Annotated in this window: 58 protein-coding genes, 1 tRNA gene and 1 pseudogene (2 of these 60 cut by a window edge); 37 read left to right on the top strand and 23 right to left on the bottom strand. The window is 26.0% G+C overall.

Going from position 1 to position 57,671, the window contains the following annotated elements:
• A protein-coding gene (locus ACH5BK_RS03535; protein ID WP_404304480.1) for a FecR domain-containing protein crosses the window boundary here: on the top strand, positions 1-2,983 show its 3' portion. Its footprint begins 2,201 nt before the window's first position; only the last 2,983 of its 5,184 coding nucleotides appear in the window; the start codon falls outside the window, past its left edge; it ends in the stop codon at positions 2,981-2,983.
• Positions 2,980-4,296: a surface lipoprotein assembly modifier gene (locus ACH5BK_RS03530; RefSeq protein WP_404304476.1), complete on the top strand. Its 1,317-nt coding sequence runs from the start codon at positions 2,980-2,982 to the stop codon at positions 4,294-4,296. The genes ACH5BK_RS03535 and ACH5BK_RS03530 overlap by 4 nt, the downstream gene beginning before the upstream one ends.
• Here the strand turns inward: ACH5BK_RS03530 and ACH5BK_RS03525 are convergent.
• The 5 genes from ACH5BK_RS03525 to ACH5BK_RS03505 form a co-directional block, all read right to left on the bottom strand.
• Positions 4,293-6,464 carry a CHASE2 domain-containing protein gene (locus tag ACH5BK_RS03525; RefSeq protein WP_404304474.1) on the bottom strand — a complete coding sequence of 724 codons (2,172 nt, stop codon included), beginning with the start codon at positions 6,462-6,464 and terminating at the stop codon, positions 4,293-4,295. The genes ACH5BK_RS03530 and ACH5BK_RS03525 overlap by 4 nt on opposite strands.
• Before the next feature lies 1 nt (position 6,465).
• Positions 6,466-8,814, bottom strand: a complete 2,349-nt coding sequence (locus ACH5BK_RS03520; RefSeq protein WP_404304472.1) for an HD domain-containing phosphohydrolase — start codon at positions 8,812-8,814, stop codon at positions 6,466-6,468.
• Positions 8,815-8,902: 88 nt separating this feature from the next.
• Positions 8,903-9,367: a rhodanese-like domain-containing protein gene (locus tag ACH5BK_RS03515; RefSeq protein ID WP_404304470.1), complete on the bottom strand. Its 465-nt coding sequence runs from the start codon at positions 9,365-9,367 to the stop codon at positions 8,903-8,905.
• Positions 9,339-10,220: a cation diffusion facilitator family transporter gene (locus ACH5BK_RS03510; RefSeq protein WP_404304468.1), complete on the bottom strand. Its 882-nt coding sequence runs from the start codon at positions 10,218-10,220 to the stop codon at positions 9,339-9,341. Before ACH5BK_RS03510 ends, ACH5BK_RS03515 begins: the two co-directional genes overlap by 29 nt.
• A gap of 4 nt (positions 10,221-10,224) precedes the next feature.
• The gene (locus tag ACH5BK_RS03505) at positions 10,225-11,394 is read right to left on the bottom strand and encodes a pyridoxal phosphate-dependent aminotransferase (RefSeq protein ID WP_404304466.1); all 1,170 of its coding nucleotides are present in this window, start codon (positions 11,392-11,394) and stop codon (positions 10,225-10,227) included.
• 84 nt (positions 11,395-11,478) lie between these two features.
• On the opposite strand from ACH5BK_RS03505, the gene ACH5BK_RS03500 reads away from it, so the two are divergent.
• A complete protein-coding gene (locus ACH5BK_RS03500) occupies positions 11,479-12,072 on the top strand; it encodes a M48 family metallopeptidase (protein ID WP_404304464.1) in 594 nt (197 codons plus the stop codon).
• On the opposite strand, the gene ACH5BK_RS03495 is transcribed toward ACH5BK_RS03500, so the two are convergent.
• Positions 12,056-12,640 (bottom strand): hypothetical protein, encoded by a 585-nt coding sequence (locus tag ACH5BK_RS03495; RefSeq protein WP_404304463.1) that lies wholly within the window; start codon positions 12,638-12,640, stop codon positions 12,056-12,058. The genes ACH5BK_RS03500 and ACH5BK_RS03495 overlap by 17 nt on opposite strands.
• 88 nt (positions 12,641-12,728) lie before the next feature.
• Here ACH5BK_RS03495 and ACH5BK_RS03490 point away from each other — a divergent pair, with 88 nt between their 5' ends.
• The 8 genes from ACH5BK_RS03490 to ACH5BK_RS03455 all read left to right on the top strand — a co-directional run bounded on the left by ACH5BK_RS03490 (position 12,729) and on the right by ACH5BK_RS03455 (position 20,739).
• Positions 12,729-12,854 carry a hypothetical protein gene (locus ACH5BK_RS03490; protein ID WP_404304461.1) on the top strand — a complete coding sequence of 42 codons (126 nt, stop codon included), beginning with the start codon at positions 12,729-12,731 and terminating at the stop codon, positions 12,852-12,854.
• Positions 12,854-14,305, top strand: a complete 1,452-nt coding sequence (gene nadB / locus ACH5BK_RS03485) for an L-aspartate oxidase (protein ID WP_404304459.1) — start codon at positions 12,854-12,856, stop codon at positions 14,303-14,305. The genes ACH5BK_RS03490 and nadB overlap by 1 nt, the downstream gene beginning before the upstream one ends.
• Entirely contained in the window at positions 14,305-15,693 is a 1,389-nt protein-coding gene (gene nhaD, locus ACH5BK_RS03480) for a sodium:proton antiporter NhaD (RefSeq protein ID WP_404304457.1), read from the top strand. The genes nadB and nhaD overlap by 1 nt, the downstream gene beginning before the upstream one ends.
• Positions 15,694-15,846: 153 nt before the next feature.
• Positions 15,847-17,382 (top strand): glutamine-hydrolyzing GMP synthase, encoded by a 1,536-nt coding sequence (guaA, locus tag ACH5BK_RS03475; protein ID WP_404304455.1) that lies wholly within the window; start codon positions 15,847-15,849, stop codon positions 17,380-17,382.
• A gap of 273 nt (positions 17,383-17,655) precedes the next feature.
• On the top strand, positions 17,656-18,081 hold the full coding sequence (locus ACH5BK_RS03470; protein WP_404304453.1) for a nuclear transport factor 2 family protein: 426 nt from the start codon (positions 17,656-17,658) through the stop codon (positions 18,079-18,081).
• An 807-nt stretch (positions 18,082-18,888) separates the two neighbouring features.
• Positions 18,889-19,479 (top strand): FMN-binding negative transcriptional regulator, encoded by a 591-nt coding sequence (locus ACH5BK_RS03465; protein ID WP_404304452.1) that lies wholly within the window; start codon positions 18,889-18,891, stop codon positions 19,477-19,479.
• A gap of 122 nt (positions 19,480-19,601) precedes the next feature.
• Complete coding sequence (locus ACH5BK_RS03460) at positions 19,602-20,135, top strand: GyrI-like domain-containing protein (protein ID WP_404304450.1); 534 nt, start codon at positions 19,602-19,604, stop codon at positions 20,133-20,135.
• Between the two features lie 148 nt (positions 20,136-20,283).
• Positions 20,284-20,739, top strand: a complete 456-nt coding sequence (locus tag ACH5BK_RS03455; RefSeq protein WP_404304448.1) for a hypothetical protein — start codon at positions 20,284-20,286, stop codon at positions 20,737-20,739.
• Between the two features lie 161 nt (positions 20,740-20,900).
• On the opposite strand, the gene ACH5BK_RS03450 is transcribed toward ACH5BK_RS03455, so the two are convergent.
• On the bottom strand, positions 20,901-21,707 hold the full coding sequence (locus ACH5BK_RS03450) for a DnaJ domain-containing protein (RefSeq protein WP_404304446.1): 807 nt from the start codon (positions 21,705-21,707) through the stop codon (positions 20,901-20,903).
• A 115-nt stretch (positions 21,708-21,822) separates the two neighbouring features.
• Between ACH5BK_RS03450 and ACH5BK_RS03445 the strand changes: the two genes are divergently transcribed.
• From ACH5BK_RS03445 to ACH5BK_RS03430, 4 genes are all read left to right on the top strand, one after another.
• Positions 21,823-22,170, top strand: a complete 348-nt coding sequence (locus ACH5BK_RS03445; protein ID WP_404304444.1) for a hypothetical protein — start codon at positions 21,823-21,825, stop codon at positions 22,168-22,170.
• Positions 22,171-22,238: 68 nt separating this feature from the next.
• Positions 22,239-22,631 carry a hypothetical protein gene (locus tag ACH5BK_RS03440; RefSeq protein WP_404304442.1) on the top strand — a complete coding sequence of 131 codons (393 nt, stop codon included), beginning with the start codon at positions 22,239-22,241 and terminating at the stop codon, positions 22,629-22,631.
• Positions 22,632-22,786: 155 nt separating this feature from the next.
• Positions 22,787-23,494, top strand: a complete 708-nt coding sequence (locus ACH5BK_RS03435; protein ID WP_404304440.1) for a 3'-5' exonuclease — start codon at positions 22,787-22,789, stop codon at positions 23,492-23,494.
• A gap of 64 nt (positions 23,495-23,558) precedes the next feature.
• The gene (locus tag ACH5BK_RS03430; protein WP_404304438.1) at positions 23,559-24,437 is read left to right on the top strand and encodes a DMT family transporter; all 879 of its coding nucleotides are present in this window, start codon (positions 23,559-23,561) and stop codon (positions 24,435-24,437) included.
• On the opposite strand, the gene ACH5BK_RS03425 is transcribed toward ACH5BK_RS03430, so the two are convergent.
• The gene (locus tag ACH5BK_RS03425) at positions 24,424-25,245 is read right to left on the bottom strand and encodes a hypothetical protein (RefSeq protein ID WP_404304436.1); all 822 of its coding nucleotides are present in this window, start codon (positions 25,243-25,245) and stop codon (positions 24,424-24,426) included. The two genes, ACH5BK_RS03430 and ACH5BK_RS03425, sit on opposite strands and share 14 nt — an antisense overlap.
• A 50-nt stretch (positions 25,246-25,295) precedes the next feature.
• Between ACH5BK_RS03425 and ACH5BK_RS03420 the strand changes: the two genes are divergently transcribed.
• From ACH5BK_RS03420 to ACH5BK_RS03410, 3 genes are all read left to right on the top strand, one after another.
• The gene (locus ACH5BK_RS03420; protein WP_404304434.1) at positions 25,296-25,763 is read left to right on the top strand and encodes an HAD family hydrolase; all 468 of its coding nucleotides are present in this window, start codon (positions 25,296-25,298) and stop codon (positions 25,761-25,763) included.
• Between the two features lie 102 nt (positions 25,764-25,865).
• Complete coding sequence (locus ACH5BK_RS03415; protein ID WP_404304432.1) at positions 25,866-26,753, top strand: alpha/beta fold hydrolase; 888 nt, start codon at positions 25,866-25,868, stop codon at positions 26,751-26,753.
• 91 nt (positions 26,754-26,844) lie between these two features.
• Complete coding sequence (locus ACH5BK_RS03410; RefSeq protein ID WP_404304430.1) at positions 26,845-27,411, top strand: pentapeptide repeat-containing protein; 567 nt, start codon at positions 26,845-26,847, stop codon at positions 27,409-27,411.
• A gap of 7 nt (positions 27,412-27,418) precedes the next feature.
• On the opposite strand, the gene ACH5BK_RS03405 is transcribed toward ACH5BK_RS03410, so the two are convergent.
• Positions 27,419-28,267 carry a YitT family protein gene (locus ACH5BK_RS03405; protein WP_404304428.1) on the bottom strand — a complete coding sequence of 283 codons (849 nt, stop codon included), beginning with the start codon at positions 28,265-28,267 and terminating at the stop codon, positions 27,419-27,421.
• Between the two features lie 162 nt (positions 28,268-28,429).
• Here ACH5BK_RS03405 and ACH5BK_RS03400 point away from each other — a divergent pair, with 162 nt between their 5' ends.
• The 6 genes from ACH5BK_RS03400 to ACH5BK_RS03375 all read left to right on the top strand — a co-directional run bounded on the left by ACH5BK_RS03400 (position 28,430) and on the right by ACH5BK_RS03375 (position 32,802).
• On the top strand, positions 28,430-29,173 hold the full coding sequence (locus ACH5BK_RS03400; protein ID WP_404304426.1) for an SDR family NAD(P)-dependent oxidoreductase: 744 nt from the start codon (positions 28,430-28,432) through the stop codon (positions 29,171-29,173).
• 81 nt (positions 29,174-29,254) lie between these two features.
• The gene (locus tag ACH5BK_RS03395) at positions 29,255-29,947 is read left to right on the top strand and encodes an alpha/beta fold hydrolase (protein WP_404304424.1); all 693 of its coding nucleotides are present in this window, start codon (positions 29,255-29,257) and stop codon (positions 29,945-29,947) included.
• Between the two features lie 65 nt (positions 29,948-30,012).
• Positions 30,013-31,248, top strand: coding sequence for a DEAD/DEAH box helicase (locus ACH5BK_RS03390; protein WP_404304422.1), 1,236 nt, complete (start codon positions 30,013-30,015; stop codon positions 31,246-31,248).
• A 14-nt stretch (positions 31,249-31,262) separates the two neighbouring features.
• Entirely contained in the window at positions 31,263-31,940 is a 678-nt protein-coding gene (locus ACH5BK_RS03385) for a PQQ-dependent sugar dehydrogenase (RefSeq protein WP_404304420.1), read from the top strand.
• Positions 31,937-32,356, top strand: a complete 420-nt coding sequence (locus ACH5BK_RS03380) for a PQQ-dependent sugar dehydrogenase (protein WP_404304668.1) — start codon at positions 31,937-31,939, stop codon at positions 32,354-32,356. The genes ACH5BK_RS03385 and ACH5BK_RS03380 overlap by 4 nt, the downstream gene beginning before the upstream one ends.
• An 11-nt stretch (positions 32,357-32,367) precedes the next feature.
• Positions 32,368-32,802, top strand: a complete 435-nt coding sequence (locus ACH5BK_RS03375; protein WP_404304418.1) for a DUF2214 family protein — start codon at positions 32,368-32,370, stop codon at positions 32,800-32,802.
• Between the two features lie 24 nt (positions 32,803-32,826).
• Here the strand turns inward: ACH5BK_RS03375 and ACH5BK_RS03370 are convergent.
• Positions 32,827-33,129 (bottom strand): annotated as a pseudogene (locus ACH5BK_RS03370) (peptidylprolyl isomerase); the annotation flags it as partial.
• A 98-nt stretch (positions 33,130-33,227) separates the two neighbouring features.
• Here ACH5BK_RS03370 and ACH5BK_RS03365 point away from each other — a divergent pair.
• Together ACH5BK_RS03365 and ACH5BK_RS03360 are read left to right on the top strand one after the other, a co-directional pair.
• Positions 33,228-33,304, top strand: a tRNA-Met gene (locus ACH5BK_RS03365).
• Positions 33,305-33,646: 342 nt separating this feature from the next.
• Entirely contained in the window at positions 33,647-35,170 is a 1,524-nt protein-coding gene (locus ACH5BK_RS03360) for a sensor histidine kinase (RefSeq protein ID WP_404304416.1), read from the top strand.
• On the opposite strand, the gene ACH5BK_RS03355 is transcribed toward ACH5BK_RS03360, so the two are convergent.
• Positions 35,167-36,225, bottom strand: coding sequence for a CNNM domain-containing protein (locus ACH5BK_RS03355; RefSeq protein WP_404304414.1), 1,059 nt, complete (start codon positions 36,223-36,225; stop codon positions 35,167-35,169). The genes ACH5BK_RS03360 and ACH5BK_RS03355 overlap by 4 nt on opposite strands.
• 113 nt (positions 36,226-36,338) lie before the next feature.
• Between ACH5BK_RS03355 and ACH5BK_RS03350 the strand changes: the two genes are divergently transcribed.
• The gene (locus ACH5BK_RS03350; protein ID WP_404304412.1) at positions 36,339-36,626 is read left to right on the top strand and encodes a hypothetical protein; all 288 of its coding nucleotides are present in this window, start codon (positions 36,339-36,341) and stop codon (positions 36,624-36,626) included.
• 36 nt (positions 36,627-36,662) lie between these two features.
• Here ACH5BK_RS03350 and ACH5BK_RS03345 read toward each other — a convergent pair whose 3' ends face one another.
• The 3 genes from ACH5BK_RS03345 to ACH5BK_RS03335 form a co-directional block, all read right to left on the bottom strand.
• On the bottom strand, positions 36,663-36,857 hold the full coding sequence (locus ACH5BK_RS03345) for a DUF2892 domain-containing protein (RefSeq protein ID WP_404304410.1): 195 nt from the start codon (positions 36,855-36,857) through the stop codon (positions 36,663-36,665).
• A gap of 111 nt (positions 36,858-36,968) precedes the next feature.
• Positions 36,969-37,670 (bottom strand): DNA/RNA nuclease SfsA, encoded by a 702-nt coding sequence (gene sfsA / locus ACH5BK_RS03340; RefSeq protein ID WP_404304409.1) that lies wholly within the window; start codon positions 37,668-37,670, stop codon positions 36,969-36,971.
• Positions 37,671-37,751: 81 nt separating this feature from the next.
• Positions 37,752-40,094, bottom strand: coding sequence for a diguanylate cyclase (locus ACH5BK_RS03335; RefSeq protein WP_404304407.1), 2,343 nt, complete (start codon positions 40,092-40,094; stop codon positions 37,752-37,754).
• Between the two features lie 108 nt (positions 40,095-40,202).
• Here ACH5BK_RS03335 and greA point away from each other — a divergent pair, with 108 nt between their 5' ends.
• From greA to ACH5BK_RS03315, 4 genes are all read left to right on the top strand, one after another.
• Entirely contained in the window at positions 40,203-40,718 is a 516-nt protein-coding gene (gene greA / locus ACH5BK_RS03330; protein WP_404304405.1) for a transcription elongation factor GreA, read from the top strand.
• Positions 40,719-40,726: 8 nt separating this feature from the next.
• Positions 40,727-41,635, top strand: coding sequence for a class I SAM-dependent methyltransferase (locus ACH5BK_RS03325; protein WP_404304404.1), 909 nt, complete (start codon positions 40,727-40,729; stop codon positions 41,633-41,635).
• An 84-nt stretch (positions 41,636-41,719) separates the two neighbouring features.
• Entirely contained in the window at positions 41,720-42,958 is a 1,239-nt protein-coding gene (locus ACH5BK_RS03320) for an OFA family MFS transporter (RefSeq protein ID WP_404304402.1), read from the top strand.
• A 62-nt stretch (positions 42,959-43,020) separates the two neighbouring features.
• On the top strand, positions 43,021-43,728 hold the full coding sequence (locus ACH5BK_RS03315; protein WP_404304400.1) for a ZIP family metal transporter: 708 nt from the start codon (positions 43,021-43,023) through the stop codon (positions 43,726-43,728).
• A 4-nt stretch (positions 43,729-43,732) separates the two neighbouring features.
• Here ACH5BK_RS03315 and ACH5BK_RS03310 read toward each other — a convergent pair whose 3' ends face one another.
• Together ACH5BK_RS03310 and ACH5BK_RS03305 are read right to left on the bottom strand one after the other, a co-directional pair.
• The gene (locus ACH5BK_RS03310; protein ID WP_404304398.1) at positions 43,733-46,288 is read right to left on the bottom strand and encodes a putative bifunctional diguanylate cyclase/phosphodiesterase; all 2,556 of its coding nucleotides are present in this window, start codon (positions 46,286-46,288) and stop codon (positions 43,733-43,735) included.
• Positions 46,289-46,412: 124 nt separating this feature from the next.
• Entirely contained in the window at positions 46,413-47,102 is a 690-nt protein-coding gene (locus tag ACH5BK_RS03305) for an SDR family NAD(P)-dependent oxidoreductase (protein ID WP_404304396.1), read from the bottom strand.
• A gap of 121 nt (positions 47,103-47,223) precedes the next feature.
• On the opposite strand from ACH5BK_RS03305, the gene ACH5BK_RS03300 reads away from it, so the two are divergent.
• Positions 47,224-48,360 carry a hypothetical protein gene (locus tag ACH5BK_RS03300; protein ID WP_404304394.1) on the top strand — a complete coding sequence of 379 codons (1,137 nt, stop codon included), beginning with the start codon at positions 47,224-47,226 and terminating at the stop codon, positions 48,358-48,360.
• Positions 48,361-48,368: 8 nt separating this feature from the next.
• On the opposite strand, the gene ACH5BK_RS03295 is transcribed toward ACH5BK_RS03300, so the two are convergent.
• A complete protein-coding gene (locus ACH5BK_RS03295) occupies positions 48,369-50,270 on the bottom strand; it encodes a murein L,D-transpeptidase (protein WP_404304392.1) in 1,902 nt (633 codons plus the stop codon).
• Between the two features lie 50 nt (positions 50,271-50,320).
• Positions 50,321-50,944 (bottom strand): tRNA-uridine aminocarboxypropyltransferase, encoded by a 624-nt coding sequence (locus ACH5BK_RS03290; RefSeq protein WP_404304390.1) that lies wholly within the window; start codon positions 50,942-50,944, stop codon positions 50,321-50,323.
• 110 nt (positions 50,945-51,054) lie between these two features.
• Here ACH5BK_RS03290 and ACH5BK_RS03285 point away from each other — a divergent pair, with 110 nt between their 5' ends.
• The 4 genes from ACH5BK_RS03285 to ACH5BK_RS03270 all read left to right on the top strand — a co-directional run bounded on the left by ACH5BK_RS03285 (position 51,055) and on the right by ACH5BK_RS03270 (position 54,107).
• The gene (locus ACH5BK_RS03285; RefSeq protein WP_404304388.1) at positions 51,055-51,645 is read left to right on the top strand and encodes a hypothetical protein; all 591 of its coding nucleotides are present in this window, start codon (positions 51,055-51,057) and stop codon (positions 51,643-51,645) included.
• 40 nt (positions 51,646-51,685) lie between these two features.
• Positions 51,686-52,336: a hypothetical protein gene (locus ACH5BK_RS03280; protein ID WP_404304386.1), complete on the top strand. Its 651-nt coding sequence runs from the start codon at positions 51,686-51,688 to the stop codon at positions 52,334-52,336.
• A gap of 59 nt (positions 52,337-52,395) precedes the next feature.
• Complete coding sequence (locus ACH5BK_RS03275; RefSeq protein WP_404304384.1) at positions 52,396-53,508, top strand: AI-2E family transporter; 1,113 nt, start codon at positions 52,396-52,398, stop codon at positions 53,506-53,508.
• Between the two features lie 92 nt (positions 53,509-53,600).
• A complete protein-coding gene (locus ACH5BK_RS03270) occupies positions 53,601-54,107 on the top strand; it encodes an ankyrin repeat domain-containing protein (protein ID WP_404304382.1) in 507 nt (168 codons plus the stop codon).
• A gap of 24 nt (positions 54,108-54,131) precedes the next feature.
• On the opposite strand, the gene ACH5BK_RS03265 is transcribed toward ACH5BK_RS03270, so the two are convergent.
• The 3 genes from ACH5BK_RS03265 to ACH5BK_RS03255 all read right to left on the bottom strand — a co-directional run bounded on the left by ACH5BK_RS03265 (position 54,132) and on the right by ACH5BK_RS03255 (position 56,517).
• Complete coding sequence (locus tag ACH5BK_RS03265) at positions 54,132-54,626, bottom strand: HugZ family protein (RefSeq protein ID WP_404304380.1); 495 nt, start codon at positions 54,624-54,626, stop codon at positions 54,132-54,134.
• A gap of 104 nt (positions 54,627-54,730) precedes the next feature.
• Positions 54,731-55,477 (bottom strand): carbonic anhydrase, encoded by a 747-nt coding sequence (locus tag ACH5BK_RS03260; protein WP_404304378.1) that lies wholly within the window; start codon positions 55,475-55,477, stop codon positions 54,731-54,733.
• Positions 55,474-56,517 carry a hemolysin family protein gene (locus ACH5BK_RS03255; protein WP_404304377.1) on the bottom strand — a complete coding sequence of 348 codons (1,044 nt, stop codon included), beginning with the start codon at positions 56,515-56,517 and terminating at the stop codon, positions 55,474-55,476. Before ACH5BK_RS03255 ends, ACH5BK_RS03260 begins: the two co-directional genes overlap by 4 nt.
• Before the next feature lie 171 nt (positions 56,518-56,688).
• Between ACH5BK_RS03255 and ACH5BK_RS03250 the strand changes: the two genes are divergently transcribed.
• Positions 56,689-57,048 carry a hypothetical protein gene (locus ACH5BK_RS03250; protein ID WP_404304375.1) on the top strand — a complete coding sequence of 120 codons (360 nt, stop codon included), beginning with the start codon at positions 56,689-56,691 and terminating at the stop codon, positions 57,046-57,048.
• A gap of 31 nt (positions 57,049-57,079) precedes the next feature.
• On the opposite strand, the gene ACH5BK_RS03245 is transcribed toward ACH5BK_RS03250, so the two are convergent.
• Both ACH5BK_RS03245 and uvrA read right to left on the bottom strand, forming a co-directional pair.
• Positions 57,080-57,421 carry a DUF309 domain-containing protein gene (locus ACH5BK_RS03245; RefSeq protein ID WP_404304373.1) on the bottom strand — a complete coding sequence of 114 codons (342 nt, stop codon included), beginning with the start codon at positions 57,419-57,421 and terminating at the stop codon, positions 57,080-57,082.
• Positions 57,421-57,671, bottom strand: the final stretch of a protein-coding gene (gene uvrA, locus ACH5BK_RS03240; protein WP_404304371.1) for an excinuclease ABC subunit UvrA. It continues 2,572 nt past the right edge of the window; the window shows 251 of its 2,823 coding nt (coding positions 2,573-2,823); its start codon lies beyond the right edge, outside the window; it ends in the stop codon at positions 57,421-57,423. Before uvrA ends, ACH5BK_RS03245 begins: the two co-directional genes overlap by 1 nt.

The raw sequence follows: 57,671 nt of genomic DNA, 5'->3' as shown, positions 1-57,671 counted from the left end.
AAGTGAAGTTGACATTATTGTAGGTAATTCCACTAGATCTTTAAATAACAATAATACAACACAAGAGAGCTTATCCCAAGCTATAAATAGTGCAGTTCAAAATTCATCAATTAATACTAATACTTTGGAGAATTTACAAAATGAAATTTTATCACGAAAAACATCTTCAAATACTATTTTAGTAAATGCAAACACTTTTAAATCAAAAGTTACAGAGGGTATTTATAAAAATAAATTAGATGAAATATCAAATAAGGTTGCAAGTGCTTTAATAGCAAAAAATAATGCTAATAATAAGTATTTAGAATCAAAAACAGCATACGAAAATATGTTAATAAATATTAATACTCTTGATAGTAGTATTTTAAATAGTTCTTTATCTACTTCTTTGATAAATAAATTAAAAAATAAAAAAGATGAAGCAAAAATAGCTTATGATAATGCTTTAATCGCTTATAATGAAATAAAAGATTTATTTTATAATAAAAATAATGAATTAAATACAAAAGCAACAAAGAGTGTGGATGATGCACAAAAAGCAGTTGATACTTTAACGATTTTAGATAATTTAGAAGATGTATTGGAGTCTTTAGAAGATTCAAAAAAAGCAAAAACAGATGTAAATACTCAAAAAAACATAGTTCTTACTGCAAAAACAAATACATCTACAGCTGTTTCAAATGCACAAACATCTTCAACTTCATTAGTAAATCATAAAGAAAGTGCTATAAATGCAAAAACACAAGCAGTTGAAGCTTCAAATATTTTAAAAACATCTTTTAATACTGCAAAAGATCAAGACACAACAGATGTTCAAGTTGCATATTCTGCTAAAATAGTACAAGATCAAGCTTTATTAGTAAAAGAAAAATCTGATTTAGCAAAAGAAAAATCAGACTTAGCAAATACAGCATATACAAATTTAATATCTAAAGTGACACAAGCACAAACTCAATTATCAACAGCTTTAAATGCAAAAAATCAAACAGTAGAAAAGTTGGAAACTTTAAAAGATGAGCTAGATGAACTAAAAGTACTTGAAACAAAAGTATCTACTGCTTCAACTACAGCAAAAGCAAGTGTTCAAAGTGCTGTTCAAAAAGCACAACAATTATATGATTTAGCACTTCAAGAAAAAGAAGATGCTATTTTAGCTTACAATGAAGCAAAGGCTCTTCTGGATAATTTATCTGTAGATACATTTAAAAATCAAGCCTTAGCAAATAAAAATGAAGCAAATTCTGCTTATAATTTAGCAAAACAAGAATCAGATACAGCACAAGCAAATGCCACTGAATCAATTCAGTTAGCACAAACTGCAAGTTTAAATGTAAAAAATAAAATCATTGCATCTTCTAATAAAAGTGAATTTTTATCAAATGATACTCCTGATTCAATTAATTTACAAGATAAAGTTTTCGAATTATCTAGTGTAAAAACAAATGAAAAACTTTTAACAAATCCAGTTTCTACATACAAAGGGCATAGTCAACTAGGAGTATTTAAAGAATCTTCTTCAAGTACTGATCCTTTATATTTAGTTCAAGCAGATAATTTACTGGAATATTTTGTTTCATATAGTTCAAGTTCAAATGCTTCAAAAACTTTGTTTACTTACGGAGTTGATAATTCAGATAATTTTAACACTTCTAAAACATATATTTATAAAAGTTTCAAAACATTAATTGAAAATAATGATGGAACAAGGGTTTTAAATAATGATGAAACTATAGCTTATTATAATCCTAAAACAGGATCTTTTACTCAATTTAAAAAAGATATATATTCTCAAGGTGCAACAACATTTGTAGCAAGAAAAAAAGATCTACAAAGTAATAGTTTTGATGTGGTATTTTTAGAAAATAAATTTAATTATAATGGTTCTAATAATGAAAAATTAACTAGTATTGATACTTTTGCTTCAAAAACAGCTTCAAATATATTTTATGGTTCAATAGAGCAAGGTTTAACTCAGAAATTTGATATAAAAAAAGGAACTGCAGATAGTTATACAAAACTAAATACATCTTTTTTAAGTAAACAAGAAACGGCAAAAGATATCAATAGTTCAAAAACACTTATTGGAGATACTGTTTTTATAGCTAATTTTAATATAGGAAGCACAGCTAAAACAGGAGATGTTGAAATTAAACTCAACAAAATACAAAGTTATATAAATATTCATTCTACAATATCTTATAATAGTGATATTCAAGAAGATGACTCTACGTTAAATTTATTTTCATTATTAAATGTAACTAATCAAAATGTTTATTTACAAACTGCATTATTTGGAGGTAATGTTAGTGAAGATGGTAAAGCTTATTATATAAATGATGATATTTTTGGAGCACGTGTTCTTGAAGCTGATACTAATCAAAATGGAATTTTTATAGCTGTACCTGATGGTGGTTATAATAGTGTTGGTGAGTTTGTAATGTATGATGAAGAAGATAATCCCTTTATGTCAGATGATGGTAGTTCTTGGGGATATTGGGCAAGTAAAGAATATATATATCTTGATAATAATACTGCTTCAACAAGCCCATTATCTACTTGGGTAGCAGGTGAGGTTACTAATACTTCGTATATGGATCAAATTATGAGTGATACATCTGCTACTCAGAACCTTGAGTTTAATGGTAAAGTTTTAGGAACTATTGATTTTACAAATCCAATTTTAATGGATAATACTAATAAAGTAAAGATTAATTTAGATATTGGTGGTGGAGTCAAAAATATGACAGGTAATATGCAGTTTAAATCAGCTACTTCAAATTTATATAATATTGATTTAGCAGTAGATAGTGCAAATATTACAAATTCAGGTTTTAGTGGAGGTTTTAAACCAGCTGGAAATCCAACAGCTACAAAGAGTGGTTCTTTAAGTGGTAGATATTATGGAGGAGATAGTTTGAAAAGTATTGGGGGTAAATTTGAATATGATAAAGCCAGAGGTGTATTTAAGGCTACAAAAAAATGATTAATAAATTAATATGTTCAAGTTTTACAGCAACAGTTTTTTTATCAATGCCTCTAGTTGCTCAATATAAACAAGAAAAGATTAGTATAAATAATGTATATAAAGCACAATATTCAAAAGCATTGAAGGCTTTTAAAAATAAAAATTATGATAAATCTTTTAAAGAGTTTAATTTATTGTTTCAAAATAATTTAGATAATATTTTAATAAATTACTATCTTGGTAGAAGTGCTTATGAATTAGGAAAATACGAGTTTGCTATAAGTGCTTATGATAGGATATTAATTCAAGAGCCAAATAATTCTAAAGTAAGACTAGAACTTGCACAAAGCTATCTTCAAATGGCTTTATGGGGACAAGCTTTAGAAGAGTTTAAAAAAGCTTCAAAAGGTAATCTTCCTGCTGTTATTAGTAAAAAAGTAGAAAAAACAATAGCTATACTTCAAAATAAACAAAAAAGAAGTCAAGTTTCTGCTTATTTTATTAGTTCAATTATTTATGATTCAAATGTAAATAATACTTCTTTAAATAATATTTTTAATATTTTCATAACTGAAAAAGAAGAATCAACTACTATATTTCATAATGTATTTAATTTAAATCATAAATATAAAATAGAAGATGACATAATATTAGATACAAATATTTCTTTTGTAAATAGAAAATATAAGAACTTTAAAGATAAAGATTTGCATGTCATATCATTAAATACAAAACCAGTATTTTTTAGCAAAAACTATAAAACTTCTCTTGCTTTTAATATTGACAAAGTATTTTTAGGACATAAACCATATCAGTTAAATTATTATTTAACTCCTTCTTACACTCAAAGTATTTCTAATAATGTTTTATTTAGTACTTCATTAAGAGTAGGGCGAACAAACTATCATAGTGAAAAATATAAAGATGCTAAGGTTTATGATTTTAATACTATTTTTAAATATTTAAATGAAGATTATGGACTTTTTACATTTGGAATTAATTCAGGTAGAGAAAATGAAGTAAGTGAAGATAGAACTGATATTTCAAATTCATATTCGAGGATTTATTTATCAAATTCGTATGAATTTCTTGATGATTATGTTTTGACTTCATCAGCAAGTTTTAAGATGACAAACTATAGAGATTATGATCTAAATTTTCAAAATAAAAGGGAAGATAAAGAAAGAGAATTCTCTTTATCTTTAGAGAAACGAATAAATAATAGTTTTACTGTAAATGCAGGTAGTTCTTATGAAAAAAGAGAATCAAATCAACAGTTATTTGAATATAATAAATATACATTAAATCTTGGAGCTTTTATCTCTTTTTAGCCTTTTGTTGAATGTTCATAAATTCCTATAAAGTTTGATGGAGGGTTTTGTATAAAATCCTCACATCTTTGAATATATATTTCGTATATTTTTTTATTGGATTTTTCCGGATTATTTTCAAGTTTTATGAATATTTCAAGTGCTTCTTTAAATTTTGAGTTTTGATATAGTTTTATTGCTTTATGATGTAGTTCTAATTCTTCTTTTAATTCTTTAGAAGCTTCACCTTTACCTTGTACTTGCCAAATTTCTGCTGGTTTTTCTTTTCCTTTTACTTTTACTAAATCTAAGAATCTTAAGATATATTGGCCTTTTAGTTTTTCTTTTGTATGATTTGAGATATTTATTTTAGAACCATAATATTTACATAATGATTCAAGTCTTGCTCCTAGGTTAATAGCATCACCAATTACTGTGTAATCACTTCTACCAATACTTCCCATTTCTCCTACTACTGCTGTACCACTATTTAATCCTATACCTATATCAACTAAAGGTTTATTATCATTTTGTAGCTTTTTATTTAAAGCTTTTAAGCTTTCAATTTGTTCTATTGATGCTAACACTGCTTTGTCTGCATGATCGTCTACATCAGCTGGAGCATTCCAGTAAGCCATAATAGCATCACCTATGTACTTATCAATAGTTCCTTGATATTTGATGATAATATTACTCATTGGATCCATGTATTCATTTAAATAGCTAATAAGTTTATTTGCATCTTTCATTTTTTCAGAAATTTTTGTAAAATTTCTTATATCACTAAAAAATACAGTCACTTCTTTTTCCATAGCTTGAAACTCATTACTATGAACATCTTTTAAAAGACTATTCATTACTTCTTGTGATACCTTAGAAGCAAATTTTTTCTTGATAGCTTCTTCTTGTTTTATCTCATAAAAATAATCAAAAAGAGTAGCTAAAATAGTTCCTAAAATGATTGTGGCAATTGGGAAAAATATATTTAATACAATTCCATAGGTAAATAATATTTTATATAAAGCATATAAAGATAATACTAGAAAACTTATGCTAATTACAGGATTCATCCAAAAAGGTGTATATTTTATAAGTAATACAATTAAAATAGATAAGAAGAATATTATGAAAATATTAGCTCCATCTACCCAAGAAGCTTTATATATAAAATCACCTTGAATTATATTATCAATTACATTTGCATGTACTTCAACTCCTGGAAAAACAGACTCAAAAGGTGTAGCTCTTAGATCAAGAAGTCCTGCTGCTGATGTACCAATTAAAACAATTTTTCCTGCTACTTCCTCTTTTTTAAAACTATTATTATATATGTCATTTGCAGAAATATAATTGAAAGTTTTCTCTTTCCCTCTAAAGTTTACTAAAACTCTACCATATCTATCTGTTGGTATTTCAATGTTTGCTAAACTAATAGTAGATACTCCTTCTTCATCATAGTTTATATAAACTTTGTCTGTATCAAGTAATATTCTTAAAAGTTCTAAACCTAAAGAAGGATATATTATATCATCATAGCTTATTACTAAAGGTACACTTCTAATAATTCCTGATTCATCTGGAATATTATTAAAAAAACCACTAGAGTATGAGTTATCTTGAAGTAAAGGAATATTAAGTACAGTTCCTACACCTTTTATTAAAGATTCTTTTCCTAATTGTTTATTTTTTTCAATATAAATTGCTGGTATTTTAGGTGCTGCATTATTTAGAAATTCTCTTTTTTTTAGTTCAAAAAGATAACCTAGTATTGTAGGAGTTGAAGCTATTGTTTGTGCGAAATCTAAATCATAATTTGGAATATTGTCTTTTTTTATATTTAATTGTTTTAATACTTTATGTGGTGAACTATTGTCTTCTTCTGCAAAAACAACGTCAAAACCAATTATTGTAACACCTGCATCTGTTAAGTTTTTTAATATTTTTGATATTTTATTTCTTGGCCAAGGCCATTGACCTAGTTCTTGAAGTGAATGCTCATCAATATCAACAATTACTACATTATTAGAAGTGGGTATTTCTCCTCTAATTGTAAAAAAATAATCTCTAAGTCTATTATCAAGTGAATCAGGTAGTTTAGGGAAAAAGATATATATAAATGATAAGGTAATTGATAGAATTAACGCTACATTTATATATATAAAAAGTTTTTTTAGATTAAATTTTTTCATTTTAATATAACAATTGACTTTTATCTATTTGAGCGGGTTTTAAATTTTCATTTACATATTTTTTTAGTATATCATGCTCATGAAAGAACCTAAGTAGTCTTCCATCTATTTCATTATCTTTTACCATAAATGATAGTATTTTAAATACTTCTGATAGTTTTTTCCCACTTTTATATGGTCTATCACTTGAAGTTAAAGCTTCAAAAATATCTGCTAATATCATAATTCTATCTTCAAGACTCAGATCTTCTTCTTTTAAACCTCTTGGATAACCTTTACCATTTAGCTTTTCATGATGGTTTGCAGCTATGTTTAGAACATCCTTATATTTTTTAGGAAAAGGTAATTGCATAAGCATCTCAAGTGAGAGTTTAGCATGGTTGTTCATTATGTCTTTTTCTTCTTTTGTTAAAGTACCTTTTCTAATAGAGAGGTTATATTTTTCATCTTCATTAAGTATTGTTTGAGTTACTCCATCTTTTAGATAAGTATATTGTGATATTTTTTCAATTCTTTCAATTTTACTATCATCCATAAACTCACCACCAATATTTGCTTCTTCTAAAAATTTATAATCTTCATCATATTGAGCAATTTGTTTTTCATACTCTTCTTGTGATATTTCACCTTTTAACTGTGCAATTTGACTATCTCTTTTTAATATTTCAAACTTCTCTTTTACTTGTTTGATTCTATCTGTGATTGCATAAAGTTTTGTTGATTTATCAATAATAGATTCAGGCATTGAAATTTTTCCAATATCATGCATCCATGCTGCAATTTTAATTTGTTGAAAATCATTTTGAGTATATTTAACATCTTTATAAATAGTATCATCGTCATTTATTGCTTGGGCTAAAAGAAGTGATATTTTTTCTACATTTGCTATATGATTCATTGTGTGATGAGATTTAGCATCAATTGCATGTCCAATGGTTGTAATAAAACTATTTAAAAATTCTTCTAAACTATTTATTAACCAGCTATTTGTTAATGCCATAGCAGCTTGTGATGCTAAAGCTTTTATGATTTTTTCATCATTATCTGTAAAGTTTGTAATTAAATCTATAATTTTTGTTTTGTTAATAAGTTGTAATACCCCAATAACATCTTTTTCATGGTTTTCTAATGGAATAACAAGCATGGATTTTGATCTATAACCTGTACTTTTATCAAAGTTTTTTGTTCCTTGAAAATCATATTTTGTTTCATCATAAACATCAGGAATATTAATAATCTTTTTTTCTAAGGCACAAGTTGTTGCTACCATATTAGTATTTTTTGAACCATCTTCTAAATAAAGAGGAATTGAATTCCATTGAATTTCATCTTTTGTTCCTCCCATATATATATTAAGAGGGTCATTTTGAATAACTTTAAAATCCAAATGTTTTTTGTCTTTTGAAAGTATATATAGTGTTCCAGCTTCACAATGAGTAAGCTCTCTTGTAAGAGTTAAAATCATTTCAAAAAGCTTGTCTTTATCAATCTCACTAGATAATTCTAAGTTTATTTCCATTATTCTTTCAAATTTATTTTGACTTATTAAATCACTTTCTGTTTGACCTTTATCTACATGAATTACATCTCCTTCATGTAGAATTTTTCCACCATTTTTTAAAATTCCATAATCTTCAATTTCTTTTTTTATTTCATTAAAATATAGAGGTTTTAAATGATATAAGAAAATTTGAATATCTTTTCTTTTAAATTCACTTAAAATTTTTGATACAAGTTTTGGAGTTAAGTGTTGACTATCAAAAGCTAATTTATTCATATAACTTGGAAAAGAACACTCAATAATTAAAGATTTAATTTTAGGGTTATTATCAATTCTTCTTTTTAACTCATCATTTTCATAAGTGTCTCCACTTATAATATATCCTGTATCATTATCTTTTATAATTTCATATCCAAAAGCACCTGGAATATGTTTTGCATCAAAAGCAGTGATTTTATAGTTTCTAAGGCAAACTGTTTCATTTGCATATATTTCAATAAACTCAAGGGCTTTTTTGTCGCTATTTAGTAAGTTGATTTTAGAAAAGTCAGGCCATATTGAGTCATTGAAAGTATGTTTTTTTAAAGAGTTTATAGTCTCTTTTGAAGCATAAATATATAAAGTTTCTTTTCTGCTCTCAAAAAAACTTTCAATAATAAATGGTAAGTCTAAAATGTGATCAGAATGAGAGTGTGTTAAAAAAATATGATTTATTTTTGTTGTATCCTCTCCTAAAATACTTATTACATTTCCTGCATCTATTAAAATATCAGTAAAAATTTGGAAAGATGTAGTTCCTGTATCTTTTGTTTTACTTCCACTAGCACCGAGAATATTTACAAAGTTCAAAGGCGTCCTTTTCTATATAGTTATTATAATTATATCTTTTTTTTATAATAATAATATTGAAATAATTTTAAAATTTGAAGAATTTGTATTATTGAGTTGGAAGTTTTTGTTTGATCCAATCGTAAGTAAATCCATATTTTACGTTGTATATGTTTGTAAAGCCTTGGTAAGCAAGCAGATTTGAAGCTAGTTTTGTTCTTGAACCACTTCTACAAATAAGAATAATTCTTTTATTTAAATTTTTTTTTGTATAACTATAAATTTCATTTGAAAAATTTTTATTAAATACTCTTTGTTTATTTTTTTCATAAAAAATAGGAATGTTATATGAGTCTTTTGCTCTTAATTGTTCAAACTCTTTTTTTGTCCTTACATCAATTAGTAAAGCACCTTTTTGTTGTAGCTCATAAGCTTGTTTTGCACTAATATCAGCTTTATATAGTTTTGCAGTTTGAAAGTTTATTTCATTTGAAAATAAAGAACTTGTGCATAATACTAATACAATACTAAGCACAAGTTTCATTTTATTTTTTATCCATTGTGAAATCATCATAAGGATCCATGTGAATATTTATAACCCAATCTCTTTTTTCGTCTAGCTTTTTGATTTTTCTTTCTATATCATCACTTGCTCTATGGGCATCCATAAGTGTAATAATGCAATCAAATACAAGATGAACTTCCACAAAAGTTTGATGACCAGCTTCTCTTGTTTTTAGTAAGTGATAAGTATTTACTCTATCATTATTTCTAATAATTTTCTCAATTCCTAAAACTATTTCATCATCAACAGCTCTGTCAAGTAAAACTAAAATACCATCATGTATAAGTTCATAAGCAGAGTAGATAATAAATAAAGCAATTGCACCACCTACAATAACATCAATAATTTCATAGCCAGTAAAATTTACTAATAGTAATGAAATTAAAACAGCAGCATTTGAGTATACATCAGTTTTATAGTGTAGGGCATCTGCTTTTATAACCATAGAGTTTGTTTTTTTAGCAATTTTATTTAAAAATATTACTAAGAAAATTGTAATAATCATTGATAAAATCATTACTATAATAGATATATCCATATATTGAGATACAGTTCCCTCAGTAGCTTTTCTTCCTGCTTGATAAAGTAAGAAAAGACCTGAAATAGTAATAATAGTACCTTCAATAACAGAAGCTAAAGCTTCAACTTTTCCTCTTCCATAGTTAAAAGTTTTATCAGCTGGTTTTTCAGAATTTGAAATGGCAAAATAATTAAAAATTGATACGAACATATCAAGTATAGAGTCAACAGCAGAAGCTAAAACAGCTACAGAACCACTTGCAATACCAATCACAAGTTTCATAAGTGTAAGAAGTGCAGCAACAGAAGTTGAAACAACTGTTGCTCTTTTTTGTAAAGTCATAGGTTTATTTGTTTTCTACAAAATCTTTAATTCTTTTGATTCCTTCTTGGATACTTGCTAAATCTGTAGCAAAAGAGAATCTAAAGTATCCTTCTGTACCAAAAGCAAGTCCTGGAACAACAGCAACACCTTTGTCTTCTAAAAGTTGTTCACAAAACTTCATAGAGTTATCTGTAATTTCTTTGATATTTACAAATAAATAAAATGCACCTTGTGGTTCAATACAAGAAATTCCTTCAATATTATTAAAAGATTCTACTGCAATGTTTTTTCTTTCCTCAAAGGCTTTTCTCATCATTTCAATATCATTATCTGCTTGTCCTTCAAGGGCAGTAATTGCAGCATATTGAGTGATTGAGTTTATGTTTGATGTAACTTGACCTTGAAGTTTAATCATAGCTCTTACAAGTTCAGTTTTTGGAGTTGCTATATATCCAAATCTCCAACCAGTCATAGCAACTGATTTACTTAAACCATTGATTGTTACTGTTCTTTCATACATATCATCACTAACACTTGCAGCAGCTGTAAACTCTTCACCATTGTACATAATTTTTTCATACATTTCATCTGAGAATACTAAAATATCAGTACCTTTTAAAACTTCACCAATAGCTAATAATTCTTCTTTTGTATAAACTGCACCAGTTGGATTTGATGGTGAATTTAATAATAATACTTTTGTTTTATCTGTAATAGCTGCTTTTACTTGCTGTGCTGTTACTTTAAATGAAGTTGTATCATCAGTTTCAATAAATACAGGAATTCCATCAGAGTATTTTACTTGCTCAGGATAAGTTACCCAATAAGGAGCAGGAATAATTACTTCATCTCCTTCTTCTATTAGAAGTTGGAAAAGGTTAAATAATGAGTGTTTAGCTCCATTACTAACAACAATGTGTTCTAATGAATACTCTAAACCATGGTCTCTTTTAAGTTTATTAATAATTGCTTGTTTGGTTTCGATAATTCCTTCTACGGCAGTGTATTTAGTGTGACCATCTTCAATGGCTTTAATAGCTGATTGTTTAATAACATCAGGAGTATTGAAGTCAGGTTCACCTGCACTAAAACTTAATATATCTTTACCTTGAGCTTTAAGCTCTCTTCCTAAGGCTGTAATTGCCATAGTAACCGATGGAGACAAGTTCTCCATTCTCTTTGCAATTTTCATAAATCTTCTTCCTCACATATAATTTACATTATATTTTTATGATATAATTCGCAGATTATACAAAAATAATACTTAAGGTATAGTGTGAACTTTCAAATAAATATTGATTCTTTAACCCTAAATGTTGAGCTTTTAAATAAAAAAAGAATGAAACATTGTTATTTAAGAGTAACAGCTAAAAATACTATACAAATCAAGGCAAACAGCTATTTTACAAAATTTGATGCACTAAATTTAATAGAAAAAAAGAAAAACTGGATATTAGAAGGCTTAAAAAAATTAGAAAAAAATAGTTTAAAAGAAGATGAATTTTTATATTTTGGAAAAGTACAAAAAAAAGAATTATATAATATTTCTAATTTAGATGAGTTTTATAGGAAGTTAGCAAAAGAATATATTCCTTATTTAGTAGATAAACACTCAAAAAAAATGAAACTTTATCCTACTTTATTAAAATATAGAAAAAATAAAAATACTTGGGGTTCTTGTAATTATAAAAATGAATTGAATTTTAATATTTATTTATGTAAGTTTCCCCTTGAAGTTATGGAGTATGTAGTAATTCATGAACTTGCACATATAAAACATAAAAATCACTCAAAGAATTTTTGGGATTTAGTTTCTAAATATTGTCCTGATTATAAACAAAGAGAAAAATTATTTAAGAGTTTTTTATAATTTGACGTATTTCTTCTAGTTTTTCATGTAGCTTTTCATCTTTTATGCTATTTTGAAAAATTCCATGGGCTCTTTCATTATAAAATGGTTTTGGTTCATTTTCATCATTGTTGTCTTTTTTAAAAGGTGTTGAAAAATCATCAAAACTTTTTTTATCAAAATTCTTACTAAATGAGTATAGTTTATCATATCTAAAAACAGCTACTTCTTTTATATCTTTAAAGTCAGGAACCATTTTTGCATAATCCATAATCATCTTTTTTTGATAATTAAGTTCACTTTGTGCAACAGGATGAAGTACAGCAATTGAGAGCTTATCATTTCTATAAAAAGCAAATAGTATATAATTTAATATTTTTTTAATAAGTATCTTTTCTAAAAAACTATGAAGTTTATATCTTTTTCTAACCTCTGAAAACTCTTTTTTATTTGCTAGATTAGTTAAAACATTATTTGTTGTTTTATAACTTCTATAATTTGGTATATTTTTATTTACTTTTTTATCTTCAAAAGTAAAAAAATTCTTTTTTAGCTCTTGTTTAAATGTTAAAAGTTCTTCTTTTTGCATATAAATATATCCCTTTAGTAAGGTTTTTATTAGTATTTCTTTAGTAGCATTAAGCAAATTATTTTGTACACAGGATGTAACAAGAATTATGAAATATTTAATTTACTTTATTATAGCAGGATTTATATTATCTTTTAATGGATGTGGATATAAAGGTGATCCAACTTATATAAAAGATGAAAAAAAGTCAAAAGATTTAAAAGAAGAAAACTAATGGTTTATGATTATATTATTATAGGAACAGGAATAGCAGGACTTAATGCAGCAAGATTGATTCCTGAGGATAAAAAAGTATTAATTTTATGTAAAAAAGAACCAATTGATTGTAATACTTATTGGGCACAAGGTGGAATAGCTAGTGCTGTAAATGATGAAGATATAAAAGATCATATACAAGATACCTTAGTAGCAGGTGTAAACCACAATGATAAAAAAGCAGTGGAACTTTTAAGTTCAAAGTCTCAAGCAGCTGTTAAAAGTCTTATTGAAGCTGGTTTACAGTTTGATTTAAACTCAAAAGGTAAATTAGCTTATACAAAAGAAGCAGCACATAGTAGAAGTAGAATTTTACATGCTGATGGAGATGCTACAGGAAGGATGATTCATTCATTTTTATTAACTCAATGTAAGCATAAAATAGTAAGTAACACGGTAGTAAATGATTTACTTATTCAAGATGATATTTGTTATGGAGTTCAATACTTTACAAGTGAAACACAACAAGAAGTTGCTTATGCACATAATACTATTATTGCTAGTGGTGGAGTAGGTTCTATTTATAGATATCATACAAACTCTACAGCAATAGCAGGAGAAATTCAAGGAATTATTTTAGAAAAAGGTTTAGCCTTAAAAGATATGGAAATGATGCAATTTCATCCAACAGTTGTAAAAGGAACTCATTTTGCTAGAAAACCTTTACTTAGTGAAGCATTAAGAGGAGAGGGGGCCTTTATTGTAGATGAACAAGATAATAGATTTTTATTTACATATCATAAAGATGGAGAATTAGCGCCAAGAGATGTAGTAAGTAGATCAATTTTTGATTATCATAAAAAAACAGGTTCTAAAATATATCTATCATTTGAAAGTTTTGAAAAAGAAGCTTTTCAAAAAAGATTCCCAAATATTTATGCAAACTTAAAAGAATTAGGTTATGAACTTCCTTATGATAAAGTTCCAATTTCTCCTGCCTTTCACTATAGTATGGGTGGGATAGAAACAACACTAGATGCAAAAGTTAAAGGAATGAAAAACCTTTATGCTATTGGTGAAGCAGCTTGTACAGGAGTTCATGGAGCTAATAGACTTGCTTCAAATTCATTACTTGAGGGTGTTGTATTTTCATCTATTGCTGTTGAAAATTCATTAAAAGATGAGTTTAAAATATCATATAAAAATTATACGAAAGATATAAAATCTTACACAAGAAACAATGAAATTGATAAAGATATCAAAAATTGTTTACGAAAATCGATGTGGAATAGTGCATCTATTGTAAGAAACCCTAATAAAATAAAGGAAACCCTAGTCTTGGTGGAAAAATATTTACAAGAGGATGTGGGTAGACTGCTTTTTTTAAGGTTGCTTACGGCAAAATCTATTCTAACATCAGCTCTAAAGAGAAAAGAATCTCTTGGAGCACATTATATCAAGGAGAATTAATGTTGAAAGTTTTACTGACTTTACTTTTTACCTCAATGGCAGTTTATGCTGGTGGTGGTGCAGTAAGTACAGCTCAAACACCAGATTTAACTATGACTTGGGTTGGATTTGCGTGTTTATTTATTTTTGCGATAGGTTACTACTTTGTTGCTGCAGAAGAAAAATACGAAATTGATAAGGCAAAACCTGCTTTATTTATCGGTACATTTATGTTTATTTTAATTGCTATTTATTACGCATTAAATGGCTTAGATATCGGATTATTACAAAGTGAAGTAAATCACTTAATTTTAGAAATTGCAGGTATTTTCTTCTTCTTATTTGTTGCTATGACATATATTGAGTCTTTAATTCACATGGGTGTATTTGATAGACTTAAGTATAATCTTGTAACAAAAGGATATACATATAGAAAACTATTTTGGGTAACTGGATTTATTGCATTCTTCCTTTCACCAATTGCTGATAACTTAACTACAGCACTTATTTTAGCTACTGTTTTAATTACAATTGAGAGAGAAAGAAAAGACTTCTTAGTTCCTGGTGCAATTAATATTGTTGTTGCAGCAAATGCTGGTGGTGCTTGGTCTCCATTTGGTGATATTACTACACTTATGGCATGGACAGCAGGTAAGGGAACATTTGGAGATTTCTTATTCTTATTACCAGCTTCATTAATTGGTTATTTAGCAACTGCATTTATTTTATCAAGATTTGTACCAGAAGAAGTACCATTCTTTGATGCAGAAAATGAAAAGAAACCAGAAATGGCTGAGGGTTCAAAAGTAGTTATGGTACTTGGTATTTTCACAATTGCAACAGCAGTACTTTCACACCAAATTTTACATTTACCAGCAATGTGGGGTATGATGTTTGGTCTTTCTGTTCTTAAAGTTTATTCTTATGGTCTTAAGAAAAAATATGGTTCAGAACACTTTAATATTTTCCACTCAATTGCAAAAATTGAAAACAATACATTAATGTTCTTCTTTGGTATTTTAGCAGCAGTTGGTGCTTTATACTTTATTGGTTGGTTAGCATTAGCAGCAGTAGTTTATGATCCAAATGTATTAGGTCCTACATGGTCTAATATTGGAGTTGGATTCTTATCTGCAATTGTTGATAATATCCCTGTAATGTCAGCTGTATTAAAAGCAAACCCTCCAATGGATCACTCTCAATGGATGTTAGTTGTATTAACAGCAGGTGTTGGTGGATCAATGATTTCATTTGGTTCGGCAGCAGGTGTTGGAGTTATGGGTAAATTACATGGTGTATATACATTTGGTGCACACATGAAATATGCTTGGACTATTTTAATAGGATATATTATTTCTTGTTTAGTATGGTATATTCAATTTGAGATATTAGGAATAGGTGCTTATTAGTACTATTTTATATATTATTTAAAAGCTATCAAGATATTATCTTGATAGCTTTTTTTTTGCCTAAAAAATAGACTTAACTAAAAATTTACTTCTATTTCGATATAATCTGCTCTTATTAATGATTTTATTTAATCACATAGAGGATATAAAAATATGAAACATGTACCAATAGTAGTTTTAGATTTTGGTAGTCAATATACGCAGATTATTGCTAGAAAACTTAGAGAATCTGGTGTATACTCTGAGATAGTACCATATAGCGAGAGTATTGAAGATATTATGGCAAGAACTCCTAAAGGAATTATTCTTTCAGGTGGGCCAGCTTCAGTTTATGCGGAAGACTCTTATCATCCAGATGCAACAGTATTTGAACTTGGACTTCCAATTCTAGGTATTTGTTATGGTATGCAGCTTATTTCTCAACACTTCGGTGGTTCTGTAATACCAGCAGATCATCATGAATATGGAAAAGCTAAATTAAATTTTGAAAAAGAATCAGATATTTTTAAAGATACAAATGATGGTCAAATTGTTTGGATGTCTCATGGAGATAGAGTTGAAAATATCCCAGCAGGATTTGAAAAAATCGCTACTTCTGAAAACTCTCCTTATGCAGCAATTGCTGATATGGATAGATTAATTTATGCATTCCAATTCCACCCAGAAGTTTACCATTCAGAAGAAGGTTCTAAACTTCTTAAAAACTTCGCAAAACATATTTGTGGTTGTGAATCAACTTGGAATATGGGTTCATTTGCTAAAGAACAAATCAAAAAAGTACAAGACCAAGTAGGAAATAAAAAAGTACTATGTGGAGTATCTGGTGGAGTTGATTCATCAGTAGTTGCTACACTTTTAGCAGAAGCTATTGGTGATCAGTTAGTTCCTGTATTTGTTGACAATGGACTTTTAAGAGCAAATGAAAGAGAACAAGTAGAAGCTATGTTCAAAGCAAGAGGCGTTGACTTAATCACAGTTGATGCTAGTGAAACTTTCCTTTCAAGACTTGCAGGTGTTACAGATCCTGAAACTAAAAGAAAAATCATCGGTGAAACTTTTATTGAAGTATTTGATGAAGAAGCAAAAAAACATGATGGTATTGAGTTCTTAGCTCAAGGTACTTTATACACAGATGTTATTGAATCTGTATCAGTAAAAGGACCATCTAAGACTATCAAATCTCACCACAATGTAGGTGGATTACCTGATTGGATGACATTTGAGTTAATCGAGCCTTTAAGAGAAATCTTCAAAGATGAAGTAAGACTTTTAGGATTAGAGCTTGGACTTCCAAAAGATATGATTGGAAGACATCCTTTCCCTGGACCAGGACTTGCTATTAGAGTTATGGGAGATGTAAATAAGCCAGATTTAGAGCTTTTAAGAAAAGCTGATACTATCATGTTAGATGTATTACATGCAACTGGTTTATACGACAAAACATGGCAAGCATTTACAGTTTTACTAAATGTAAAATCAGTAGGTGTTATGGGTGATAACAGAACTTATGATAATACAGTTTGTGTTAGAATCGTAGAAGCAACAGATGGTATGACAGCAACATTTGCTCATATCCCTCATGATATCTTAGAAACAATTTCAAGAAGAATCATCAACGAAGTTGATGGAATCAACAGAGTTGTTTATGATATTTCTTCTAAGCCACCAGCAACTATTGAGTGGGAATAAAAGCAAATAGCTTTTATTCTGCTCTCATTAGATTTAGACTTTAAGTACTCATTTATCATAATTTAAATAAAACCTCTCACTTTAAACAATTTCTAATAGTTTCTTACAATAATAAAATCCTTAAAAAATCTATATTTATTAAAATTATGTTTATATTTTAAAAGATAAAATTATTTTTGTATAATATATTAGATATTATTACTTGTTTATAATAAAAATAGATATGCATTGAGTAATTATTTATGCATAAAAAATGATTAAGGATATATAATAATGGAAAAAGACAATCTAGAAAATATTGTAATTGAGTATTTTAAGAAAATAGATAATGGTGACTCTAGTTATCTTGAGTTATTTACAGATGATGTTGATTTTTTCTTTCCTAAGTTTGGACAAAAAAAAGGAAAAAAGGCATTAATAGAGTTTGGTAATAGAATTGGAAGTTCCTTAATAAGTATTTGGCATGACATAGATGGCTTTAAGATAATAAAAGCTGATAATAAAGTTGTTGTTGAAGGTCAAGAAGGAGGAGTGATGAGTGATGGAACTTCTTGGCCTGATAATAATATATCTATAGGTCGTTTTTGTAGCGTATTTGAGTTTAATGGGAAGTTTATTAGTCGTATGTATATATACGTAGATCCTGATTTTCCTAGTCAAGACCTAGAAAGAATTTCAGTACTGTCAGATGGAAAATAACACATAAAGGTTTATCGAAGAGTAACTCATAATGTATGGAATTTTTAGTATTTGTTGCTTTTTATAATTAAAACATAATATATTGTCATAAAAAGTGTAGCTTATTAAGTTGTTTAATATATTATTTATATATAATTATCATAAAGGAATACTTAAATGAAAAAATTTGGGAACATACCGTATATTTAGAGGGGATTTCTGATTCTAGTGAATAGATATCAGATTATTATTCATTAGCTGCACAAAGGGCAACAAAAAAAGCTTTTGAAAAAATGTTTGTTAAATTGCAAAAAATGATAAATTTAGTTCGTATTAATGTAGATATGAGAATAAATCTTAGAACTGAATAATTAAAGTAGTCAATTAAGATAAAGTTATTTATCTCATCTTATCTATTAAAATTAAACATTATCCAGCAGATTATAAAATAAAAACTATTTATAACATTAATATTGGATAATTTACCAAAAGATGAAGATTATTAAAAAAATACTAGGTGTTTGAAGCGAAGAATATAAATCGGAAAATAGAAGTCTTTTTTCTTAATATTATTTAAAAGTAATGGTTTAAAGAATATAGGTAAAATCTGACAATTTAATAGATATAAAATATATTTCTGTTCTGCATGGAATATAAGAAATAAAACTTAATTTTTTAAATATTTAAAATTAAATGAGATAGATAATTATATAGAAAAGTGAATAAAATACCTATGACCTTAAAAATAGTTGATATTGTTTTTTATAATATTAAAAATGCTGTAATCAATCATAATGGAAGTCTGGACATATAAAAAGGAGTAAAAAATTGTATTCACTAGAAGCTTTTAAAATTACAGATGAAAATATTATAGATGAGTTTATCTCAAATAATCCATTTGCTATATTAACATCAGAAAATCATGGAAAAATTGAAGTTACACATCTTCCCATCAATAGATTTAAAGATGGTAAGTTATATGGACATTTATCTAAGACTAATATTCACTCAAACATAAATGAAACAAAAGAAGTTTGTTTTATATTTAATGGAGGACATGCTTATATCTCTCCAACATATTATGAAACAAGTTTTAATGTTCCAACTTGGAACTATAGTGCTGTACATATTTATGGAAATATAAAATACATTAATGATAATAAAAAGGTATGGGAACTACTTACCGAAACAACAGAGATATATGAAGGTCAAAATGGTTGGAAGTTACCACAAGAAGAAAGATTTAAAAATCTTACAAAGTTTTTAAGTTTCTTTGAAATAAATGTTACAAATATTGAGGCTAAATTCAAGTTTAACCAAAATAAATCTAAAGAAGATATAGAAAAAGTTATTCAAAGTTTAAAAGATAATAATCAAATTAAAGTAGCGAACTTTATGGAGTATATAATAAAGCTTTGAAAAGAAACAAGTAATTCAGTGAATTTTTAGTTTTAAATAACTATCATCTAGTACTTATAAGAAATAAACGAATTGTTTGAGAATTGGTCTTTTTTAAGTGGATTATTAATCAAAGGAAAATTATGAAATTATTTTTATTATTAGTCTTTTTATTTATTTTTAATACTTTGTCTTTTAGTTTGGAATTACCAAAGAAAAATACATTTTTAATAAAACAAATTGAAGATAAAAATATTTTGTATGTTACTCATACAAAAGATAAAGGACATATTTCAAACTCATTAATAAAGTTGATTCAATATTATTTACTTCAAGATAAAGAAGATTTTAAAGTTATGTTCCCTCAACTTAGTGTTGAAAGCAACAATATTAATGGTCAATTCTATGCTATTGGGTATACGGGTACACCAAAAGGTAATAACATTGTTAAAACAACATTATTAAAAGGTGGTTTATTCGCTTCATATATTTATAAAGGAAACTATAAGTATATTACTAAAAGTATTAGAAAAACTTTCCAAAAAATTTTACAAACAGGAAAATATATACCTGATAATCGTGAAGAAATAAGATTATTATATTGGAATAGTATTGATGATAATCATCCAGAAAATCTTATAACAGAAATTCAAATTAGAATAAATAAGCTACCATAGTGATTAGCAAAACTTATGAATAAAAATAAGGGTACATTTGTGATAATTTAAAGTTTTATTTTATAGATTAATAGAAGGTTAAATTTGAACTATTAATTGTAAAAAACTCTTGTTTTCAAGATTAATGTCATATAAATAAAGGATTTTAGTGTTTGGAGAAAATTTATTAGTAAAGCTAGGCTTACGTAGAATTGATAGTGAAATAGATTGGCTTAAAAAACTAAGAGAATATAGTGAAGAATGGTATAACGAGTTAACTATTCCTGTAATGCCGATTCTGATAAATCAGAATTTAAAACAAGAAAAGTTAAATATTCAACAATATACTGAATGTGCTGAAAAATTACTAAATCAAGCTTACATAAGTAATTATGGTGAAAAAATAGAAAATATATTTGTTGAAATGGGAGCAAGAGGAATTACTATAAAAAGTCGAACTAAACTAACACCTTTAATAAATGAATTTATTGAAACAGGAATGTTTATGAAAAAGGTTGCATATGACTTTGAGCCTAAGAAAGCACATAAAGAATGGAAAAAATTTCTAGAAGCAAAAAATAAATTGGTTAAAGAAGTAAATAAACAACTAAAAACGATTGGGTGAATCATATAACAAATCCTTGCTTTTAATTCAAGTTTTTCTTGATAGAATATTTTCAAGTAAGACAAAGAATAAAAGAAGAGTCTATAAAATATCACATTGTTTATTTAAACTGTTTTATTAGATTGAGATGGGTTTTTTAATATTTCCAAGAGAAGTTATCACTACTTCCCTTTTATATCTTTGATAAGTTGATAGGCTTGATTTATCTCTTGAGTTTTTGCTGTTGCTTCTTCGATATAAGCTTCATCTTTATCTTGTGAGCTTATGATATCTGGATGGTATTGTCTTATTAGTTTTCGATAGGCTTTTTTTATTGTGTTCATATCATCAGTTTCTTTTACTTCTAAAATTTTATATGCTTCATCTTGGCTCATAGTTTGTTGATTGTTTTTCATTTTATTTTTGAAGTTATTTATTATGGCTTCATATATTTCATCTGATATTTCTAGTTCTTTTATGATAACTCTTAAAACTTTGTCTTCATCTTGGCTTATTCCATTGTCTATAAATGCAAGTTGAATTAAAAAGCCTACAAACTGTTTTCTTTTATGTATTCCTCTTCCAAGAAGTTGATTTAGAGATTGGGCTATTTGTTTTGTGTCGTCATCTTTTTGTTTTTCTTCATTGAAGATTTCTTTCATAATAGCTCTAGCTTTTTCTTTTTCATCGAAAACTTTTGATATATCATCAAACATCATGCTTATTAGTTGAGCTTCTAGTTCATCTACTCTTCCATCTGCTTTGGCAACTTTAGCTACAAGTGCGATAAAGTGTCCTAATTGACTTTGTCTAAAAAGTTCTTTTGATTGGACTAGTTTATTTAGCTTTTTTCTAGCATAGAATTTATATATTTTAAATAGTACATAAAAAGAAGCGATTATTGAAAGTGTAAGAAAAAAGTTTTCAATAAATGCGTAGTAAAATATTACTAAAAGTATTGCTATAAAAATCCATTTTTTAAAGTTCATTTTTTATCCATTGTTTAAATTTTTTAAAATTATATCTTCTTAACCTTTTAGTTAGTCTAATTGGGTTTAATGTTATAATAACAAATCAAAACAAAAGTTTATGGATATAATATAGATGAAAATTTCATATCATAGAAGAAGAAAAATCAAAACTAGAAGAATTGCTTTAAGAGATTTAATAGCAAATGGAATAGAAGAACCAAAAGATTTAGCGAAACAGCTAAAAGTAACTGTTCCTACAATCAAAAGAGATTTAGAAGCCTTAAAGACTATGACAGAAGAGGATTTTACTTTTCAGAAAAAAGCTACTTCTCAACAAATACTTGAAAAAAAAGATGAAATTTTACGAATGCTTGATGATGAACAATACTATACTCAAAATGGTAATATCAATATTTCAAAAATTACAAATGAACTTAAAACAAGTAGGGCAACAGTAATGTCTGTTTTAAACGGTGAATAATAAGATATAATGAGATTTTATATATAATTAAAATACTAAAAAAATTAAAAATAAACTAAGGATAAAAAATGAAAATAGCAATACCCGTAAAAGATGAAAATCTAAGTTTTTTTACAAATGCAGGTCATACACCTAAATTTGCTGTTTATACTATGGCAGGAGCAGGTATGTTTAAATCGTTTAATCTAAATGAAATAAAACAAAACCCTAGAAGTGATATTGACCATGAAAATCCAGAAGAACATCATGTCTGTAATCATTCATCAGATGATGCTGAACATATTGCTCAACATAATAAAATGGGTAAAGTATTAAATGAATGTGATTATATTGTAGTAAAAACAGCTTGTAAAAATACAGCAAGATCTTTTACTAGTGAAGGTATAAAGATTATCAAATACAATGGAGATTCATTTGATGCAACAAAAATTTTAAATGAATTATCTTCTAAGTTTGTGTAGGTTGAAATAAGTTTATTAACTCTTTATGCTACAATACGAAAAATTATAGCTTTATCTAGGAGTTTAAGATTAAAATAGTAAATACTTTATTTAACAAAGATAGATTAAAACTTATTCAAAAGTTTTCAGAAGATGATTTTGAAAATAAAATAGAAGTGAATTTACAAGAACTTGTATCAAATAGTTCAGAACCTTTAAAAGCAATGATAAATCTTTTTTCATTGATAGATAATGCCCATGAAATAAAAGCTGATGAAAACACCTTGCCTTATACAGTGGGAAATAGAAGTATTGAGATTATCAATACTTCTAAAGACTTAGAAAATGCAATGAAAGCTATAAGTTCTACTCCTTTTATTGCTTTTGACAGTGAACAAAAGCCTACTTTTAAAAAGGGGCAAGTCTCTCATGGTATTTCTATTATTCAATTAGCAACAAAAACACAATGTTATATCATTCAAACAAAGCAGATAAAAAATTTAAAACCTTTAATAAATATCTTGGAAGATGAAAAAATCATAAAAGTAGGTACTGGATTAAAAGGTGATAAAGAAGCACTTTTTAATCAGTTTAGATTAAAATTAAAATCTACAATCGATTTAGAGAATATATTTAAAAGCTTATCTTCAAAGAATCAAATAGGTGCGAAAAAAGCTACTTTGATAATTTTAAATCAAAACTTACAGAAATCAAAAAATATGTCAAGATCAAACTGGGAATCAAAAGTTCTAAGTAGTGGGCAAATTAAATATGCTTCTGAAGATGCTACAGTAATTTTTGATGTAATGAGCGAAATTATAAAAAAGTATCCTTTTACAATCGAAATTATGCCTTCTTTTATAAGTGAAGATATTTATAGTTAACTTACAATAGATGTTTAAAACTCTTTTGGGCAAATTTTAACTACAATTCGCCTAAAGGAAATATATGTTGAATAATTATAAATCATTATTAAATTTAAAGTTTATGGATAAGGGAATATTTTTTATGTTAATGAGTGCAATGTTAGGCTCATTAAGTGGTGCAGTAGCTAAGGTATTATCAGAAAGTATGGATCCTATTGAAATTGTATTTTATAGGAACCTTTTAGGTGTTATTATGATTGTTTATAGTTTCAAAAAAGTATCAGTATCTTTTGATTTTTCAAAAACACACTTACTTTTTTTAAGAGGTTTTTTTGGAACTGTAGCTATGTTATTATATTTTTACACAATTGCCACTATTCCCCTTGGTGAAGCTGTAATTTTAAATAAAACTTCTCCATTTTTTGTAACAATTCTTGCTTATTATTTGATGAAAGAATCTATTAGTCTTAATACATTTTTTGCACTTATTATTGGGTTTGTAGGAGTTGCATTTGTGATAAAACCTTTTGATTTTGAAATATCAATAGGTCATATTTTTGGAGTGCTTGGTGGTTTTTTTGCAGCAGCAGCCTATGCTACAATAAAAAAAATAAAAGATATATATGATGCAAGAGTTATTATGCTTTCATTTATGGGAGTAGGAACTATCCTTCCTTTACTTATCTTTTTGCTTACACCTTATGCAAACTTTAGTCTTCATACTGATTTATTTGTATGGGCTTTGATTGCTTTGATGGCTGTTTTATCTACTGTATCTCAGTGGTTTTTAACAAGAGCATATAGTTTAAGTAAAGCTAGTATTATCGGTGTTATTGGCTATTCAAGTATTCCTTTTGCTGTTGGTTTTGGTATTATGTTAGGAGATTCAATTCCTGATATAGTTACTTTTTTAGGAATAGGACTTATTGCTCTTGGTGGGATTTTAGTTAGTAAGAAATAATAGGTTCAATAACACTATATAAAAATTTATTTTTATTAAAAACTGTTTTCGAGATAATAGCTACAAGTTTATTATCTTGAAAAACTCCACCACCACTGTTTGAAGGAATTGCTAAGCAATTACTTCTAATTTCCACTTTTTTATCTAAGTCAGTTAAGTCAAGTGTAATATTTAGACCAATAGCTTTATTTTCTGCTTTATAAAATCTACAATTTTTTTCTTTTAATAGAGTATTATAAAACATACCTTCTTTTGACATAGAGTAGTATTTAAATTCACCAATTTTATTCAAGTTTATTTTTGCTGTTTTTAACGTAGATATAGTGTCTGTTTTTATATAGCTTAAATCATAATGCAAACTTTTTGAATTTGGAATATTACAATGCTTTGCAGTATATATTTTATCAAGTGCATGTACACCATTGCAGTTCTTATATTTTATGAAGTATTTATATTCGTTGTTTAGTTTGTAGTTTTTATTATTGGTATTTAGATATTTAGGTATGTCTTCTATATTATTTTTAGGATGTATATATTTTGGAATGATATTTTTGATATTTTTATCAAGCATAATAATATTGTCATTCATTGCTTCTACTGTGAAATCTGGGTTTGGTTTTTGTATTAAAATACTTTTGAATTTTATCAAACAACTTTTTGTTGATTTTAAATACAGATAAGATAAACGAATATTATCTTTAAACTGCTTGGCTTTCTCATATTTTTCAATACAATCATCCCATGTAAAAGCATAAATATAATTGTAACTTAAAAGTAAAACACAAAATATTAAATATAACTTTTTCATAATATTAAGTATACTCTTTTTTTATGTATTTATAAAATAAAAGGAATAAAATGAAAATTAACATCCCTGGAAGAGAAGAACTTGAAATAAAAAATATTGTTTTTGATTACAATGGTACTATAGCAGTTGATGGTAAATTAATAGATAATATAAGTAAGTGTATAAATGAGTTTTCAAATCGTTTAAATTTTTATGTGATTACAGCAGATACTTATGGAAGTGTTGAAACACAATTAGCAAATACAAATTGTAAGATAGTAAAAATACCTAAGAATAACCAAGATATAAGTAAACTAGATTTTGTTAAGAGTTTGGATTCAAGCACAGTTTTAAGTGTAGGTAATGGAAGAAATGATAAATTAATGTTAAAAGAAACAGCTTTAGGTATTGCTATTTTACAAGATGAAGGGCTTTGTAGTGAAACTTTATTAAGTTCTGATATTTTAGTAAAATCAATTTTTGATGTTTTTGCTTATTTAAGAGATGAAAATAGATTGATAGCTACACTAAGAAACTAGAAATTTAAATAATTACTATTTTATTGCTACAATCCTTTTATATAATTATTAATAATTATATGAAAGATGAAATTAATTAAAATAAAACATAAAGATAGTCCCATGTTATTTGAAAAAAACTTTATTCTTGAAAAAATAGAAGTAAAACAAAATATTGTAATCAACTTTAGGCATAATGACAATTATGGTAAAAAACCTTTACTTTTGCTACATGGTTTTCCTCAAACTCATGTGATGTGGCATCATATAGCAAATGAACTAAATTTAAATTACCATATTATTTGTCCTGACTTAAGAGGTTATGGAGATAGTTCAAAACCTAATATGGATGATCCTACACATAGCTTATATAGTAAAAAAAGTATGAGTGAAGATATGATTTGTCTTATGAAACATTTAGGTTATGATAAATTTTATGTAGCAGGACATGATAGAGGAGCTAGAGTTTTACATAGAATGTTAAAAGATTATCCTTCTATGATAGAAAAAGCTTGTGTTTTAGATATTGTGCCTACTTATTATATGTTTAAAAAAACAGATAAAAACTTTTCAACAGGTTATTATCATTGGTATTTTTTAATCCAACCAAATGATTTACCTGAAAATATGATATGTTCAAATCCTAAATATTATTTGATGGAAAAGCTTTTTAGATGGAGTTCTAATAATTCAACTTTTGAAAAAGAAGCAGTTGATGAATATATAAGATGTTTTCAAACTTATGAAGATATACATGCAAAATGTGAGGATTATAGAGCAGCAGCTAGTATTGATTTAGAACATGATGAAAAAGACTTATCAAAAAAAATAAAAACCCCTTTACTTGTTCTATGGGGAAGTGAGGGTTTTATTGATAAAACTTATGATGTTTTAGAAGTTTGGAGTGAATTTGCTACAAATATACAAGGTAAGACTATTGATTGTGGGCATTTTATAGCAGAAGAGTCTCCTGAGAAACTAATAAAAGAGTTTAAACTTTTTTTTGATTAAATTATAAGTAACATAGCTAATTTTGAGGTTTTTTTAGATATTAATTTAATGCAAAAGTAAATATGATAAAATTCAAACTAAAAAGATTTATATGTTCAAAACAAATGATTATTGGGAAGAAGAGTTTATAAAGCTTGAAGAAAATGAGTTTAATAAAATCTATTTTGATTCTTGTACTTTTATAAAATGTAATTTTTCAAAAAGTATTATGAATGGATGTAAATTTACAGAATGTACTTTTATAAACTGCGATTTATCTCTTAGTTCTTTAAAATCATGTACTTTTAATGATGTTACATTTAAAGACTCAAAACTCATAGGGATTTCTTGGAGTTCTTGTGATGAGCCTTTTGATGTGTATTTTGATTCTTGTAATATTTCTCAAAACTCTTTTCATTTAATGGATTTAAGAAGTATTAAGTTTTATGATAGCATTATCAAAGATACAGGCTTTGAAGAGTGTAACTTAGAAAAAGCAGTATTTAATAAATGTGATTTAGAACTTACTACTTTTTATAATAATAGTCTTAAAAAGGCAAGTTTTGAAGATTCAAAAAACTATCTTATTGATCCTAAAAAAAATGATATTCAAGATGCAGTTTTTTGTCTTCCTGAGGCCTTGAGTTTTTTATCTTTACTTCCAATTAAGTTAAAGTAAGGAAGTCTTAGTGTCCTCTTCCTAACATTTCAGTTGCTTCTGTGATGATTAAAAACCCCTCTGGATCATTTTCTTGAACCATTTTTCTTAAAAGTTGAAGCTTATTAACTTCTACAACAAGTAAAATCATTTTTTTATCTTGCCCTTCATAAAGACCATCACCTTTTATTATTGTTCCCTCAGGTCCTAGTTCTTCTGTGATTATTTTTTTGAGTTTTTGAGTTTCATTTGTCACTAAATAAACTATTTTTTTGTTAAGTCTTCCTGTTAAAATTGTATCAATTATTTTAGCTGTTACATAAATACTAACAATACTATAAAGGACTCTTGAGTTATCATCAAAAATAAACAAAGAAGATAGAATTATAAGTGAATCTATTACTAAAATAACTGTTGAGGGTTTTATCTCACTTTTTGAAGCTATAATTCTTGCTACAATAGTAGAACCACCAGCACTAGAATTACCTTTTATAACTAAAGCAAGACCGATTCCTATAAATACACCACCAAAAATAGAAGCTAATGCAGAGTCAATTACAAAGGGTTTTAAGTTAATAATTTTATCAAAAAAATCAACAAAAACAGAAATGATAAAAATAGTAAATACAGTTCTAATAGCAAACATTTTTCCTAAGTATTTCCAACCAATAAGTAATAATGGAAGATTTACTGCTACTATTAATGTACCAATACTAAGAGGTGTAATATAGTGTAAAAGTAAAGACAGCCCTGCTGTTCCTCCTGTAATTATACCATTTGGTGTAAAGAAACCAACTATTCCTATTGCTAAAATTATAGATGCTAAAAGTATTGTTGAATAATTTTTTAACTCTTGATTTTTTATAAGTTTATTCATATATGTCCTCAATTTTTAATTAATATAATATAGCAATATTTTTGTAATAAATAGATTATTTATATGAAATTTTTATACAAGTTAAAGATTGTAATTATTACTTAATTTAAAATGAAATAATAAAGTTATATAATTTTTTAAAATAAATAATATGGAGCTAATATGAATTTTTCACAAAAAGTTGTTATTGTTACAGGTGCATCTACAGGTATAGGTGAAGCTACAGCTAAGAAATTGATTTCTTTTGGTGCGAAAGTTTATAACTTTGATATTGTTAAAAGTAATGAAGAAAATATAACTTTTATAAATTGTAATGTAAGTGATTATTCTCAAATAAAAAATGCAGTCGAAGAAGTAATGAAACGTGAAAATAAAATAGATTTACTTTTTGCAAATGCTGGTATTCATTTGTTTGCTAATATAGAGGAAACTTCTATAGAAGAGTTTGAAAAAGTTCTTGATGTAAATATCAAAGGTGTTTATTATATTTTGAAAGAAGTAATACCTGTGATGAAAGAGCAAAATGAAGGTAAGATTTTGCTTATGGGTTCTGATCAGTCCTTTGTAGGAAAAGGAAAAAGCTCCGTATATGGACTTACAAAAGGTGCTATTGCTCAACTTACTAAAAGTACAGCAATAGACTATGCACCTTATAATATAAAAGTAAATTGTATATGTCCAGGAACTATTGATACTCCACTTTTAGATAAAGCTGTTGATAGATTTAAATCTCTAACAGGTATGCAAAGTGATGAGGTTATGAAACTTTTAGAAGAAGCGCAACCAATTCAAAGAATAGCAAAACCAGAAGAAATAGCAAATATGGCTTGTTATTTATTATCAGATGAAAATAGTTTTATGACAGGTTCACTAGTTCCTGTTGATGGTGGATATACTTGTCAATAATATTTTGAATTTTTGATGTTAAAATTATTTTAATAATATTTTTGATACAACATTATAAATATTATAAAGTATAGGATTGACATGAAAGAAAAAATTTATATGATACCTGGTCTTATGACTGATGAGAGATTATGGAGTAGAATAAAACCTTTACTAGAAGAAAAATATGAAATAGTGCATACTCCTATTCCTCATAGTGAAGACTTTGATGAGATTATTGATATTTTGTTCGAACAATTTAAAGAAGAAAAAGTAAATCTTTTAGGATTTTCTCTTGGAGGATATATCGCTTCATATTTTGCTATTACATATCCAAATAGAGTAAATAAACTTTTCACAGTAGCAGCAACTCCTGGGGCTTCAACAGAAGCAGAAATTGAGCGAAGAAAAGAAAAGTTTATAGTAATAGAAAAAGAAGGCTTTCAAGGTCTAACTTATGAAAAAGCAAAATCTTTAGTAGAAAAACAAGAAGATGAAGAGCTTATTAAAATAATTCAAGATATGTTTTTAGATTTAGGTAAAGAAACATTTGTATCTCAGCTTACTTCAACTTTTTATAGAAAAGATTTATTTGAGGATTTAACTCATTTAGATATGCCTATTTGGTTTTTCTATAGTAAAGATGATAGATTATTAAATCAAAACTCTATTCATAGACTAGATACAGTAGAGCATAAAATGAAAGTTATCTGTAGAGAAGGAACTAGTCATAATATTCCTTTAGAAGTTCCAGAAGATTTATGTGAACTGATTGAAAAATGGATGAAAAAATAGATAAAAGAGTATATTAAAGGAAAAAAACTCTAAAATGCCATATAGATTTAAAAGGATAATCATATATGGCATTTTCTCAATTTAACTTATCTTCTTTCTTTGATAAAGCTTTAGAAGATAGTAACTACAAAGAACCCACACAAATACAAAAAGAAGTAATACCTTTAGTTTTAGAAGGTCATGATGTTTTGGCAAAAGCACAAACAGGTACAGGTAAAACAGCTAGTTTTACTCTGCCTATTTTAAATGATTGGGTAAATAATCCTTATGAGGGAAAAGCAAAACTAAAAGTACTAGTTTTAGCTCCTACAAGAGAGTTAGCTTTGCAGGTTTCAAACAATTTTGAAACTTTGAGTAAATACTTCAATAAATCACCTAAAATTGTAACTATTATAGGTGGAGAGGGTATATCTCAACAGCTTTTAGATGTACAAAAAGGTTGTGATATAGTAGTCGCAACTGCTGGAAGATTGCTTGATATTTTTAGAAAAAATCAAATAAATTTTGAAAAAGTAGAAAAGTTTGTAATAGATGAAGCAGATAAAATGCTTGATTTAGGTTTTAGTGAAGAGTTAGAGCAACTTTTAAAAGAACTTCCAAAAAGTAGACAGAATCTGCTTTTTTCAGCTACATACTCAAAAAAGATATTACAAATAGCTTCAAAAATTAGCTCAAATTATAAAGAGGTAATTTTAGAAGAAAATGAAACAGTTGATTTGATTAATCAAAGAGCTATTAAAGTAAATCAAGAAAATAGATCAGCTCTTTTAAGAGAGTTGATTAAAACAAATAAATATAAAAAAGTTTTAGTATTTATGGCAAACAACAGAGCAGCTGATAATATCGCAAATAAGTTTAGAAAATATGGTTTTAATACTGAGTCTTTTCATGGACATTTAGACCAAGAAGAGAGAAACTATACTTTGGAAGATTTTAAAGCTAAAAAAATAAATATTCTTTTCTCATCTGATATTGCTTCAAGAGGTTTACATATTGATGATATTGATTGTGTTGTAAATTACGATTTACCAAGATCCCCTGCTGATTATGTTCATAGAATAGGAAGAACTGCAAGAGCTGGTAAAAGTGGTGTGGCTATTTCTTTTGTGACTTTGGATAATTATGAACATTTTAAGTTAATTCAAAAGCGTTCAAAAATAGCTTTAGAACTTGAAACTATAAAAGGTTTTGAGTTAGTAGGAGAGTTTATAAAGCCAAAAGGAAAAGCACCTGTAAAAGGTAAAAGAAAGAGTAAAAAAGATAAATTAAGAGAACAAGAAGCTAAAACAAATAGTAACTAAATAAAGGAGTTATTATGAAGATTTTATTTAAATCTTTAGTTCTTTTACTATTTTTTAATTTAAGTTTATTTGCTAAAATAAATTACAAAACAGAGCTGATAGTATCTAATTTAGGTGTTATTTGGGGTATGGATTTTTTAGATGAAAATAGACTTATTTTAACTCAAAAAGATGGAAAGGTTTTTGTTTTAAATTTAAAAACAAAAGCTTTACAAAAGATAAAAAATATCCCAAAAGTATATTATCAAGGGCAGGGTGGTTTACTTGATATAAAGGTTTCACCTAATTATAAGAGTGATTCTTGGATATATTTTACCTACTCAAAAAATATTAATAATCAAGGCTTAACTACTCTATCAAGAGCAAAACTAAAAAATAATAGTTTTATAAATCAGCAGGATTTACTTATTACAAAATCAAATACTTCAACTTCAAGACATTTTGGAAGTAGAATAGCTTTTGATAATAAGGGGCATTTATTTTTTAGTGTAGGAGATAGAGGAGTTAGAAAAACTGCTCAAAACCTTTTGAATCATTCAGGAACAATAATAAGACTTAATTTAGATGGTTCAATTCCTAAAGATAATCCCTTTATTAATAATAAAAATGCTTTAGATGAAATATACTCTTATGGTCACAGAAACCCACAAGGAATGTTTTTTGATAAAGAAAAAACCTTTTATTCTCAATAGAACATGGGCCAAGAGGTGGAGATGAGGTAAATCTTATACAAAAAGGTGCTAACTATGGTTGGCCTATAATTTCTTATGGAAAAGAGTATTGGGCACCATTAGCTGTGGGAGAGGGGACACATAAAAAAGGTATGCTTCAAGCTATAAAATATTATGTGCCTTCAATTGCTCCAAGTTCACTTATTATGTATAAGGGTAGTGTTTATAAAGAGTTAAAGGGAAAACTTTTAGTTGGGGCTTTAAAACTAACTCATATAAATATTTTAAGTTTAGATGATAAAAATAATGTTATAAAAGAGATGAGAATACTTGAACACTTAAAACAAAGAGTAAGAAACATAGTTGAGTCGCCAAATGGTTTAATCTATTTTTCTACAGATAGTGGTAAAATACTTCTTTTAAAACCAAAATATTAAAAGGATTTTTATTGGAAGATTTAATTGTTAGATATTTTCATTTTATTGGAATTATATTTTTAAGTGGTACTTTAACTTATCAACATTTACTTTTAAGAGGTGATGTTACAAATGCAAACTTTAAAAATGCCTGTAGAACAGATATTTTTTATGGTTTAAGTGCTTTGGTTGTATTAATCACTGGACTTTTATTATGGTTAGGAGTTGGTAAAGAAGCAAGTTTCTATAGTTCAAATCCACTTTTTCATGTAAAGCTTACAATGTTTATTCTTATGGCTTTATTTTCAATAGTACCTACACTATATTATCTTAAAAATAAAAATACAACAGATGAAATAGTAGTAATTCCTAAAAAAATAATTATGTTTCAAAGAGTACAATTATTATTTTTAATTTTAATACCTATTTTAGCTGTTTTAGTAGCAGCTGGAAATGGATATAACTAAAAGAAGGGAATGTTTCCCCTTTTTTTAATATTTAGCTAAAACTTCTATTAAGTGAAACCCAAATTGAGTTTTGATAGGGCCTTGGATTCTATTTATTTGTGTATCTTTTGTAAAAATCACATTATCAAATTCTTTTACCATTTCACCTTTTGAAAATGTTCCTAGGTTTCCACCTCTTTTTCCTGATGGACATTTTGAAAACTTTTTTGCTGCTTTTTCAAATGTGATATCTTTTGCTATTATTTCTTTTTTTAATTTTTTTGCTAGTTTTTCACTATTTAATAGTATGTGTCTTGCACTTGCTTTTGACAATTTCAATCCTTTTTTTACGAATTTGGAATAATATCACAAATTAGTTGATAAAATAGTCTTTCTTGATATTCCTTTAAGTTTAAACAGCTACAATCCCATCACGCAAAACAAGACGCGGGATAGAGCAGCTAGGTAGCTCGTCGGGCTCATAACCCGAAGGTCACAGGTTCAAATCCTGTTCCCGCAACCAAAAAAAACAAAATAATTAAAAAATTACTATCAAAGTTTAAAAATAATGTTATAATATTTCCAAACTATAATTTAAGGAAGTATTATTAAAACTAATATTCAGTCTTTAAAAGCTAACTATCTAATATCTTTTATAATTTTATCCACAATAAGTTTTTCAATTATTAGTTATAAAGAATCAAGTAATAACAAAAGATATTTATATGATATTACTTCCTTATATTCTAAAGCATATAATAATATATATAATCAAAAAATTCAGTTATCACAGGTAGTTTACACAGGTATTTTACAAATTACTGATATTAAAAATAAAATACGAAATTTTAATAATAGATCAGTTTTGAAACAAGAAGAAATTAAAAAAGAAATTTTTGAAAAAACTTTTCTTAGATTAAAGTATCTAAAAGATAAACATATAAAAAATATAAAATTCTACTCTTCAAAAAATAATTTTTTTCTTAATGTATCTGATAGAAATTCTAATATTTCAAATTTTAATGAAAAACCTGAATTATATAAAGAGGTAAGAAAAAGAAGAACAATGCTTCATTCTTATACTTTTTCTGCTAATACAATAGGTTTTAGTTTTGTTTATCCTATATTTGATAAAAAAGAGTATATTGGTCTAATAGATATCACTTTTTCTGAACAATTTATAAGTTCTTCAATGATGAAAAATCATGATGTTTTATGTAATGTAATTATAAATAATAAAGTATTACCTATAAATTTCTTGAAAAATAATCAAGAATATACAAAATCACATCAAAAGGGTTTTGTTCATAATAAAAATATTTTAAATGAAATTCAAAGAATAGCTAAAAAGTCTATTTCAGAGATTAAACCTTCTTTAAATACTTCAATATTAATATATAAACAAGCAAATGATAAAAACGTTAAATCAATGTTTTTAAATAGGGATGATGTGATAATTACTACAATTCCTATTTTTGATGCAATAACAAATAAACAATTAGCTTTTGTGGCAGTAATAAGTCAAGGGCATGAGCTTAATGTCTTAAATAAAAACTATATGTTAATAAAAACTTTATCTATTATATTAATAGGACTAGCTTTTTTTATAATATATCAGCAAAAGCAAAAAAGAATTTTAGAGAAAGCAAACTTTGAAAAAATAGTACAAAAAGACAAACAATTATTAGAACAGTCAAAAATGGCTCAAATGGGTGAGATGTTAGGAAATATTGCTCATCAATGGAGACAGCCTTTAAGTACAATATCTACAGTTGCTAGTGGTATTAAGTTAAATAGTGAATTAAATATGCTCAAAGAAGAAGATATTTCAAAAGGAATGACAACTATTGTTTCAAGTACAAAATATTTATCTCAAACAATCGATACTTTTAGAGATTTTATTAAGGAGAAAAAAGAAAAAAAAGAGGAAGTTCTTCAAACTAGAATAGATGAGAGTATAATGATTGTAGCTGCAAGTTTAAAAAATAATCACATAGAACTTATAAATAATATTGATTATAGTTCAGATATTAAGATATTTATTCTAGGACAAGAATTAACACAAGTATTAATTAATATATTAAATAATGCAAAAGATGCAATAGTTCAAAGAGAAATTAAAACAAAGAGATATGTAAAAATAGAATTATTAGAAACAATAAAGACTATAGAAATAATTATAGAAGATAATGCAGGAGGAATTTCAGAAGAGAATCTTCCAAAGGTTTTTGATCCTTATTTTACTACAAAACATAAATCTAAAGGTACAGGTTTAGGACTTTATATGTGTAAAAATATAGTAGAAAAACATTTTGAGGGAGAACTAATAGCAATGAATGGTAAGGAAGGTGCTATTTTTAAGATTGTTTTACCAAAGAAGAGTTGTTAACCCTTCTTTTTTAAGATGTTGTTTCTTACAAGTTTCATTCTAGTTTTTGCAACTTGTCTCATATCAATATTTTTATCATGTTCATCAACAATTTCAATTCCCAACAGAGTTTCAATAGCATCTTCTAATGTAACTAAACCTTCTGTTTGTCCATAATTATCTACAACTAAAAATAGTTGTTCTTTTCTTGATAGAAATAAATCTAAAAGTTTAGAAATTGGAATATTTTCATTTACTTTGAAGATTGGTTTGATGATTTTACTTTTATCTTTCATATTGTTTTCAACATACTCATGAAAATACTCTTTTGAAAAAATCATTCCTACTATATTATCAATGTTTGAAGAATAAATAGGAATTCTTGAATACTCTTTTAATTTTGTAAAGTCAAGATTTTTTTGATCCTTTTGAAAACTATTTATAACTTCATATTCATCAAAAGCAACCATAACACTTCTTGGAGTATGAATATCTTTAACTTTTACATCTTCTAAATTTAATAAGTTTTCAATAATATCACTATCTTTATCTTTAATTATTCCATGTTCTTGTGCAATATTTGCAGCTGCGTTTATTTCTTCTTTTGTAATTTTACTTATTTTCTCTTTTGGTGTTAAAAAATTAGTCATTTTATTCATAATAATTAAAAGAGGATAAGTTAGAATTACTAATATTTTTATAATTCTACTACAAATACCACTTAAAGAACTCCAATAATAAGCACCTAAGGTTTTAGGAATAATTTCTGAAAATACTAAAATAAGTAAGGTTAAAATAGCTGATATATAAAACATATACTCTTCACCAAATAGTTTTACTGCCTCAGCTCCTACTCCTGCTGCTCCTAAAGTGTGTGCGAATGTATTTAGAGTTAAGATAGCAGCAATTGATAAGTCAATATTTTCTTTTTGATGTTGCATTAATTTACCAAGAGATGAATTTTTGCTTTTAATAATCTCAATATGTGCTTGGGTAATCGATAATAGAACTGCTTCAAGAATTGAACATATAAAAGATATTCCTACTGCTATTAGGAAGTAAATCAACATTAACATTTTATAGTTAGCCTTTAATTTAAAATTTTCATAATTCTATCATTTTTTAAGTATATTTTGATAAAAAAAATATAAAAAATGATACAATAATCAAATTTTTAAAAAGGTTATAGATGAAGGATCAAGAAGTAAAAAAAGAGTTTGCTAAAGTTATTAGAAATGCAAAAATAACAGCAGCACTATTTTTTATATTATTTACTCCTAGTCTTATTTTAACGGTAAAAGAGAAGACTGAAATGTTTGGTATACCAAAGGATACTTGGTTAAATGCTTCTATTGCTGGATTTGTGATTTATTTAGCTTTTGTATTTTTCCTTTGGAAGTGCCCTAAGTGTGGGAAATATCCTGGACGAGGTTGGTTTAGGAAAAACTGTCAAAACTGTGGAGTTGAATTGAATTAAAGGTTAGCTTTTGCTAACCTTTTTTTATGTATGTACTTAATTTAAATTTTTTGGTGTACACTTTTTAGTAAACATACATAAAGGACAGAAGTCTGCTAGTCCTGCAATTAATGGAATAACACCTAAATAAAACCATGCAATACCTGTAAAAAAACCTACTGCAATAAGAATTAATCCTATAATTATTCTAAATGGTCTACAAAAAGCTCTAATTTTATCAAATATATTCATTATAAATCCTTTTTATTTTTATATTATAATTATAACTTATTTAACTTATGTTTATTTTAATAAGAATTAATTATAATTATATTTAAAATAAGAATTTTTTATATTATACTTTTATAGGGTTTTGAAGTCCACTTTTTTTTCTACATAAATTTCATTTAGATTTATATTTGATTGATAAACTAATATTTCAACTCCTTTTTGTCTAGCAATTTCAAAAGCTTCAAAATATTTTGGATCAATTTGTTTGGCGATTTCAAAACCTAAGTTATCAGTTCTTTGTATTATATAAAGCATAACAGCTCTATGTCCTTGATTTACCATTTCAATTAACTCATTTAAGTGTTTTGTTCCTCTTGTTGTTACAGCATCAGGGAAGGCCAATGTGTTATCTATTCTTAAACTAACACTTTTAATTTCAACATAACATTTTTTTTCATCATTTTCATTTTCTAAAAGAATATCAATTCTACTATTTTGACCATATTTTTGTTCAGGTTTTAAAAATTCATACCCTTTAAGCTCTTTTATTACATCATTTTTAATAGCTTCAATTGCTATTTTATTGGCTACTCCTGTATTTGTGCATATAAGGTTTTCATTGATTTTTGTTAATTCTAATGTATATTTGAGTTTTCTTTTTGGATTATCATGATAAGTTACCCAAACTGCACAGTTTTCTTCTATACATGAAGTCATTGCACCACTATTAGGTACATGTGCAGTTATTTCTTCACCTGTTTCTAAAATAATATCAGCTAAAAATCTTTTATATCTTTTTTTTAATTTACCTTTATATAACTTTTCAAATTTCATTATTTACCTTTAAATTTAGTTTTCTAATAATACTAAACTTAACTTTTTTTATCTTAAAATATTCGATAAAATTAACTCAAATTAGTCTTGAAAAGTAATATTGTTTTTTCCATTGTTCTTAACTTTATATAAAGCATCATCAGCTCTTTTTACTAAAGAATCCATATCGTCTTTAATATCGTATGTGGATAAACCAATACTTACAGTAAGTTTTTGGACATCATTGAATTTATACATATTGATCTGTTTTTGTAAATATTTAGCATGTTCAATTACCCCTTGTTTATGGGTTTCGGGACAGATGATTAAAAACTCTTCTCCTCCCCATCTTCCTACTGTATCAACATTTCTTGAATATTGTTTTAAAATATTTGCTAATTCAACTAAAACTTTATCTCCTATTAAATGTCCATAATTGTCATTTATAGATTTAAAGTCATCAATATCTATAAGTATCACAGAAAAAGTTCTATTAAATCTTTTTGCTCTATTTATTTCTTTTTCTATAACTTCATCTAATTTAGTTCTATTAAAAACATTTGTTAACTTATCAACTCTTGCTAAAAATTTCAATCTTTTATTTTTTATTTTTAGTTCATTTTGTGTGAATTTTAGCTCTTTCATAATCTTTTCATTTTTATTTTTTTCTAATTTTAGCTTATAACTCCAATATAAAATTATTGTAATAATGAATAAAAAGAAAATTGTAGTTTGCCAAAATAGAGTATAATCCTTGAATTGTTCAACTTTAGTAGAAAAATATTTATTTTGAGTATTTTTTTCGAACTCTTTTGGTAAAGTATTTAATAGTTTTTGAAAAATATTTTTTAATAGTTTTTCATCATTTCTAAGGCCTATAGCCATTTCTAATTTTTCATCAAATTTTGCAGTGATTTTTAGTTCATTAATATAGTTGTTTCTAATTTCATAACTAATGTCAGCAATACTACTAATAAAACCAAATATTTCTTCTTTTGCTACTTTTTTTAAACCTTCTTCTATATTTTTAACACTTACAAATTCAATATTTTTATAATTTTCTTTAAAAGTTTCAAAAAAAGCATAATCCTCAATAATTGCTATTTTTTTATTTTTTAAATAGTTTAAGTCATCAATAAAAGGTACATTTATCTTTGTTGCTAAAACTAAAGGTACGGTAATATAATTACTCGTAAAATCTAAATATTTTTTTCTCTCTTCTGTACTCATTGCTAAAGATAGAATATCACATTTTCTTTTTTTCATAAATTCTAGTGTTTGTCTCCAAGAATTTGTAGACACAGGTTTAATTGGTATATTTAGTTTTTTTGAAAATAAATCGTAATACTCTTTTGTTAGACCTATATAGTTTTTATTTTCATCGAACTTTTCAAAAGGGAGCCAGTTTGGATCAATACATAATAATAGCTCTTTTTTTCTTTTTAAATATACTATTTCTTTTTGTGTTAGTTTTAATTTATAGTTTTTAAAAATGAAATTTTCATAATTAATTGGATGTGTAGTTTCCCCCATAAGTTTATAAAAATCATAAATTTTTTCTACTTTTTTCTGGTCAATTTTACCTAAAGTGTCAGTTTTATAATATGCAAGTTTTTTTAATTCTTTTGCTTCATAAAAAAGTGCTTCTTTTGATTTATTTTGAGTATTATATTTTTTATAAATAATATCTACAGTTTCTTCAATATTATTAAAAGCATACTTCCAGCCTTTTAAGGAAGCATTTTTGAAGTTTTTTACTAGTGTTGGATTGCTATTTACTAAGTCTTCATGAGTAAATAAAATATCTTCATAGAAGTCAAAACCATATTTTTTAGGATCAAAGATTTTACTTTCTAAATTGTATTTGTTTTTTAAAATAAAAGGTTCATTTGATATATATGCAACTATGATATCTGTATTCCCATAAATCAAATCTGATAAATTAAATGTATGTCTTTTAATAATCATATCTTTATCATTTATTTTTTTAGAAAAGAACATACTTTTTAAAACAATATCATTTTTAGCATTACCTGTAATCATAATTCTTTTATTTTTGAAATCTTCAATTTTATTAATATTTGATTTTTTTAAAGTTAATAAAATTTGTGGAGAGGATTGTAAAATTGAAGCTAACAAAACAATCTTTTTATTTTTTGCTCTGTCTAAAACTAAAGAAGATCTTCCTATTGCAAAATGAGCTTTTTTATTGATTACTTCATCTACAATTTCTTGTCCGTAAGTTTTTTCTTTGATTTTTACATTAATGTTTAAATCTTTATAAAAACCTTTTTCTTTTGCTATATAATATCCTGCAAATTGAAACTGATTTTTCCATTGTAATTGTAATATTATTTCATTATTTTTAGCGGAATTATTAGTATGACTATGAAGATTGCTTATTAATAATAAAAGTATTACCAGTTTTAAGATTGTAGGATTCATAGTATTTACCTTTTATTTATTACTCGTAAAATTAAATATATTATATTACTTATAAAACCATGAACTTAAATTATTTTAACATAAAAGTATACTATTTACAAGTTTTATATGATTTTTGAAAAAATTAAATATAATACTCAAATGAAAAAAGAATTAATTAGTTCAGTAGGATATGAAAAAATTGTACAAGAGTTTAAACATCTTTTGGAAAAAGAAAAGCCTTATTGGGTAAAGCAAAAACAAATTGCAGCCCAACATGGTGATAGAAGTGAAAATGCAGAGTATATTAGTGCAAAAGAGCAAATTAGAAATACAGATAAAAGGCTAAGATTTTTAGATAAAATTATTAATAATTCAGAAGTTATTGATATTACAACTTTAAATCATGAAAAAGTAAATTTTGGTTCATCTGTAAAGTTACTTGATTTAAATACAGATGAAATAAAAGAATTTACTATAGTAGGTACTTATGAAACAAACCCAAGTGAAAATAAAATATCTATTAAAGCTCCTTTAGGAAAAACCCTTTTTGGAAAGCATAAAAATGATGAAATTGAATTGAATATTAACTCTAAATGTTTTGAATATGAAATTTTAGATATAAAAATGGCAAATTTACTTTAAGGTAGAAAATGAATATAGATGAATTAAAACTAATAATAAAGAACAATTTAAAAGATAAAACAGATGAAGTAAAAAGAGTTTTTCATGGAAGAGGGAATTTTTATGAAGCATATAGCTTTTTAACTATTGATTCAATACATAAAGTTTTATATATAAGTTTGTTTGAAAATATTCCAGAAGGTTTAGAAGAAAACTTAAAAAAACTATTTTTAGAAGTTTATCAAGAGTATGATTTTGAACTGTTACTTTTACAAAAAAGATTTTTAAATAATACCGAGGTAGAAGTTTTAGAAGGGGAAATTGTAGATGAATATTTTGCTATTGAAAATAATTTAAAGTATTCACTTAATTTTAAAAATAAAAATTCAGGATTATTTTTCGATATGAAAAAAGGCCGTGAGTTTATAGCTTCTATTGCGAAAGAAAAAAAAGTTTTAAATTTATTTTCTTATACTTGTGCTTTTTCAGTGGTAGCTTCTAATGCTAAGGCTTCAAAAGTAGTTAATGTAGATATGTCTAAAGGTGCTTTAACGCAAGGAAGAAAAAATCATCATATAAATAATTTAAGTACAAAAAATATTGAATTTATGCCTTATAATATTTTAAAATCTTGGAGTAGGATAAAAAAACAAGGCCCTTATGATATTATCATAATCGATCCACCAAGTTTTCAAAAAGGAAGTTTTGCAGCAACAAAAGATTATGAAAAAATTATAAAAAAACTTGATGAATTAGCAAATGATGAATGTATAGTTTTAGCTTGTTTAAATGCTCCAGAACTTACTGTTCAATTTTTAAAAGATATTTTTTCAAAAAATGCACCTAATTTTCAATATGTTAAAAGATTGAGTAACTTAGAGACTTTCCCTTGTAGTGATGAAGAAAGAAGTTTAAAGAATTTAGTTTTTAAAAAGTAATTTCATTTTGTAAACTTTTTAATTAATATACTCTTATACAATCTTTTTATAAAATTCACTTACATTTTATAAGAAAGAAGAGTTATGGTTGAAAAAAATCGTTGGCTTATGGCACTTAGTGCTGTAGGTGTACATATTTGTATTGGTTCTGTATATGCTTGGAGTGTGTATGTAAATCCAATTCAAACGCAAATGTCTTGGACATTAACTGATGTTACAATTGCATTTAGTATTGCAATTTTCTTTTTAGGATTATCAGCGGCACTTATGGGGAAGTTTGTTGAAAAAAATGGTCCTAGGGTTTCTGCAATTATTGCAGCATCACTTTTTGGTTTAGGAACAGCTGGTTCAGGTTTAGCTATTTTGATGGAATCAAAAATGCTTTTATACTTTTTTTATGGAGTTTTAGGTGGATGTGGATTAGGAATAGGGTATATCTCACCTGTATCAACTTTAGTGAAATGGTTTCCAGATAAAAGAGGAATGGCTACAGGCTTAGCAATAATGGGCTTTGGTTTTGCTTCTGCTATTTGGGGCCCAACTATAAAGATTTTGATTGAAAAAGTAGGTATAGCTGGAACATTTTTTATTTTGGGAGCTATTTACTTTGTTGTTATGTTTGTATCAGCACTTTATTTAGAAAAGCCCGAAGATAATTATCTTCCTAAAAAGTTTAAGAAAAAGCTAAAAGAAGGTAAAAAGAAATTAAAAGAAGATTTAGCTTCTTTATCTTTAAATGAAGCTATTAAAACACCTAGATTTTATGGTTTATGGCTTATGTTATTTATAAATGTAACTTGTGGAATTGCTTTAATTGGTGTTGCTTCACCTCTACTTCAAGAAGTGATTGGAGTATCAGCAATTGCAGCAGCAGCTGCTGTTGGACTTATGGGTATTTTTAATGGGGCTGGAAGAATTGTATGGGCTTCTTTATCTGATTATTTAACAAGACCTGTTGTTTATATAATTTTCTTTTTAACTCAAGCAATTGCATTTTATGTACTACCTTCAATTAGTGAAATTATTATTTTCCAAGTAGTGATTTATTTTATAATGAGCTGTTATGGTGGTGGTTTTGCTTCAATTCCTGCATATATTGGAGATATTTTTGGAACAAAAGAGTTGGGTGCTATTCATGGGTATATATTAACTGCCTGGGCAGCAGCAGGTTTAGTAGGCCCTTTAATTATTTCACTTGTTAAAGACTCTACTGGTTCATATTCTCAAACACTTTATGTTTTTGCTGGCTTCTTTGTAGTTGCATTTATTATTTCAATATTAATGTTAATTAATATTAAATCAATTCAAAAAAAGAAAAATTAATTTATTATTTCTTTTAAACAGACCCTATGATATAATCGAAAAATTATATTTTAGGGTAGGTTATGCTTTTTGAAGTTATCTTTTTTTCATTTATTGCTGGAATCACTGTTTTTTTAGGAGGTTTAAGTTCTTTTTATTTTGAAAGAACTATAGAAAATAGGGCATTAAAAAGAAAAGTAGTACATTTTTTAACAGCTTTTGTTACTGGAATAATGTTATCAGCAGTCTCTTTTGTATTAATTCCCAAAGGAATGGAGAATTTAAATATTATTTCAAGTGTTATTCTTTTTTTAATTGGAGCTTTTATTTTTTATTATCTTGATACTTTTATTAAAAAAAATAGTGCTAATATTTCTCAAATTTTAGCAATGCTTTTAGATTTTATTCCCGAATCAATTGCTTTAGGTGCTCTTTTTGTTTATGATCATAATATTGGGATATTATTAGCAGTTTTTATCTCTTTTCAAAATTTCCCTGAAGCCTTCAACTCTTATATGGAGTTAAGAAATTCTCATTTTTCAAAATATAAATCTTTGATAATTCTTTTCTGTCTAAGTTTTATAGGAGTTATTTTTTCTTTATTAGGTTTTTATTTTTTAAAAGATACTTCTGAAATAACATCAGGTTTAATGATTTTTGCAGCTGGTGGAATATTGTATTTAATTTTTCAAGATATAGCTCCCTCAATTAGAGTGAAGAATAGTCGTTTTTTAGCTATGGGAGTAAATCTTGGGTTTATCGTAGGTATGTTAAGTGAAGCACTAGTTTAGTGCTTCATTTTTCTTGAAAGTTTAGTGAAGGTCTTCCTGTATGATAACCTTGACAATAATCAATATTTAATAAATCTAAGGTTTTTACAATATCTTCATTTTCTACATATTCAGCAATAGTTTTTACTTTTAACTCTTGTGCTAAAGTAGATATACTATTTACAAAAGCTTTATCTTTATTATCTTTATTTATATTTATAATAAAATCTCCATCTATTTTTAAATAGTCAATAGGAAATTTTTTAATATAATGAAATGATGAAAAACCAGAACCAAAATCATCAATAGCAAATTTATAACCTTCTGCTTTAAGGTTTTTTACAAATCTTTCAAGAAGAGAAAAGTTTTTTACTGTTTCTCTTTCTGTTATTTCAAAAACAATTAAGTCTTTGTTAATTTCATATTCATTTACAAGATTGTTTATTTTATCAATAAAGTCTCCAACAATAAGTGATTTAGGAGATAGATTTATAAAAAGTAAGCCTTTATAGTTTGTTTTATTTATTTGTTCAAAAGCTTTTTCAATTACAATTAAATCCATTTTATTTATTAATCCTCTAGCTTCTGCTATCTCTATAAATTCAAATGCAGAAATAATTTTATCTTTATGTTTAATTCTCATAAGTAACTCATGAATTATCAAATCATCTTTATTTGATGGACTTGGTTTAATTGGTTGAAAATAAGGGTAAATTTCATTATTTTCAATAGCATTTATAAGTAATGAAGATTTTTCTTGGTTTTGTTTTAAAACATAAGTAATATCCTCTTGTGTAGGAAGTTTAACAAGGTTCTTACCTTCTTCTTTTGCTTGATACATCATGTGATCAGCTATAATAAACATTTCTGATTGAGATGTTGTATGAGTAGGGTAAACACAAATACCAATAGAAATAGTTAAACTAATTTTATTTCCATTTGGGGCTTCTAGTTTTGTATTGTTAATCTCTTTTGAAATTCTACTAGCAACTATATGTGCTCCATTACTATCACATTCAGGAAGAATAATTGTAAATTCATCTCCTCCATATCTAGCTACGATATCTTCATCTCTTTTATGAGTTTCTAGTATATCTGCTATTGCTTGTAAAAATTTATCACCAAAGCTATGTCCATAATTGTCATTTATATGTTTGAAGTTATCACAGTCGATTATCATTAATGCAAAAGAGTATTCATGTCTATTTGCTCTTTTAACTTCATAAGTCATCATATCATTAAAGACTCTTTGATTAAATAAATCAGTAAGTGGATCTCTTGCAGCATAGTATTCTAAGTCTTGTGTATATTTATGAATAGCTTTTACAGAGCCTACTAAGTTTGCCATGGTTGTTAAAATTGAATCAACGACTATATATCTTACTGGATCAGTAGCTAAAACAGATTGTAGACCAATTCCTACTATTCCACCAATTCTTGGACTTTCTAAAAAAAGCGACTTTGATCTATATTCAATATCTTCTTTTTCTAAATTTACTAATTTCTCATGTCTATTTGCAACTAAGTGTTTGATCTTAAAATCACTCATTCCTCTAAAATACTCAGAGTTTTTAAGCATATTTTCTACATACTCTTCAAAAACTATTTTTACATCTTCTTGGGGAATTGCTAGCCAAAAGATATCAACTTCAAATTGATCATCTCCTACTCTAAACATTGTCATTAAAGTGTAAGTTTCCATAATTTTATTTATTTCTAAAAGTAAGTCACTTATATATTCTCTCCAATCTTTTACAACATCAGAGGTAATAATAAACTTATCAAGAAGTTTTATTTCAAATTCTAAAAGTTCTTTGTCTACAGCTACATTTTTTAATTTTTCTGCCATATCATCTACATTTATAATAATGTCATTAAATTCTTTGAAATAAAGGTCAATATTCTTTGAATCAAATTTTTTGAAATCATCAATAGAGTTTATGCTTTCTACTTTTTGTCTAAATAAAGATAAACTTTTAGTTATTTTCTTTGTTGTATATCTTGAAGAAACAAATGCAGAGATATAAAAAATTGGAATTATAATTAAGAAAAATATAATATATTGAAACTTTGATTCATTAAAAATTGTGTTTAAATCTTGGTTTACTTCAACTATACCTAGGGTATCTCCTTCTTTTACATTAGTATGACATTTCATACATTCCTGATTTGCTTTTAGTGGCATAATATTTCGAACAATATTATTTTCAAAAGATTTTATTTCAGAGTGTTTTCCTAATAATACATTTTTTAGAGTTTCATCTTTTGGATTTTCTTTTATTTTTCCAAATAATTCTTCAACACTTTTTGATCTATAAATATTAATATCATAATTACTATTTTTAAAATTTTCTTCCAATGATTTTGTAAAAAGATTTAAATCTTCTCTACTCCAACCTTTTCTCATAATTTGGTACATTGAAGAAAAAACTTGATTTGATATGGTATCAGAATGTTTTAAAGCTTCTTTTTTTGTAAGAGTAGTGTGTAAATAAGTACTAAAAATAAAACATAATATGAAGATAATTGAAACTAAAATTATTTTATTTGAAAAAATATAGTTTTTGAAAGTTTTTTGCATGAAAAGCCTTCTTTCATAGAGTTTTATTATTATATCTTATAAATATTTAAAAGATTATTTTAAAATATTATAATAACTCTATAAAATAAGCTATTATTAAATATAAGTAAAAAAATAATAAAAATTAGATATTTCTTACATCAATAAAACTACCACTTTCAAAATTGTTAATATTTGAAATCACATCATCTAATCTCTTTGCAGCTTCTTCAGGCTTTTGTATATGTGACTCTTTTAGTCTTTTTGCAGAAGGAAACTCTTCATCATCTATATCAAATCTAATATAATCAGTCATTGGAGTTTCTATAACTCCAGGAGCAACTGCTAAGAGTTTTGTTTCTTGTAATTCTTTTGAATATAAATTTATAAGCATATTTACACCTGCTTTTGATAAAGAGTATGACGCCCAACCTTTTGAACCATTTATAGAAGCTCCCGATGATATAGCAATTATATTGCTAACTTTTATTGTTGCTAAAATATCTAAAAGCTCTTTATTTGCATATACATTTAATTCATATACTTTATTTAATTCAGAAACTTGAGTTTTTGTTGAAGCTTTTATTTCTCCTAACATACCGGCATTTAAATATACAGTTTCAATTGTTTTAATATTTTCAATAAAACTTTGAAGTTTTATTTTTATTTCATTTATGTTTGATAAATCAAAGTTTTTAAAGATAAAATTTTTATTTTCAATTTGAGGTTTTGTTCGGCTTATTCCATAAACTTTAAAGCCTTTTTCTAAATATAAATTTGTTAATGCTAAGCCAAGCCCTGAACTACAACCAGTGATTAAAATATTTTTTGACATTATATACCTTTGATGATTATTTAATTTATTATATTATGTTAATCTTTATTAAAATCTATTTAGATATAATAATTCAACTTAAAAAGGAAATAGGTTTATTTATAAATCTAATCAAAGACAATTGTATCAATTTAAAATTACAGAAAAAATAAAAAATTTAGACATTTCAAATATTAAAAACAATCTTTTTCATTATTCTTATGATAGTAAAAGTTTAAGAGCATTATTCAAAAAAAATATTTCAGAAGATGATCCTTCTTATATATCTGCTTATGGTAGTTTTAGAGGTGAAGTTTATGAAAATATTGTTTATGAATTACTAATGGAATATGCTCAAAGTCAGGATGAAATAACAAGATTTGTACTTAAAGGACCTTATCAAGATAAAGAGAATAAATACATAAAAAGTGGACTTTTGATTGACCGAAGCTCACAGATTGTATATAAGTCTGCATATAAAGATATTAGTGAGTTTGATGCTTTATTTTTTACAAAAGATTCAGTTTATTTTGTAGAAATGAGTACTTCTAAAAAAACTTCTAGTTTAAATAAAAGATTAGCTAAAAAATATGCTTTACTAAAAATGATTTTCCCAACTTTACAAATAAGAGCATTAATAGTTTTAACTAAAGGTTCTATTGGAATTAAAAACTTTCCCAATTATGCAACAGTTTGGATTACAAAAGATTTGGATGATGAAGAATTAATTAAAAAAATCATTTTTTCAAAAAGAACTAAAAAGAATGTAAAAACTCTTAAGCCTTCACAAAATAAAAAGTTTATTGAAGCCTTAAGTATTAGATACAAAAAATTCCAATATTTCCCTACTTTAGAGTGGATTTTAACAAAATCAAGATCTAACCCAAAGTTTATTGTAGACTTAAAATTTTTCTCTTCTTATAGACTAAGTTTATATTTTGATATTTATACTAAATTGTATATTGGTTATATTTTAAGTGAAGATTTTGCTTTGTTATGCCCTAATTTTAATATGAATGTTAGAGATAATAGAGTTATTGTAACTATTGAGAAAGTAAATCAAACACAATTAGATATTGTTTATTATGTTAAACTTACTAATGGAGTTTTAAAAAGAATTAGAATTATGGAAAATGAAGAAGTTTCTATAAAAGATAAAGAACCAGATGGTTTTACAAATGCAGAAGTTAGATTTTTTATGAAAGTTTTAGAAGAAAAACATCAGTTATATGTAAAAAATATTAATTTTATGAAAGACAAACTCTACTTAATTAAATAAAAAAGCTTTTATCTTTTATATAAAAGCTTTTTTTGAATTCTATCATATCTATAAACATCATTTCTAAATTGTAATTTACCATTTTCGTCAACCCATGATGTTAAATAAACCATGTGTACAGGAATTTGCTTTTTTAAATCTATAGACTTTTTTTCAATTTGTGTTAAAACTTCTTTAGCTTCATCAAAGTCAAGACTTGAGTCTTCTTTAGATATTGCTTCTAATAGTTTTTTAGGTTCAGCAAGTCTTATACAACCATGAGAATAAGCTCTTTTTGTATATTTAAAGTATTTTTTTGCTGGTGAATCATGTAAATATACAGAATATTTATTTGGAAACATAAATTTCATTCTACCTAGTGGATTTGTTTCACTTGGAATTTGAATAAATCTATATATAGGCTTTATTTCTGTATTTTCAACTATTTCTTCATTTGTTTCTTTTTCTATTGCATTTAAAGCTTCTTCATCATTTTTCAGTTTCTCATCTTCTTTTTTAGGTAAGATAGCTTGTAAGTCAACTTCACTTACATCAAATGTAGCTGATTTATGATCCCAAGTTTCATGGATATTTATACCTTTTTCTTTTAGGTAGCTAGGGTTTTTTATAACTTTATGAATTAACTCTTTTTCAACAATACTTTGAGGAATTCTCCAATAAGGGTTTAAAACTACAAAAGACATTTTATGTGAAAAAATAGGAGTAGGGTTTTGTCTTTTTCCTACAACTATTGGCATATCAAGTTCTACTTTATTTTTCTTATACATTCTTAATTTGTATTCAGGAATATTTACAAGTAAAAAGTTTTCTCCAAGTGTTCTTGGCATCCATCTCATTCTTTCTAAATTAAGTCTCATTTTAACAATTTTCTTTTCAATAGACATATTTAAAGCTCTTCTTGTTTGTGCTCCTACTACTCCATCTGGTGTAAGTCCATGGTTTTCTTGAAAAGAGATAACAGCTTTTTTTACATTTTCATCAAATACTTTGTAACATTCTCTTTCTTCTATGTTTGAGATATCACTTGTAGTGTTATAGTCATTTGTAGTTGTAAAGTCATTATTTTTTTGAATACTATTAGTAACTAAATTATCAGCTTTAATAGTTATTGTACAATCATTTTTTATTAAATCATTACTTTGTAAAAGTCTTTGTCTTAAAATCTCAACAATATCACTTTTTGAACCTTCTTTTAAGACTCTAAATTTTGGAAGTTTTATATATCCACCAGCTAGAGCAAGTTTCTCGAACTCTTTTATTTTATTTTCAAGCTGTTTTGCCTGGGGAAATGTATAATTAACAGCATTAAAAGCAACATTTAAATCTTGTTCTTCTTTTGCTTTTTTTAGAAGTTTTATTCTATTTTTTCTAATATTATATTTTTCCCAACCTGCATCAATATCATCTTTTTCTTCAAGCTCTTTAAGTGTCTCTTTAAATTCTTTCCAATTGATATAACCACTTGAAAGGTATTTCATATATTTACTATACATACCAGTAAGAATAAAATCTATTTTAGCTATGTTTATTAAATAGTTTTTATCTTCTTTATTTAAGGCTTTATATTTTTTTTCAAAATATGAAAGCTTAAATACTTTTTGAGAATGAGGTTTTAAAACAGGATCATTTTTAATAGCTTCAAGTAGTACATTTGCAAAATTATTTAATCCATCTTCCTTAAGCCATAATAATTCATAGTTAAACTCTTTATAATATTTTTTTAAAGAATATCTTGACAAAAATACCGATCTTGTTTTTTTAGATTTTAGAAGCTTATGTAAAGCTTCTTTACTTTTTTCATGAAATGTTGGTTGTACTTGAACGAATGTTTCATTTTGATTTGTAAATTCATTTGAAAATGAGGGTGTGATAAACAGTATACATATATGTAAAATAATTTTTTTAAACATCTTAAATTCTATAATCCTTTTGAGTTATTAAATTATATACAAATATCTCTTTAATTGTTATGTATTTTCATACAATTTAGTTGATATTCTACCATTTTGTGAAATGGTAATAAAAATGTATCCAAATTGTTACTTTTAAAATTTTCTATCTCTTGATTATGCAGTTCTTGTAGTAAACAAAAAGTAGATTCAATAGTAGATAAACACTCATCTTGTGGTTGTGTTTTAAATTTGAAATTAGATTTTAAATCATGTTCGAAACTTAATTTAGGTAGTTTTTGTAGATTTAAACTTTGCTTTAACATTTTTTTTGAACAAGGCCATGTTGAGTCAAGTATAAAAATTAAAAGATTTTTATTATCATTAATTATTTCTTTGTTGATTTTAATACTTTGTTCATGGGGATATAATAGATAAGGACTAAAGTTTTTATCCTCTATTAGCTTATTTACTTTTTTATTATTTGTAAAATCAACTCCTATGATAACTTCACAGTTTTTAATAGAGTTTCTTGTCATAAACCCTGTACCATTTTTTGTTTTTTTAAACTCTTTTGGATGCATTAAAATGACAAATTTAGTTTTTGTTTTTAGTTTTATTTGTATATTTTCGCAACTACAAGATGTCTTAGGTCTATAACATTTGTAGCATTTTTTTAAATTCTCATTGTTCATTTATTCTAAACTTTATTTTTTTACGAATTATAGTCAATTACATATTATATTTATTGAAAATTTTGTTAAATTGAATATAATTGCAGAAAATTTATATAAAAAGTGAAAATATGATAATACTTGAAGCAATAGGAGCAGTTTTTTCAATAATTGGAGCATATTTGATGTCAAAAAGCTCAAAAAATAATGTTCGTCCAATTTACTGGGGGTTTGTAAGTTTTTTCATTTCAAATTTAGCTCTTTTAACTTTTTTTACATTAAATGGGAAAGTTCCAGTAATTATCCAGATGATACTCTTTTTTGTTACAGCAGTTTTAGGTATTTATAAACTGACTAAAAATAGAAAAAGGGATGTCTTTTTAATAAGTATCATTTTGTCAATTTATTTATTTGTATTATATAAAACGATACTTCCTAATATGTCAAATATAGATTTTATGGTTTTACCAATAGATTTATTAGCAGCATCAATTGCAATATTTGGAAGTTTTCTTTTATCTAGTCATAATCATAAAACTAGAGGAATTGCTTTTATTTGTTTTTTTATTGCTGATGTTATATTTGTTTATATTGGATATGAAAATGCATTTTATTTCTTTATGGTTCAATCAATCTTTTATTTATATACTAGTGTAAAAGGTTATATAAATACTATGAACGAGGAGATTAAGATAGCTAAAGAGTCTTTAAGAAAAAAATAAGAATTGTATAAGTATAATATAGTATTATAAAGGATACATAATGTACGGCCTAGGATTAAATCAATTAAATTTAAATCTTAATAATTTCAATGAAAAAAACACAACATTACTTGACAATAAAGATTTATCAGCCTCAAATTATATAGATGAAGTAAATGAGAGCAAGTTACATAATGCTGCTGTTTCAATATCTATATCAACTCACAGTATTCAAAACTACTTAAATGTAAAAAGTGCAGAATTCTCAAAAGGAAATACAAATGCACAGCAAGTTTTATCTAAACTAGAAAGTGGAAATATTGACTTTATTAGTTTTTTTGAAGGTCATAAGTTTGAGAAGAAAATTACTTTAGAAGATATGGGCTATACAGGTAAACCAATATCTCAACTAACAAAAGATGAAGCAAAACAATTATTATCAAAAGAAGGTTTTTTTGGATCAGAAGAGACTTCAAAAAGATTAGTTAAATTTGTTGAAGACTTAACAGGAAATGAACCTTATGCTTTAAAAGAGACTAGAAAAGGTATAGAAGATGGTTTTTTTGAAGCACAAAAACTTTTTAAAGAAGAATTACCTGATGTTTCAAAGGAAACAGAATTTAAAACATTAGATATTATCGATAAGAAAATTGAAGAAATGCTAAAAACAGATTTTCAAAAAGAACTTGAAACTAAACATTTAAAAAAATAAATATCTTTCAAATATTTAATTTGTTATTATTAACTTTAATTTAATACAAGGTAAATATTTTGGATCATTTAGGTAAAAATATAGTCACTAGAAAAAAATTTAAAGCAAGAAGTTATAATACAAATTTTGCTTCAGCATTTTATTTTTTAGCATTTATTTTTTTGATAATTTATGCTTTAACAACTTTAAACAATATTCTAACACCACTTGCAATTGCTATCTTAATTTGGTTTTTGATTAATGCACTAGCAAACACAATAAAAAAGATACCATATTTTAATTCAAATATAGGTGATAAGTTAGCTATTCCTCTTTCTTTAATAATCATTTTTTATTTTATGTTTGAAACAGGAAGTTTTATTGCTTCTAATATTGTTGAATTGAGTGATACAATTTCTCAATTAGATAGTAAATTTATTTCAATTTTAGAAAAATTATCTTCATTTGTTGGTTTTGATGTCTCACAAAAGTTTGAAAAGCTTTTTGAACAATTTAGTTTAGCTTCAATTATTAATAAAGTAATATCTGCTTTTGGTTCTGTTGTAAGTAATATTTTACAGATTTTTTTATATGTACTTTTTTTATTAATTGACCAAAGGTTTTTTAATGCAAAAATAAATGCTTTATTTAAAAATTATGATACAAGAAATAAAGCAAAAGAAGTTTTAGAATCTATATCAAAAACAATTAGAATGTATATTTCAATCACAACTATTATTAGTTTATCTACAGGTATATTAACATACATTATATGTGAGTTGTTCTCACTAGAAGGTTCTGTACTTTGGGGCTTTTTAGCTTTTATTTTAAATTTTATTCCTACAATTGGAAGTATTATTGCTGTGGTAATTCCAATACTTTTTGCATTGGTACAGTTTACAGATTTGACTTCTGTTTTATTTTTACTTATTTGTCTTGCTTCAATTCAATTTTTAATAGGAAATATAATCTATCCAAGACTTATGGGAAATAAATTAAATATTTCACAATTTGTTGTTATTTTATCCTTAGTAATGTGGGGTGCTATGTGGGGAACTGTTGGTATGTTTTTATCTGTACCTTTAATGGTTATTCTTCTTATTATCCTTTCTCAATTTGAAAATACTAAAGGTTTAGCAATTTTAATTTCAGGAGATGGAAAAATATTTACTGCAAAACGAGAACAAGAATAAATTAATTTATTCTTTTCTTGTATAGGTTTTAGCTGTTCTTAAGAGTTTATTTATTATGATAACAATTATCAATATTATAAATGGAGTAGCAAATGTCAAATAATATACTTATAAATAAAGATTTTTCTAATATTTTGTCAAATGAACTTTTTAGTGCAATTTCAAAAGGTAAAGAAGATAAAATTGATGAATTAATTCATTTAGGTGCAAATATAAATGCAAGAGACACAAAAGGTAGAAATGCTTTATTCTGGGCAATTTACTACAGAAAAACGAATATTATCAAAAAACTAATAGATTTAGGAATTGATACAAAAGTAACAAATATCTTATTAGCTGTAAATTATGCTGTATATAAAGATGATGTAAAAATTTTGAAATGTTTAAAATCTTGTGGATTAGATTTAAATGAACATGATGATATAAAATCAACACCTTTAATCTATGCTGTATTATATAATAAAATACAAAGTATAGATTATTTATTAACTAATGATGTTTGTGTACAGCATGAAGATATGTTAGGAAATAGTGCTTTAAGCTTGGCTTATGATTTAAAAATAGAATATCTAATAGAGAGATTTAAAGCTCTTGTATAAATAAAGTAGTTTGACATAACTACTTTATTTGTGTCCATGACCTTTTGTAGCTTCTCTTTGTATAAGTTCATCAAAGTTTTCTCCACCAAGATTATATGCTTTTCCAAAACCAAAAATAGCTTCTCCATAAAATGCTTTAAATTCATAAACATTAAAGTCACTCATCGCTCTTAATGTTTGAACCATTTTTTTATCAAATTTCTTTTCAAAACTATCAAGGATAGAATTATATTTTTTTGAGTCTTTTTCTATTATAGTTGTATTACATTGCATAATTACTCTTTTTCTTGCAAAAATATTTTCACAGCTATTTTCATCTTCACAAAAGAAAATACTAGATTTTTTATTGTTTTTTAGATTTTTTGAGTGCTTTGCCATATTTGATAAATATACATAATATGAATTCTCATATTTAACAAATGGTGCGTATGAAGAAAATGGATTTTTGTTCTCATCTAAAGAGTTAATTACAACACTTTGAAATGAATCTATAAAGTTTATTAGTTTTTCGTTTTTCATAAAATACTTCTTATATTAAATTTAAAGTATTTATATCATTTAATAGTTTAATTAAGGCATAAAGTGTAAATATACTAAAGGAAAACCTTTAGTATATAATTTTATTAATGTAAGATTGTTCTTGCGTTAATTTCTTGAATAGGTCTATTGTTTTTACCCATAACAGTTTCAAAATCATTTAATTGACTTTTTGATAATTGAACAGGTGTTTTTAAAACAAACCATTTAACACCTTCTGTACAAGGAGGAGTAGTTAATGAACCATCAAATCTATAATAATCTTTAGTCTCAGGTAAAATTTCATAACCTTCAACACTTGATTTTAATTGATTTTTTTCACCTTCTTTTTCAGGTAGGTTTCTAAGTAATTTATTTAAAACTATATTATCAGAACCAACTTCAAGCATAACAGCTACAACTGCTAATTTTGAACCTTTTGCATGTACTAAATGTGCTTCCATTGGGAAAGACTTCCCATCAATAGTATTTTCGCTTGGTGTGTGGAAGTGCATTTGTTTTAAAGAGTATTCTTCATCATCAATTATTAATTTATTTCCACCTGAAATATTTACTTTTACACCATGACCTGTATTCTCAAATATAGTACCTTTGGCATTACCTTCAAATTTTAAAGGTACTAGTGATGCATCAATAGTATTTGTTATATTAATAGGTGATTGGTTAACTCCCTTTTCACACATAGTATATCTTTCATCAAGTTCAGCCCATTTTTCAGAACCTCCTTCTTCTGTATAAGACCATGGTGCTAGAGGTTTTGGTTCACCCTCAGCTAACATAAGTGCAATTACAAATACAACAAAAATACTAATTACTGTGCTCTTAAAACTCATTTCTCTCTCTCCTTTTCTTTTCTCTTAGCTTTCATTTTATTTAAAGCTAGTCTTCTCATATCTGCTGTTGTATCAGATTCATCCATGATTTCTAATCCTAGAAGTGTTTCAATACAATCTTCTAATGTTACAATACCTTCTGTTTGATCATAAGAATCAGCAACAATAAACATGTGTTCTTTCTTCTGAATAAACATGTTTAATGCTTTTGACACAGGAATATTTTCATTTAAAGAAATTACAGGTTTCATTATTGATTCAATAGTAACATCTTGATTAATAATTGCTTGTTTGAATAGTTTTTTTGTCAAAATTAATCCAACAATATTATCAATACTTTCGTCATATACAGGAACTCTTGAAAACTTAAATGTTCTCTTATCTTCAATAATATCTTTTATTGAAGTATTTTTATCCACTGCATATACTACAGATCTAGGTGTTAGAATTTCTTTAATCTTCATATTATTTAAAGTTAATGTATTTTCAATGATATCTGATTCTAAATCTCCAATTACACCTTCTTCTTCACTTAATAAAGTAGAATGTATAAGCTCTTCCCTAGATATAGAATCACTAGTATCAGATCCAATTTTTTTAGTCACAAATTGTGTGATTTTAATAAGTGGAAAAGTAATGAAAATAAACATATTTATAATTCTTCCTGCAAGTGGTGCTAGTTGCTTCCAATATACTGCACCAATTGTTTTAGGAATAATTTCTGCAAAAAACAGAATTAAAAATGTTAAAACAATAGAAGTTACCATTACTAAAGTTTTGTCTCCGCCAAAAACATTTTGTGCTTGAACACCAATAGCTGTTGCACCTAAAGTGTTAGCAATAGTGTTTAAAATTAAAATTGAAGCAATAGAGCTATCAATATCAGTTTTAAGTTTTTTTAGAAGTTTACCTGCACTTGGATTTTTATTTTCAAGAACAGAAATGTATGATACATTAGTAGAAAGTAGGATTGACTCTAAAATAGAACACAAGAATGATGTTCCAACAACCGCAAAAAATAGTAAGACTAAAATTTCCATTGGGGCTCACTTTGTTTAAAATTGCACCTCGGGGAATTATCTTCCAATAAAGACTCCTTTAAATTAAAAAAATAGTAACTAATCATATCAAAATAAACTTAATTTTTGACAATACAAGTGAAATTGTGTATAATAAATTTATTAAGCGAGTTTTAATAAAAGGAGGACATTATGGAATATGGATTAATACCTAAAATTGATCAATTTAGAGACAATAGATCGCTAGAATTAGAACAAGTACATGCCTCAACTCAAACCTCAAAGCTTGGGGAAAGAAACAATCTTTCTGAATTAAGAAGAGAGGAGTTTTTAAAAGCAGGGGAAACAGCTCAAATTGAAAAAGCAAAAAATGAATCAGCAACAAATAGTTATGAATATGTTTTAACTAATATGAATTTTGGCTTTAATGATTCTTCAAAAGATTTTTTTGTAAGGGCACAAAGAGGAGAGTCTCAAAATCAATTTCCAACTGAAGATATGATGAAATTAAAAGCATTTTTGATGAATCAAGCAAAAGATAGTGCTTCTTAAAAAGTTAAGTCAAAACAACTTGACTTGACTTTTATATTTCTTTATTTAATTTTATTAAGAGATCTCTTGCATAATAAAACTTATCTTTATTTTCTAATTCAACTTCTTCTAATAAAGGTTTATATTTTATAAAAACAGGCCAAACTTTAGCATAAGCATGAGGTCTTTTCTTTATATGATACAAAGCAAGTGCTGTTGCACCATTTATTAAACCTTTTAAAGCTAATGCTTTTTTCTTTTCACCCAATTTTTTATACTCATTCCAGTCATCTTCAAGTAGTTCATGTGCTTCTACATAATAACCTTTTTGCACAGCAAAGATAAATCTATCTATTGCTGTATCTTGATTAAAAATTGAATAATCAATTTTCATTATTTTTTCATCTCTTCAAGTTCTTTTTCTAAATAATATCCAGTGTAAGAACCTGTTTTTTTATGTCTTGAAGCTAATTGTTCAGGTGTTCCTTCATCTACAAGTTTACCACCTTTATTTCCTCCCTCAGGTCCTATATCAATAACCCAATCAGAGTTTTTAACAACATCTAAGTTATGTTCAATAACTAAGACCGAATTTCCTAAATCAACTAAATGATGTAAAACTTTTGTAAGTCTATCAACATCTG

It is taken from the genome of Arcobacter sp. YIC-80, assembly GCF_044841725.1.
GTDB lineage: Bacteria > Campylobacterota > Campylobacteria > Campylobacterales > Arcobacteraceae > Arcobacter_B.
Note: the sequence above shows the minus strand (reverse complement) of the source record. Positions and strands in the feature narration are given on the sequence as shown.

What these genes read in the sequence shown, in the direction of transcription:
- ACH5BK_RS03530 (WP_404304476.1), top strand. Translation starts at nt 2,980, where the DNA reads ATGATTAATAAATTAATATGTTCAAGTTTTACAGCAACAGTTTTTTTA.
- ACH5BK_RS03525 (WP_404304474.1), bottom strand. Translation starts at nt 6,464, where the DNA reads ATGAAAAAATTTAATCTAAAAAAACTTTTTATATATATAAATGTAGCG.
- ACH5BK_RS03515 (WP_404304470.1), bottom strand. Translation starts at nt 9,367, where the DNA reads ATGATGATTTCACAATGGATAAAAAATAAAATGAAACTTGTGCTTAGT.
- ACH5BK_RS03510 (WP_404304468.1), bottom strand. Translation starts at nt 10,220, where the DNA reads ATGACTTTACAAAAAAGAGCAACAGTTGTTTCAACTTCTGTTGCTGCA.
- ACH5BK_RS03505 (WP_404304466.1), bottom strand. Translation starts at nt 11,394, where the DNA reads ATGAAAATTGCAAAGAGAATGGAGAACTTGTCTCCATCGGTTACTATG.
- ACH5BK_RS03495 (WP_404304463.1), bottom strand. Translation starts at nt 12,640, where the DNA reads ATGCAAAAAGAAGAACTTTTAACATTTAAACAAGAGCTAAAAAAGAAT.
- ACH5BK_RS03490 (WP_404304461.1), top strand. Translation starts at nt 12,729, where the DNA reads ATGAAATATTTAATTTACTTTATTATAGCAGGATTTATATTATCTTTT.
- nadB (WP_404304459.1), top strand. Translation starts at nt 12,854, where the DNA reads ATGGTTTATGATTATATTATTATAGGAACAGGAATAGCAGGACTTAAT.
- nhaD (WP_404304457.1), top strand. Translation starts at nt 14,305, where the DNA reads ATGTTGAAAGTTTTACTGACTTTACTTTTTACCTCAATGGCAGTTTAT.
- guaA (WP_404304455.1), top strand. Translation starts at nt 15,847, where the DNA reads ATGAAACATGTACCAATAGTAGTTTTAGATTTTGGTAGTCAATATACG.
- ACH5BK_RS03470 (WP_404304453.1), top strand. Translation starts at nt 17,656, where the DNA reads ATGGAAAAAGACAATCTAGAAAATATTGTAATTGAGTATTTTAAGAAA.
- ACH5BK_RS03460 (WP_404304450.1), top strand. Translation starts at nt 19,602, where the DNA reads ATGAAATTATTTTTATTATTAGTCTTTTTATTTATTTTTAATACTTTG.
- ACH5BK_RS03450 (WP_404304446.1), bottom strand. Translation starts at nt 21,707, where the DNA reads ATGAACTTTAAAAAATGGATTTTTATAGCAATACTTTTAGTAATATTT.
- ACH5BK_RS03445 (WP_404304444.1), top strand. Translation starts at nt 21,823, where the DNA reads ATGAAAATTTCATATCATAGAAGAAGAAAAATCAAAACTAGAAGAATT.
- ACH5BK_RS03440 (WP_404304442.1), top strand. Translation starts at nt 22,239, where the DNA reads ATGAAAATAGCAATACCCGTAAAAGATGAAAATCTAAGTTTTTTTACA.
- ACH5BK_RS03430 (WP_404304438.1), top strand. Translation starts at nt 23,559, where the DNA reads ATGTTGAATAATTATAAATCATTATTAAATTTAAAGTTTATGGATAAG.
- ACH5BK_RS03425 (WP_404304436.1), bottom strand. Translation starts at nt 25,245, where the DNA reads ATGAAAAAGTTATATTTAATATTTTGTGTTTTACTTTTAAGTTACAAT.
- ACH5BK_RS03420 (WP_404304434.1), top strand. Translation starts at nt 25,296, where the DNA reads ATGAAAATTAACATCCCTGGAAGAGAAGAACTTGAAATAAAAAATATT.
- ACH5BK_RS03415 (WP_404304432.1), top strand. Translation starts at nt 25,866, where the DNA reads ATGTTATTTGAAAAAAACTTTATTCTTGAAAAAATAGAAGTAAAACAA.
- ACH5BK_RS03410 (WP_404304430.1), top strand. Translation starts at nt 26,845, where the DNA reads ATGTTCAAAACAAATGATTATTGGGAAGAAGAGTTTATAAAGCTTGAA.
- ACH5BK_RS03405 (WP_404304428.1), bottom strand. Translation starts at nt 28,267, where the DNA reads ATGAATAAACTTATAAAAAATCAAGAGTTAAAAAATTATTCAACAATA.
- ACH5BK_RS03400 (WP_404304426.1), top strand. Translation starts at nt 28,430, where the DNA reads ATGAATTTTTCACAAAAAGTTGTTATTGTTACAGGTGCATCTACAGGT.
- ACH5BK_RS03395 (WP_404304424.1), top strand. Translation starts at nt 29,255, where the DNA reads ATGAAAGAAAAAATTTATATGATACCTGGTCTTATGACTGATGAGAGA.
- ACH5BK_RS03390 (WP_404304422.1), top strand. Translation starts at nt 30,013, where the DNA reads ATGGCATTTTCTCAATTTAACTTATCTTCTTTCTTTGATAAAGCTTTA.
- ACH5BK_RS03385 (WP_404304420.1), top strand. Translation starts at nt 31,263, where the DNA reads ATGAAGATTTTATTTAAATCTTTAGTTCTTTTACTATTTTTTAATTTA.
- ACH5BK_RS03355 (WP_404304414.1), bottom strand. Translation starts at nt 36,225, where the DNA reads ATGTTAATGTTGATTTACTTCCTAATAGCAGTAGGAATATCTTTTATA.
- ACH5BK_RS03350 (WP_404304412.1), top strand. Translation starts at nt 36,339, where the DNA reads ATGAAGGATCAAGAAGTAAAAAAAGAGTTTGCTAAAGTTATTAGAAAT.
- ACH5BK_RS03345 (WP_404304410.1), bottom strand. Translation starts at nt 36,857, where the DNA reads ATGAATATATTTGATAAAATTAGAGCTTTTTGTAGACCATTTAGAATA.
- sfsA (WP_404304409.1), bottom strand. Translation starts at nt 37,670, where the DNA reads ATGAAATTTGAAAAGTTATATAAAGGTAAATTAAAAAAAAGATATAAA.
- ACH5BK_RS03335 (WP_404304407.1), bottom strand. Translation starts at nt 40,094, where the DNA reads ATGAATCCTACAATCTTAAAACTGGTAATACTTTTATTATTAATAAGC.
- greA (WP_404304405.1), top strand. Translation starts at nt 40,203, where the DNA reads ATGATTTTTGAAAAAATTAAATATAATACTCAAATGAAAAAAGAATTA.
- ACH5BK_RS03325 (WP_404304404.1), top strand. Translation starts at nt 40,727, where the DNA reads ATGAATATAGATGAATTAAAACTAATAATAAAGAACAATTTAAAAGAT.
- ACH5BK_RS03320 (WP_404304402.1), top strand. Translation starts at nt 41,720, where the DNA reads ATGGTTGAAAAAAATCGTTGGCTTATGGCACTTAGTGCTGTAGGTGTA.
- ACH5BK_RS03315 (WP_404304400.1), top strand. Translation starts at nt 43,021, where the DNA reads ATGCTTTTTGAAGTTATCTTTTTTTCATTTATTGCTGGAATCACTGTT.
- ACH5BK_RS03310 (WP_404304398.1), bottom strand. Translation starts at nt 46,288, where the DNA reads ATGCAAAAAACTTTCAAAAACTATATTTTTTCAAATAAAATAATTTTA.
- ACH5BK_RS03305 (WP_404304396.1), bottom strand. Translation starts at nt 47,102, where the DNA reads ATGTCAAAAAATATTTTAATCACTGGTTGTAGTTCAGGGCTTGGCTTA.
- ACH5BK_RS03295 (WP_404304392.1), bottom strand. Translation starts at nt 50,270, where the DNA reads ATGTTTAAAAAAATTATTTTACATATATGTATACTGTTTATCACACCC.
- ACH5BK_RS03290 (WP_404304390.1), bottom strand. Translation starts at nt 50,944, where the DNA reads ATGAACAATGAGAATTTAAAAAAATGCTACAAATGTTATAGACCTAAG.
- ACH5BK_RS03285 (WP_404304388.1), top strand. Translation starts at nt 51,055, where the DNA reads ATGATAATACTTGAAGCAATAGGAGCAGTTTTTTCAATAATTGGAGCA.
- ACH5BK_RS03280 (WP_404304386.1), top strand. Translation starts at nt 51,686, where the DNA reads ATGTACGGCCTAGGATTAAATCAATTAAATTTAAATCTTAATAATTTC.
- ACH5BK_RS03270 (WP_404304382.1), top strand. Translation starts at nt 53,601, where the DNA reads ATGTCAAATAATATACTTATAAATAAAGATTTTTCTAATATTTTGTCA.
- ACH5BK_RS03265 (WP_404304380.1), bottom strand. Translation starts at nt 54,626, where the DNA reads ATGAAAAACGAAAAACTAATAAACTTTATAGATTCATTTCAAAGTGTT.
- ACH5BK_RS03260 (WP_404304378.1), bottom strand. Translation starts at nt 55,477, where the DNA reads ATGAGTTTTAAGAGCACAGTAATTAGTATTTTTGTTGTATTTGTAATT.
- ACH5BK_RS03255 (WP_404304377.1), bottom strand. Translation starts at nt 56,517, where the DNA reads ATGGAAATTTTAGTCTTACTATTTTTTGCGGTTGTTGGAACATCATTC.
- ACH5BK_RS03250 (WP_404304375.1), top strand. Translation starts at nt 56,689, where the DNA reads ATGGAATATGGATTAATACCTAAAATTGATCAATTTAGAGACAATAGA.
- ACH5BK_RS03245 (WP_404304373.1), bottom strand. Translation starts at nt 57,421, where the DNA reads ATGAAAATTGATTATTCAATTTTTAATCAAGATACAGCAATAGATAGA.